This is a genomic window from Nocardia canadensis (assembly GCF_032656385.1).
GTDB classification, from domain to species: domain Bacteria; phylum Actinomycetota; class Actinomycetes; order Mycobacteriales; family Mycobacteriaceae; genus Nocardia; species Nocardia canadensis.
Genome location: NZ_JAVCWB010000008.1, coordinates 623,299 through 678,634 on the forward strand (window position 1 = coordinate 623,299; position 55,336 = coordinate 678,634).

Consider the following 55,336-nt stretch of genomic DNA (forward strand, 5'->3'; position numbering starts at 1 on the left):
GGATCGCGATCTGTATCCGGCCGCCGCGAAGCTGGCGCTGCTGTGCGCGGCCTTCGCGATCCAGCTGACCGCGCAACGCAGGCCCGGCCTGGCCTTCGGGCTGATGGTCGTGCTGCTGGCCGGTGACTTCGTTCTCGGACCGTCGTTGCCACTGTGGATCGCGCTGTCGGACGTGATCTACCTGGCCGTCAGCACCGGATCGGATCGGCTCGGCGCGGTGGTCGCCGGGTTCGCGCTCGCGGTGACCGCGGGCGGAGCTCTGCTGGCGCTGACCGTGCTGGGGCTCAGGGCGGCCATCTACACCGTGCTGATCGGTGTCGCGATCACCTGGTCACCGGTGGGCTACGCCCGGTCGGTGCGGGCCTCGCGCCGCATGGTCGGGGTCGAACGCGCCGCGGCCAGAGCCGAACTCGCGGCACGCGACGCCGAGCGGTCGGCCGCGCTCGGTGACGAACGCAGACGGGTCGCCCGGGACCTGCACGACACCGTCGCCGGTCACCTCTCGGCGGTCGCGATCCTGGCCGAGGTGGCGCAGAAGAAGCCCGGTGATACCGCCGTCCTGCAATCGATCCGCGCGGGCAGCCTGGCCGCGCTCGACGAGATGCGCGCGACGATCGACCTGCTGACCTCCCCCGGCGACACCGCCGTCACGGCGCGGCTCTCCTCCCTAGACGGGCTGATCGATGCCGCCGAGGCGGCGGGCGGGACAGTGACCCTGCGACGCCAACCCGACCTGCCGCTGTCCACCGCCGTGGAAGCGGTGCTCACCCGCATCCTGAGCGAGACGATCGCGAACGCGACCAAGCACGCGCCGGGCGCGCCACTGGCCATCGACGTGCGCCGCGACGCGGGCCGGGTGGTCGTGACAGCCGCGAATCCGATCCCGCCGGGTCGGCCCGAGGGGGAAGGAAACGGATTGCGCAACATGATCTTCCGCGCCGAATCGATCGACGGCACTCTCACCGCGGGCGCCGAGGACGGCATCTGGCGCGTGCGCGCGCGGCTGCCGCTGGGGGAGCGATGACGGTCACGGTGGTGGTGGCCGACGATCACGCCACGATCCGGGCCGGGATCACCATGCTGCTCGAGTCGTCCGGGCAGATCCGGGTCGTCGGCGAGGCCGGCGACGGTGTCGCCGCGCTCCGCCAGACCCGCGCGCTGCGTCCGGACGTGGTGCTGATGGACGTGCGCATGCCGCGCGTCGACGGGCTGGAGGCCACCGCGGCGGTCGTCGCCGAGACGGACGCGAAGGTCCTGGTGCTCACCACCTTCGCCATCGACGACTACGTCCTGGGCGCGCTCGCGGCGGGCGCGAGTGGCTTCCTGCTCAAATCCGTCGGTGGCGACGAGCTGGTGCGTGCCGTCCTCGCCGTCGCCGACGGTGACGCGGTGCTCGACCCGAAGGTGACCCGCGCGGTGATCGCCGCGCTGCCCCCGGCGACGACACAGGCGCCGCCGCCGGACCTGTCCGCCCTCACCGACCGCGAACGACAGGTGCTCGCCGGTCTGGGGGCCGGGCTGTCGAACCAGCAGATCGGCGGCCGCCTGCACATCGGCGAAGCCACCGTGAAGACCCACGTCTCGCGGGTGCTGACCAAACTCGGTGTGCAATCGCGCGTCCAAGCCGCGGTGATCGCCACCCAGGCGGGGCTGGAACCGTCCTGACCGCGCTACGGCGATGCCCCCGCGGACCGGTGTCGGTCGCGGGGGCATCGGGGTCGGCGGGGCGGTGATCAGCGTGCGGGGTGTGGGTCCGTCCGATCGTGACGGATCCGTCGAGATTCAAACCAATAGGTCAGGGAGACGGTGGCGTAGGAAGCCACGACCACTGCTGCGGTCACCAGAAGAAACGCGACGATCAAGGAAATCAGGAAAGCCATGTGCCCTCCTCGCGGTACGGTAGATATGCGATGAAGGTGGTGGTCAGCGCCTCGTCGCGCCGATTCCGGACAAGCCCCGCGCTGTCGATAGTAGGGGCACGGCGCGACGGTGACACGGCCCGACGAGTGTGACGCCGGTCATGATCGTCGCGGAGTGTCGGCTACCCCATCGAAGCGGCCTGAGGTTGAATGTTCAATGGATCTGGGGTTCTACCGCGTCACGAGTTCTCGACATCGGCTTCACCACGAACATCCGACGAAGGAGCACGATCGTGAGCATGATCCTGGCTGTGTTGGACGGCGCTGTTCTCGCGCAGGTCGGCAATCCCACGCCGGAAGCCCCGCCGATGGCGGAGAAGATCTTGCAGTTGGGCCGGTACTTCACCTGGATGATCCTGCTGTCCGGCGTCACCGCCATCACCTACGGTGGCGGCCGGTTCGCCTGGGAGAAGTGGAGCGGCGGCGGTCTGCAGTCGCCGAAGATGATCGCCAGCGCCATGGCGGGCGGCGCGGTGGCGACCAGTGCGGGCACGATCATGAACGCCGTGATCGGGGCCTGACCACCGGCCCCGTGGCGCGCGGCCCCGGCTAGGGTCGGGGCGTGCGTATCTTCCTCGCCGGCGCCACGGGCGTCATCGGAACGCGATTGCTGCCGTTGCTGATCGGCGCGGGCCATGAGGTAGCCGGCCTGACGCGCTCCCCTGGCAAGGCGGCGGCGATCCGCACCGTCGGAGCCCAACCGATCGTGCACGACGTCTACGACGCGCCCGGCCTGGCCGCGGCGGTCACCGCCTTCGCGCCCGATCTGGTCATGCACCAGCTCACCGACCTCCCCGACGATGTCGCCGAGCTGGCGAGCTCCGGCGAGGCGAACGCGCGCATCCGCACCGAAGGCACCGCGAATCTGCTGGCCGCGGCCGCCTCCGCCGGCGCGGAGCGCTTTCTCGCCCAGAGCATCGCCTGGCAGCCGCCCGCGGGCCGCGGCGCGGTGATCGCCGCGCACGAGGCCGCAGTGCTCGGCGCGGGTGGTGTCGTGCTGCGTTACGGCCAGTTCTACGGTCCCGGAACGTATTACGAGTCGACCCCGCCGCAGCATCCGCGCGTCCACGTCGACGCGGCCGCCGCGCGCACGGTCGCACTGCTCGACGCGCCCACCGGGACGGTGGTCGTCGCCGAGCCGCAATAGACGAACGCGCAGACCTGCGGCGGTTCGATAGAAGCTATCTATCATGATGGCCATGGAGCTGCGTCATATCCGGTACCTGCTCGCCGTCGCCGACCACGGGAACTTCACCCGGGCCGCCGAATCGCTGCACATCTCCCAGCCGACGCTGTCCCAGCAGATCAAGCAGCTCGAGCGGCTGCTCGATGTGCAGCTGCTCGACCGTTCCGGCCGGACGGTAACCCTCACCGACGCCGGCCTGGTGTACGCCGAACACGCGCGTAACGCGTTGCGCGACCTCGAAGCCGGGGAGCGCGCCGTTCACGACGTGCAGGACCTGACCAGGGGGCACCTGCGGGTGGCGATGACGCCCACGCTCACCGCCTATCTCATCGGTCCGCTGATGGATCGGTTCCACCGCGCGCATCCGATGGTCACCGTGTCGGTTACCGAGACCACTCAGGATCGGCTGGAAGAGGACCTGCTGGCCGACGCCATCGATCTCGGCATCGCGTTCAGTGGCACCCACACGGCGGGGATCGACGCCACAGCCCTGTTCACCGAGCACCTGAGCCTGGTGGTCGGCGCGGACCACGCCCTCGCCACGCACGCGGGGCCGCTGCCGATCGCCGATCTGGCGGTCCAGCCCTTGGCGCTGCTCAGCCGCGATTTCGCGACCCGCGTCCATATCGACGGCTACCTCGCCGACCATGACGTGGCCCCGCGTGTCGCGATCGAGGCGAATTCGATCAGCGCGCTGGTCGAGTTCACCCGGCGGGGCACGCTCGGCACCGTCCTGCCCGATGCCATCGCTCGCGCCCACCCCGACCTGCGCCCGGTCGCGCTCGTGCCCGCGCTCCCGAGCCGGACGGTGGAGTTGCTGCGCCGCCGCACGGTCTATCACTCGGCGGCCGCCCGCGCCTTCGCCGCGATCGCCGAGGACGTCACCGCCATGCCATAGAAGCCATCACATCGAACTGTGAGAACCGCGTATCGGGAGCTACAGCTCACCTGAGACGCAGCCACTCCGGTGCGCGATCCAGGCGCGGCAAGGTGTCGGAAATCTGCGTGACCAGCTGCCAGGGGCGGTTCGTGTCGGTGGCGGCCTTGCCACTGGTGAGGATCGCGCCCGCGAGGCCGCGTTCGGGGTCGGCCCAGCCGTACTGGGTCGTCAGACCGCTACGGCCGAAGTGGAATCGGGTGTCGCGGCCGAATTTCGATCGGCGACCGCCCAACTCGAAGCCTGCGCGGCTGACCCGGCCCGCCGCACCGGGAATCCGGTCGGCCGGCCGGATCGCGTCGGCGAGCGTAGTGGGGTCGATGATCCGGATGCCGTCGAGTTCGCCGCCCCGCGTGAGGATTTCGTAGAAGCGGGACAGTTCGAACGCGGTGGTCACCAGGTTGCCGGAGGGCAGTTCGGCGGTGAGGAACGCGTCGTTGTCGGCCTTGGACGCCTTGTCCATCCGCCCGCCCAGCGCCTTGCGCGCGAGAAACAGCGACAGCCGCGACGGTGGCGGACCGGTCTTCACGCTCGGCACGACCTTGTCGAGATCGGCCGGGTCGACGCCGAAGTTGTTCCAGCGGAAGCCGAACGGGATCAGGACCTGCTCGGCGAGGTGCTCGCGCATGCGCTTGCCGGTCGCCCGCTGGACCAGCAGTCGCTGGATCAGGCCGCTGGTCAGCGCGTGGTAGACCCGGAAGCGGCCGGGCGGCCAGCTCGGCACGAGATCGGCGAGCGCCGCGACGGCAAGATCCTCGTCGGGCACGACCTCGCTGCCCCGGTAGGGCGGCGTGATGAACGGGACCCCCGCCGAATGCGACAGCACAGCACCGATAGTGATCCTGTCCTTGCGATGCGCGGCGAACTCCGGAATGTAGTCGCACACCCGGTCGTCGAGCGCGAACGCGCCCTGCTCGACCAGCATGGACATCACCGTCGCGGCGACGCCCTTCGCGGTGGAGAAGCCACAGAACGGGGTGTCCGGTGTCGCCAGGATCTTCTCGGCGTCGGGAGCGTCCCTCGGCGCGTTGCCCCACCCGTGACCGATCGTCCGGTTCAGCACGATCCTGCCGTTGCGTCGCAGGCACACCTGGATCGCCGGCGAAGTTCCCAGCGCGTACCAGTCGCGCACCGCATCCCACAGCCGCGCGACCGCCACGGCGGACGTGCCGGCCTCGATGGGGTCGTCCTCGTGGCCGATCGTGGTCACCGTGTCCAGGTCCTCGGCGACCGGCACCAACGTGGCAGGGAGTGCGCTCATGCGACCCAGCCTATCGACGCCGCGGATCACCGACACTGTGACGCGGGCACCGCGGGCCTGTGAACTGGGCAGATGCCGGTGAGATCGGCTCGATGGAAACCGCGGGTGGACCGAACGCCGGGCCGGTCACCAACGGCCCCGACGCCGCAGCGGCGTCGCGTGTCGCCGAGGCGCGCACGTCGCCCGGTGTCGTCGGGGTGGGGCGGCCCTGCCTGGCCCGGACCGACCCGGCGCCGGTCGATCCCGAGGGCCGACCCGCCCGGCGCCCGGTGCCGACCGGAAACCGTGCCGTAGCGGCGCTCCGGCCCGGTCCCGATCCGGTGCCGGTCACGCGCGCGCTTCGGTGAGCACGGCGGCCCGGGGCGGTTCGCCCGGAGCGCGGCCCGCCGCGACCACGGCTCGCCGGGCGTAGGCGCGGACGTCGGCGTCGGGGTCGGCGATGGCGGTCTCGAGCGCGTCCACGGCCGCGCTGTCGGCCGGCCAGGTCGCCAGCGCCAGCACCGCCGCCTTGCGGACGTCGAGGTGCCGGTCGGCGAGTGCCTCGGTCAGCGGCGGTACGGCCGCTTCGGGTGCGGCGCCAGCGAGGCCGCGCGCCGCGCCGACGCGCACCTGCCAGGCCGAATGCCGCAGCGCGGCAGCCAGTTCGGTGTCATCGGCGGGCTCGGTGCCCAGTGCCGCGTACGCCGTCAGCGCGGCCGCCCGCACCAGCGGATCGGGATCGCCGAGGAGCACCCGGATCACCTCGACGCCCCCCGCGCCGATCGACGCCAGACCGTGAGCGACGGCGATGCGCACCTCGCGATTGACATCACCGGCGATGGAGGCCACCGCCCCGGCGTCGTCGAGCGACACCAGCGCCCGCACCGCCTCGATCCGCACGCGATGATCGGGATCACCGAGCGCCGCACGGTATTCCGCCGCCGTGCCCGCGCGCAACGCCCGCAGCAGATCGACCACCGTCGCCCGCACCAGCGGATCGGGGGAGCCGAGATGCCCGGCCAGCGCGCCCGCGCCCGGCAGCACCTCCACCAGTTCGCGCAAACTCTCGGTGGCGGCCCGGCGCACCGACGCGGCCTCGTCGCCGAGTGCCCGCACCAGTTCGTCGGCGAATCCGTCCGGGGTGTTCTCGGTGAGCACCGACAGCGCCGCTACCCGCACCACCGGATCCGGATCGCCGAGATAGCTCGACACGTCGTCGACCGCAGGGGAATCCAGCGCGAGCAGGGTGACCAGCCGGGGCGAGGACGGCGAGGCGGCGACCGGCTGACTGCGCGTCGGCGCGTCGTGCTGCGGCGCCCGGGTGCCGACCAGCTCGGGCTGGGCGATCACCTCGACGATCGGCACGGCCGAGGGCACCTCGTCGAGTCCGGGCACGGGAACCAGATACGGCGCGACCGACCGCTTCACGAACTCCATCTCGCCCGCCGCGGTCTTGCGCAGGTTCAGGTGGAAGTTCCACGATTCGTCGTCGCGCTCGGGCAGATCGGCCCGGTCGTGATAGAGACCCCAGCGGGATTCGGTGCGGGTCAGCGAACTGCGCGCCGCCATCTCCGCGCAATCCCGGATGAACGAGACCTCGGCGGCCCGCATCAGCTCGTGCGGTGTGCGCGCGCCGATGCCCTCGACCTCGCCGCGCATCCGCGCGAAGGTCTCCACCGCGATCGACAGCTTGGCCGCGGTCTTCGGGGGTGCCACATAGTCGTTCACGAAACGCCGCAGCTTGTATTCGACCTGCGGCTGCGGCGGGCCCTCCGGCTGCCGCAGGGGCCGGTAGACGAGTTCGTGCGCGTCGGCCAGCTGGTCCTCGGGCAGGTCGGTGGGCGCCGCGACCTCGGTCAGCGTCGACGCCGCGTGCGCGCCGGCGAGATCGCCGTAGACGAACGCGCCGATCATGTAGTTGTGCGGCACGCACGCCAGATCACCCGCCGCGTACAGGCCGGGCACCGTGGTGCGCGCGTTCTCGTCCACCCAGACACCCGAGGCGGAATGCCCACCGCACAAGCCGATCTCGGAGATGTGCATCTCTACGTCGTGGGTGCGGTAGTCGTGGCCGCGATTGGCGTGGAAGGTGCCGCGGGTGGGTCGCTCGGTGGTGTGCAGGATGGATTCGAGGGTGGACAGCGTCTCGTCGGGCAGGTGCGAGACCTTCAGATAGATGGGCCCGCGCGCGGATTCGATCTCCTGCTTCACCTCGGCCATCATCTGCCCCGACCAGTAGTCGGAGTCGACGAACCGCTCGCCCTCGGCATTGACCTGGTAGCCGCCGAACGGATTCGCGACGTAGGCGCAGGCGGGACCGTTGTAGTCCTTGATCAGCGGGTTGATCTGGAAGCATTCGATGCCCGACAGCTCGGCGCCGGCGTGATAGGCCATCGCGTAGCCGTCCCCGGCGTTGGTGGGGTTCTCGTAGGTGCCGTACAGATAGCCCGAGGCGGGCAATCCGAGGCGGCCGCACGGACCGGTCGCCAGGATGACCGCCTTCGCGCCGACGGCGACGAATTCGCCGGTGCGCGTGTTCAGCGCGGCCGCGCCCACCGCCCGCCCGTTGTCGGTGAGCACCCGCACCGGCATCAGCCGGTTCTCGATCCGGATCTTCTCGCGCATCGTGCGCTGGCGCAGTACGCGATACAGGGCCTTCTTCACGTCCTTGCCCTCGGGCATCGGCAGCACGTAGGACCCGGACCGATGCACCCGGCGCACGGCGTACTCGCCGTACTCGTCCTTCTCGAACTTCACGCCATAGCGTTCGAGCCGCTGCACCATGGCGAAACCCCGGGTCGCGGTCTGATAGACGGTGCGCTGGTCGACGATGCCGTCGTTGGCCCGGGTGATCTCGGCGACGTAGTCCTCCGGTTCGGCCTTGCCCGGGATGACGGCGTTGTTGACCCCGTCCATGCCCATGGCGAGCGCGCCGGAGTGCCGCACGTGCGCCTTCTCCAGCAGCAGCACGTTCGCCCCGGACTCCGCGGCGGTGAGCGCGGCCATGGTGCCCGCGGTGCCGCCGCCGACGACCAGGACGTCACAGTCGAGCCGGACGCGATCGGACAGGTCGGGAATGTTCACAGTGACTCCAGGATTCGGTCCCGTAGCGCCTGCCGGTCCACCGGCTCACGCGGGTCGGGCACCTCGACGAGCGCGCGCAGCGCACCGTCGCCGAGGACGGCGATCCGGTCGCCGAGCAGCAGGGCTTCGTCGAGGTCGTGGGTGACGAAAACGATGGTGGTGGGATGCGCGCGCCAGGTGTCGACGAGCAGGCGCTGCATCTCCGCGCGAGTCTGGCTGTCGAGCGCGCCGAACGGCTCGTCCATCAGCACCGCGCGCGGCGAGCCGGCCAGGCTGCGGGCCAGCTGCACCCGCTGGCGCATGCCGCCGGACAGGTCGCGCGGCAGGTAGTCGGCGTAGCCGGTGAGCCCGACCTCGTCGAGCCAGCGCTGCGAGCGGATCGCGCGCTCACCGCGCCCCACGCCCCGAAGCCGCAGGGCCAGTTCGACATTGGCGCGTGCGGTGCGCCACGGCAGCAGCGCGTCGTCCTGGAACACCAGCGCGCGATCGGCCGAGGGACCGGTGACGGTGTCCGCGTCGGCCCGGATGACGCCGCCGCTGGGACGGCGCAGCCCCGCGATCGCGCGCAGCAGTGTCGACTTGCCGCAGCCGGATTTGCCGACCAGGACCAGGATCTCGCCGGGCGCGATGTCGAGATCGATGCCGCGCACGACGGTCTTGGCGCCGTAGCTGATCCGCACCGATTCCAGGCTCAGCCGCATGCCGACCGAGACGGCGGGCGCGGCGGTGGTCGTGGTCATGACGCGACCTCTCTCGGCAGCCAGCGGGTGACCCGGCGGCCTGCCAGTTCGACGATTCCGGAGGTGAGGAAGCCGAGCACGCCGATGGTGATCATGCCGACGAACACGGCGGGGTAGTCGACGATGGTGTAGGACTGCCAGGTCCGGTAGCCGATGCCGAGCCGTCCGGAGATCATCTCGGCGGAGATGAGGCAGATCCAGGCCACGCCCATGCCCACCGAGAGGCCGCTGAACACCCCGGGCAGGATGCCGGGTACGACGACCCTGGTCAGCACCTCGCGCCGAGATGCGCCGAGGGTGCGGATCGCGTCCTCCCAGATGGTCGGCAGCGCCCGGGTGGCGTGGCGGGTGCTCACCAGCACCGGGAACAGCGACGCGGTGAAGGTGATGAACACGATGCCGGACTCGTCGCTGGGGAACAGCAGGATCGCCACCGGCACCAGCGCGATGGCCGGGATCGGGCGCACGAGTTCGGCCAGCGGACCGAAGACGTCGGCCAGCAGCCGCGAGCGGCCCAGGCCGATGCCGGCCAGCACGCCGACCACCGCGGCCAGCCCGAATCCGGTGACGATGCGGATCAGCGACTGCGCGACATCGAGGTAGTACTGCCCGGTACCGAGGTGCTCGCCGAACTCGGCCACGATCTCGGTCACCGTCGGCAGCGTGTCGAAGCGCAGGCCCGCGCGGACATCGCCCGCGGTGAGCAGCTGCCACAAGCCGATCGCCGCCAGCACCGAGGCGACCCGGATCGTCCGCGAGATCCACACCGATCGGCCGGTGGTGGCGTCGATGTCGTCCTGATGCCGGGGCGCGGCACCGGCCGCCAGGACGGTGTCGTCACCGGCGGCCGCGACGAGCGGCCCGGAAACCGTACTCATCCGCGGACTTCCGTCACGGCCTGGTCGTAGGCGATCGGCGCGGCGGCGGGATGGGCGGCGCGATAGCGGTCGGCGGCGGCCTGCGTGGTGAACGGCAGGTACCGGTCGCCGTCGCGCAGCCAGATCGCCTTGTCGGCGAACCAGCGGGTGCCCAGTTCGGCGTCGGGGAGGTAGACCGCCCGGATTCTCTTGCCCTGGGCCTTGGCGGCCTGCACCGCTCGCAGCAGGCAGGCCGGGTTGGCGGCGGGCTGCGGCTTGTCCGCGCCGTCGACCCAGATCTCCCCGGCCAGCGCCGGATCGGTCACGGGCACCGCGCAGATCGGGTCGGTCCCGGTGATCTTGCTCGGGTTCACCCGCGACGCCAGGGCGGTGTCGTAGTCGCCGCGCCCGGTCTCGGCGAAGGCCTTGCGCAGCGGTCCGTCCTGGACGAACGCGTCGATATCGAGGTCGGCGAAATCGCCGATCGACTTCAGATACGTCACATCGTCTTTGAACGCGGCGACGAGGTCGGCCTTGAGAGTGGTGTCGAAACTGGTGCCGCCGGGGCCGTTGTAGAGGTAGACGACCTCCTGCGGCAGGCCCGAGCCCTTTGCGACGAGATCGGCTGCCTCGAAAGGCTTCTCGTTGAGGAACGCGGTCGCGTCCAGCTGCGCGGCCAGGAAGGCCTGCAGTACCTCGGGGTGGTCGGCGGCGTAGGCGCGGCGGGCGACCACGCCGTGGAAGGTGGGCACGTTCAGCTCGGCGCCGTCGTAGAGCAGTTTGGCCTTGTTCTGCTGCACCAGCAGACCCGGCCATGCCACGAACTGCGAGAGTGCGCCGACCTGATGCGATTCCAGCGCGGTCGCGCCGACCTGCGGCTGCTGGTTGAGCACCTCCACGCCCTCGGTCGGGTCGATACCCGCCCGGCTCAGCGCCTGCACCAAGGTGCCGTGGCCCGCCGAACCGACACTGGCCGAGATCTTCTGGCCCGCCAGATCGGTGAGCGAGCGCGCCGGTGAATCATTCGGCACCACCACCATGTTCAGCGCGCCCTTGGGGTGGTAGCCGGTGATCGACACCAGCTCGGTGCGGGCGCGCTCGTTGGCCTGGGTGCGGGAACCGTTGATGAGCAACGGGTAGTCGCCCATCGAGCCGATATCGATCTTCTCGGCCACCATCTGCGCGGTGATCGGCGCGCCGGTGTCGTAGTCCTGCCACTCCACCTGGTACTTCGCGCCACCGGCGTCGGTGATCTTCTGCAACCGCTGCTCGAGGTAGCCCTGCGCCTCGAGCAGGGTGCCCGCGGTGACGGTGTTGATGGTCTTGGACTGGTACCCGACGACGACCTTGACGGTGCCCGCCGGTGCGGCGTCGGTGCTTTCGAGCGAGCAGCCCGTCGCGGTGAGCGCGAGCGCGAGCGCGGCGGGGACGAGACGAGTGATCTTCATGCGTGGATTTCCCGGGTTCAGCGGAGCAGATAGGGCATGTTGACGGTGACGGCGCCGGTCGGGCAGCGGGCCGCGCACGGCCCGCAGTACCAGCATTCGTCGACGTGCATGTAGGCCTTGCCCGAATCCTCGTGAATGGCAAGGGAATCGAGTGGACACATGTCGACGCACAAGGTGCAGCCGGTGATGCACAGCGATTCGTCGATCGTCACGGGGACGTCGGCACGCTGGGGGACGAGTGCCATCTAGAGGACCTTCCATTCGGGTGCGCTGCGGGTGAGGCTGCCGCGCATGGTGATGCGGTCACCGCGCATGCGGATGTATTCGAGGTCGACGGGTCTGCCGTCGTCGAGATGGGTGAGGCGCTCTAGCATCAGCAGGGGAGCGCCGGCGGGGGTGTCGAGGGTGGTCGCGGTGTGCGGGTCGGCGGCGACCGCTTCCAGGGCGAGGTCGGCCGCGCCGAGCGACTGACCGGTGACCTGCTCGAGCAGCACGAACACGTCGGTGGTCGCGAGATCGTTGGCCAGCACCGCGTCGCCGACGTCGGGCGCGAGATAGGTGAGATCCAGGCTCAGCGGCAGGTCGGCGAGGAATCGCAGCCGCTCGATGTAGACGACGCGATCGCCGGGTGCCACCTCGAGCCTGCGCGCGACGGCCGGGGGAGCGGTGATGTGGGTGGCCGCGCGTACCTCGTTGCGGACGGTGCCGTGCTCCGTGAGCGTCTCCTGCAGGCCGAGCAGGGCGTCGAGGCCGTGGTCGTACTTGCGGGCGGCGACGCGGGTGCCGACCTTGGGCGCGCGATCGATGAGGCCCTCGGCACGCAGCAGGGCCAGCGCCTCGCGGATGGTGTTGCGGGAGGTGTCGTGCTCGGCGGCGAGCTCCTGCTCGCCGGGCAACGCGCCCTGCACCGCGCCGGCCAGGATCTGGTGGCGCAGGATGTCGGCCACCCGGCGCGCCCGATCGGCGCGCTGGCCTCGAATCGGAGTGGGTTCTGCGGCTGCCGTTTTCTCGCTGACCTGCATGAACAGCGACGATAGCGGCCGCTATGGGGCCCGGGGCCCGTCGTGCGTCGGGCCCGAATTCAGGGGATGTTTCTACGCCGGGTGACCGTCGCCGGGACCTGCGGCGATCGGACCACGCGGCGGCATTGCGCCACCCCGGCCGGTGCGGGCGACATTCGGATCACGTCGATCGCAATGTCGCCCGGCGGCCGGGCTCGGTCAGGGCTGACCGGGCTTGAGGAGGATGAACAGCCCGTTCGCCTCGGCGCACAGGCGCTCGCCGTCGTGCATCGTCGCGCGCAAGTACACCTTGCGGCCGTCGGTACGCTCCACCCACGCGCGCACCGTCAGCTTCTTGTTGAGCGGGGTGATCGAGCGGTAGTCGATGGTGAGCGAGGCGGTCCGGGTGACGGCCTTGGTGTGCACCGCGGCAGTCATGCCGAGGATGTCGTCGAAGGCGACGCCGATCTGCCCGCCGTGCGCGGCGTTGTTGCCGCCCAGGTGGAAGGTCCGGAAGGTCAGCTCGGCGGTGACACCGTCGACGTCGGCGCTGGCCACCGTGTACGGCGGCAGCGTGATGTTGCCGCGCGAGGGCAGGTCGGTGCGGGTCCAGGTCGGTGCCGACCACTCGTCTACGACCGCGGCGTCCAGGCGCGCGTTGAGCTGCTCGAGCGTCGCGATGGTCTCCTTGGCCAGCTCGTCGGACGGGTTCAGCAGGCGCGCGCGGTCCATCAGCTCGCGCACCTGTTCGATCAGTTCGCCGTAGTGCGGGCCGCCGATGGTGTGGTCCTGCTTCGCTTGCCTGCGCTGCTGGATCAGCTCGGCGACCGGCCGGAACCCGCCCTCGTGGTGCTCTGCGTCCGGCAGCGAGTTGCCGACCTGTGTATCGTCCATATGCAACACGTTATCGCTGCGGAGCTGGATGTTCGCGTTCGGTGTCCCACTTGTGTCCGTGCTCGTGACACGGCTCACCGCCGCGGGTGCGCCTCTATTAGGCTGGTCGGCGATCACCGAGCAGGTCTGTACGTACCGAGAGTCGGCGCGCCCGCGTGGTGCCCGGCGGATGAACGGCGAAAGGCTGAGCGCATGGGTATCGCGGCGGTAGTGTTCGACATGGACGGCGTGCTGATCGATTCCGAACCCATCTGGGAACAGGTCCGGCGCGACTACGTCGAACTCAAAGGTGGCCGGTGGCAACCGGATTCGCAACGCAAGATGATGGGCATGAGTACCCAGGAATGGGCCGCCTATATGAGCGACGATCTCGGGGTCGCCATGCCGCTCGACGACATCTCGACCAAGATCATCGATCTGATGGCCGACCAGTACGCCCACCACGTGCCGTTGCTGCCGGGCGCGGTCGAGGCGGTGCAGCGGTGCGCGAGCCAGTGGAAACTGGGTCTGGCCAGTTCGTCGCCGCGCTCGCTGATCGACCTGGTGCTGGCGAAGTCCGGTCTGCTCGAGTACTTCTCCGCGATCCTGTCGACCGAGGAGGTCGGCCGGGGTAAGCCCGCGCCCGATGTCTACCTCACCATCGCCCAGCGGCTCGGGGTCGACCCGAACAGCTGTACCGCCGTGGAGGATTCGACCAACGGCCTGCGCTCGGCCCACGCGGCGGGCATGCGGGTCGTCGCCGACCCCCGTCCGGAGTTCCCGCCGGTTCCCGACGCGCTGGCGCTGGCCGCCGTGGTCATCGACGACCTCGATCAGCTGACCACCGAGGTGATCACCGGGACCGCCTGAGGCGGTCAGAAGCTGCCGGTTACGCCGTCGATCCGCTCCCGCAGCAGGTCGGCGTGGCCGTTGTGCCGGGCGTACTCCTCGATCATGTGCAGATACACCCAGCGCAGGGTGTAGCCGTCGGACCGCCACGGGACGTGGAAGACATGGTCGAGCGGCAGAGCGGCGACCGCCGCGTCACAGGCGGCGATCTCGGCGTGGAAGACCGCGAACGCCTCCGCGGCGGGCAGCGAGGTGAGGTCGTCGAAATCGGCGTCCGGTTCGGTCTCGGACCCGTAGACCGGTTCGAGGGACTCCCCGGCGGCCGACACCCGGAACCAGCCGCGCTCGACCTCGGTGAGGTGCCGGATCAGTCCCAGCAGCGACAGCGTGGACGGCGGCACCGAGCGGATCGCGAGCTGGTCGCCGTCGAGGCCGCCGCACTTGTTGAGCAGGCTCTGGCGATGGAAGTCCAACCAGGACTGCAACATCGGGCGTTCGTCCACCCCGACCAGCGTGCGCGTCGGGACGACTTCGGGCGCTGTCCACGTCATCTCGGTGACGGTACCGGCCGCTGTGGCGACGCGCAGGCCGATGACCGGTCGCCGGGTGCCGATTCCGCGCTACCCCTGGTCCGGCCCTGCCTCCATCCGGCACACTGGCCGGATGGAGGCCCAGCGTGACGAATCGCCGGAGGTCGTGGTCCACCTCGGCGACGGCTTGGATGCGCCACGGGCCGTCGACCCGGCCGATCCCGGCACCGCCGCGACCGACCCGGCCCCCGATCATCCGTTCCTGCTGCTGACGCGCACCGCGACCGAGCGGCTCCAGGCCAGGTACCTCGACGACGGCACCTACGAGGTCGAGCACATCGACGGCACCGACCGTCGCCAGTTGTTCACCACCGACGCCCTGCTGGTGCGCGATGTCGTCTGGTCCTGGGTCCAGCGGGACCGCTGGTGGCGCGACACCGTCGCCTGGACCACCGTCGATCCGGCGATCGCCGAATTGGACGCGCTGCGCGCCGAACTGTCCGAGATGCTCGACGGGATCTCGGTGCTGGACGCGGTCACCGACGATCTCGACCGCGCGCTGGCCAGGGCCGATGAACTCCTCGCCGCCGAACCCGACCTCGACTCGGACTAGTCGGCGTCGCCCTCGCACCAGTCGTCGAAGGCGTCGAAGACGGGCTCGACGACGGCCGGGACGTAATCCTCGACGGCGTCCTCGATCGGGTCCCAGACCCGGTCGCAGCCAGATGGGGCGGGCGGCCACGATTCGATGTACTCGACCAGGGGCGATTTCGGCGGTTCGGTGTCCTCGGCGGCGGCGATGCCCGCGGCCGCCAAGGTCAGTGCCGCGGTGGCTCCCGCGGTGGCGACGATCCGGTACCCGATCCTCATGACATCCTCCTGTCGGTTCCGACATGCGATGTCCCGCGATCGTAACCGCCGGGGGTGGGTCGTGTCAGCGGGCGCGGGCGCTCCAGCGGCCCTCGTCGTAGCGCACTTCAATGGGGTGGTCGAAGGCGGTGGAGACGTGGTCGGTGGTGATGACCCGGTCGGCGGGGCCGGTGGCGACGGTGCGCCCGTCGGCGATGAGCAGGGCGTGGGTGGTACTGCTCGGCAGTTCCTCGAGATGGTGGGTGACCAGCACCGAGGCGACCTCGGGGTGGGTGCGGTCGAGGGAGTCGATGGTGGTGAGGAGCTGTTCGCGGGCGGCCAGGTCCAGGCCGGTGGACGGTTCGTCGAGCAGCAGCACGCGGGGACCGCTGATCAGGGCGCGGGCGATGAGGGTGCGGCCGCGTTCGCCCTGCGACAGGGTCGGCCAGACCTCGCCGGCCTTGCCGGTCAGGCCGAGGGTGTCGATGATCGCGTCGGCGCGGGCCAAGTCGTCGGCGGTCGGCGACCAGCGCATCGGAGTGTCGATGGTGCCGGTGATGCCGGTCAGCACCACCTCGCGGACGGTGAGCGCGTACCGCAGGGGATGGCGCGGATCGACGTGCCCGATCGAGCGGCGCAGCCGGGCGAGTTCCACCCGGCCGAACTGCTCGCCGAGCACCCGCACCGTGCCGGTGGTGGGGAAGGTGACCGCGCCGCAGAAGCCGAGCAGGGTGCTCTTGCCCGCCCCGTTGGGCCCGAGCAAGGCCCAGTGCTCGCCGGCCCGCACGGTCAGGGAGATGCCGTTGATGATCTTCTTGCCCGCCCGCCGGAAGGTCACCCCGTCGAGTTCGATCACGGGCGCGCCGGTCATGCGAAAGCCTCCTTCAGGGCGGACAGGTGGGTGCGGCTGAATGCGGCCGCCGCCGTGGGGTTCCGGTCGGCGACGGCCTGGGCGAGTTGTTCGTGCGCGGCGTGGTCGGCCTGCTCGGAGGCGACGGGACGCAACTCGAGCATGTCGATCATGGCCAGGCGCAGGCGGGGCAAAAAGCTGTCGAACAGCTGGGTCAGCACGTCGTTGTGGGCGGCGACGATGACCGCGCGATGGAAGGCCATATCGGCGTCGACGTGCTCGGCCACGGTCTGGCCGTCGGCCCGGCGACCGGCCAGGGCCCGGCGGATGGCGCGCACGTCGGCGGGGGTGCGTCGCTGTGCCGCCAGCGCGGCCGCCTCGGCCTCGATCGCGATGCGCGCCTCGATCACCGCCGCGATGGTGGCGCCGCGCAGCACGACGTCCCAGTCCTCGCTCACGTCGAGCGCGGTGACGAACACCCCCGCGCCCTGTCTGCTGTCGAGCACGCCTTTGCCCGCCAGCTCCCGGATCGCCTCGCGCAGGGTGGACCGGCCGACGCCCAGCTGGGCGGCCAGCAGCGTCTCACCCGGTAATCGGTGCCCCAGCGGCCACTCGCCGGCGCGGATGCGCGTGAGCAGGAGTTCGGCCGCCTGAGCGGCCAGGGGCTGACGCCTGACCTGTGCAACCACCGAAAAACCTCTCTACTTGTCTGAGGAGTTGTGGTAGAAGTGTACCCATCATGACCTACACCGCGCTTCTCCTCCGCCGCCATGGCGGGGCCTGACCGACCGGCCGCCCCGCCGTGGGGCTCTGTCGTGGCCGGTCGCCGTCGTCTCGTGGCCCCCGCGGCCAGGAAGCAGAACCGTCATGACCCCCTTTCCCACCCTGATCACCCCCACCGGCGCCGTCGGCACCGACGCGCCCGCGTGGAACCGGCAGCGCCACTCGGCCATGCCGTCGCATCGCTACCGCGATGTCCACCGGCGCGTGGACGTGCCCGCCGGAGAACGGGACTGGCCGGATGCCAGGATCACCACCGCCCCGCTGTGGGTGCCCGTCGACCTGCGCGACGGCAATCAGGCGCTGGCCGAACCGATGGATCCCGACCGCAAGCGCCGGTTCTTCGAACTGCTGGTCGCGATGGGGTACAAGGAGATCGAGGTCGGCTATCCCTCCGCCTCGCAGACCGACTTCGACTTCGTCCGGTTGCTGGCGCGCACCCCGATCGCGCCGCCGGACGTGACCGTCGTCGTGTTCACCCCGGCCCGCCGCGACCTGATCGCGCGGACCGTCGAGTCGGTGCGCGGGATCGCCAACGAGGTGGTCATCCACCTGTACACCGCCACCGCGCCGGTCTGGCGGGAGGTCGTGCTGGGCAAGGATCGCGAGCAGTTGCGGGAGCTGATCCTGGCCGGTGCGCGCGAGGTGCTCGACACGGCGGGTGAGCTGCCGAACGTGCGATTCCAGTTCTCGCCCGAGGTGTTCAACCTGACCGAACCGGACTTCGCGCTCGAGATCTGCGACGCGGTGACCGCGCTGTGGCAGGCCTGCCCGCAGCGGCCGGTGACCTTGAATCTGCCCGCGACGGTGGAGGTGGCGACGCCCAACGTCTACGCCGACCAGATCGAGTACATGCACCGCCACCTGGCCCGTCGCGACGGGGTGATCCTGTCGGTGCACCCGCACAACGACCGGGGAACCGGCATCGCCTGTGCCGAGCTGGCGGTGCTGGCCGGCGCCCAGCGGGTGGAGGGCTGCGTCTTCGGCAACGGCGAGCGCACCGGCAATGTCGACATCGCGACCTTGGCGCTCAACCTGCACGCCCAGGGCGTCGACCCGATGATCGACTTCTCCGACATCGACGAGATCCGCCGCACGGTGGAGTACTGCACCCGGTTGCCCGTGCCCGAACGGCATCCCTACGTCGGCGATCTCGTCCACACCGCGTTCTCGGGTACCCATCAGGACGCGATCCGCAAGGGGATGGCCCATCATCGCGAGGTGGCGGCGCGCGCCGGTGTCGCCGAGCGTGAACTGCCCTGGCAGGTCCCGTACCTGCCGATCGACCCCGCCGATATCGGGCGCTCCTACGACGCCGTGATCCGGGTGAACTCCCAGTCCGGCAAGGGCGGCATCGCCTACCTGCTGCACACCGAGTACGGGCTGGACCTGCCGCGCCGCCTGCAGATCGACCTGGCCCGCCGGGTGCAGGTGCGCACCGACGACACCGGCACCGAGGTCACCGCGAAGGAACTGTTCACCCTGTTCGAGCGGGCCTATACGGTGGCGGATCCGCGCATCGTGCTGACGCGGTGGCGCATCGTCGAGGAGACCACCGAGATCGTGCTCGACATCGACGGACGCGAACTGCGCTCGGTGCACCACGGCATCGGCCCGGTCGACGCGGTCACCACGGCACTCGCCGCCGCGGGTCACCCGGTCGAGATCCTGGGCCTGACACAGCATTCCGTGGCCGAGGGCGCCGACAGCGCCGCGGTCGGCTACCTCGAATACCGGGTTGCCGGCCGCACCGGCTGGGCCTTCGGGCGCAGTACCTCGGTGATCGCGGCGTCCTTGGACGCGGTGCTGAACGCGGTGAACGCGACCGCCTGACCGACGATCTCGTGGGGCGCCCGCGCCGCCCCACGAGATCTCGGCGTCAGCACCAGCCGGTGAGGTACATCAGGCCGAGGCTGGCGATGCCCAGGATCAGGCCCAGCGCGCCACCGAGGACCAGGGGCCGCACGCCCGCGCTGCGCAGCCGCTCGACGCTCAACGAGGTGCCGATGGCGGCCAGCACCGCGGCGATCAGCCAGCCGCTGGTGGTGGCCAGCGGCTGGGTCAGCGCGGTGGGCAGGATGCCCAGCCCGGCGACGATCGAGGCCGCCAGGAACAGCACCACGAACAGCGGGAACGCCTGGCGCAGCGAACCCGCGGGGGCGCCGGTCTCCGCGGTCAGACGGCGGCGGCCGACGTGCAGGCCGATACACAGCGGGACGATCGCGAGACTGCGCACCAGCTTCACGATGACCGCGAAGTGCGCGGCGCCCGCGCCGAAGATGACCCCGGCGGCCAGCACCGAGGAGGTGTCGTTGATCGCGGTGCCCACCCACAGGCCGAACGCCTCCTGCGACAGGCCGAGCGCGCGCCCGAGCGGCGGATACACCAGCACCGCGGCGACATTGAAGACGAAGATGGTGCCGAGGGCGTAGGCGACGCGCTGCTTGTCCGGCCGCAGGACCGCGGTGGCGGCGGCGATCGCGGACGCACCGCAGATCGTGGTGCCCACCGCCACCAGCGTCGCCGATTCCCGGTCCACCGCCAGCATCCGGCCGACGAAGAACGCCGCCACCCCGCCGACGAGCAGTGTGCCGAGCAGCACGACGGCCGTCTCCTTGCCCACACTCATCACCGACCCCAGCGGCAGCCCGAGCCCGAGCAGCACGATCGCCGCGCCGAGCAGCCGCTGCCGGGCGAGGTCGAGGCCCGGGCCGAACGTCTCGCCCGCCGCGTCCCGACGGCGCAACACCATCCCGGCGACGGCGCCCGCGGCCAGCGCCAGCACGGGCGCGCCGATCATCGGCAGTGCCTTACCGAAGGGCATGGCCACGGTGGCCAGGAGTGCGGCGAGGGCCAGGCCGGGAGCGATGGTACGTACTCGGTTCACTCCTCCACCTTCGCCGCGCCGAAGACTCCGAGGTAGAGGCCCGTTTTCGGGGTTCTCATAAGGCAGGCTTATGGCTGGTGGTGCGGCGGGTGTGCTTTCCTGGAGTGGTGCGGACATCGACCCGGCTCGCGCTGACCGCCGCGATCGCAGCGATGCTGTGGGGCGAGTGGGCGAACTGGCGCGCCTCGCGCAGGCGCGTCGGCTCGGCGGGCCCGGGGTCCGAGGCGGTCGTGGTGCTCGGCTACCGCGACGCGGGCCCGCGAGCCAATGCCATGAACCGGTGGCGGGTGCGCGCGGGCCTGCGCTCGCTCGATCCGGCGGCGACCGAATACCGGCTGGTCCTGTGCGGCGGTGCCTGCGCGGGTCCGGTGTCCGAGGCGGCGCTGATGGCCGCCTACGCCACGGACGCGCGCGGCTATCGCGGTGAGCTCGTGCTCGAGGAATCGAGCCGATCCACTTGGGAGAACATCGCTTTCGCGATTCCGTACCTGAAGGACGTCGACCGGATCAAGATCGTCTCCCTGCCCACCCACGCCGCAACCGGTCGTGACTATCTGGCGGAACAGAGCCCGGAACTTGCCGTGCGACTGGTGCCGGGGCGAGAGTACCGATTCGGGGAGTGGATGCCGCTGAAACCGGTGATCGCGCTCTACGGGGTGGTCAAGGACCTGCGTGGCCGATACGCGGCCGAACACGACGACGACAGTGCCTGATGCGGCGCCGCGGCGCGCGTCGCCCATAATCGGCGCATGACCCTGCCACCCGGAACCCCCGACCTGGAGGTCCTCGACCTCCTCGTGTCGGTGGCCGAGCTGGGCAGTCTGGGCGCAGCCGCGCGCCGCCACGGCATCAGCCAGCCCGCGGCGAGCATGCGGATCCGCGCCCTCGAACGACGGATGCGGGTCAAGCTCCTCGACCGCGGCCCGACCGGCTCGGCGCTGACCGACGCCGGGCATTCGGTGGTCGAGCACGCGCGCATCGTGCTCGCCGCCGTGCGTGATCTGGTCGACGACGTCGATCGCCTGCGCGCCGCGGCCGCGCCACGATTGCGCATAGCCGCGTCGAAAACGATTGCCGACCACCGTATTCCGCACTGGTTGGCGGCGCTGCGCACCGATCATCCCGAAGTGCTGATCTCGCTGGAGGTGGAGAACTCGACCCAGGTCGCGGCGCTGGTGCGCGACGGTGTCGCCGATCTGGGATTCGTCGAGGGCCCGCATCCGCCCGCCGGGCTCGGCAGTCGCGTGCTCGGCGCCGACGACCTGGTCGTGGTGGTCGCGCCGGAGCACCCCTGGGCGCGCCGGACCACCCCGGTCGCGCTCGCCGAACTCGCCGGCACCGCCCTGCTCTGGCGCGAGCCGGGCTCGGGCACCCGCGACACCGTCTGGGACCTGCTCAGCACCGCCGCGACCCCCGCGGGCCCGGCCGCGGAACTGGGCTCGGCCGCCGCCATCGTGGCGGCGGCCCGCGCCGGCATGGCCCCGGCGGTCCTGAGCCGGCTGATCGCCGCGCCGGATCTGGCGACCGGCGCGCTGGTGGCGGTGCCGTCGGCCGACGCCGCCCGGCTGACCCGCAAGTTCCGGGCGATCTGGCGCCGCACCACCCCACCCTCGGGCCCGGGCGAACTGCTCGTAGATCGGGCCGCGCAACTCGAGATCGCCCGCTCGCCGGTGGTGGGACTACCGGACACGGGGATATCGTCGCAGGTAGAGGGCTCGGAGCCGCAGCGGTAACTGGCGTAACGGCCCGGTAATTGCCCGAAACGTCCGCCGTAACGCGGCCTTCGGAGCATGTGCCGCATGACAGCCACTCCCTTTTCCTCGGCGCGGCCCCGGCCCCAGCCCCCCGATCCGGGCACGGGCCGACGCAGCGCACCGGCCCGCCGCATCCGCGACGTCCTGCGCGCCCGTATCCGCAGCGGCGTCTACGGCACCCGGCCGCTGCCTGCCGAGGCCCAGCTCGCGGCCGACTTCGCCACCAGCCGCAATATCGTCCGCGACGCCCTCACCCTGCTGCGCGACGAAGGGCTGATCGATCGGGTGCCGGGCGCGGGCACCTTCGTCGTCGCCGAGAAGGCCGTGCAGGGTCTGGACCGACTGCGCGGGCTCGCCGAGACCTTCCAGACCCACAGCGACCGGGTGGTGAACCGGGTCCTGCTCGCCGAGGTCGTGCCCGCCACGCCGCTGGTCGCCGAACGGCTCGAGCTGGAGCCGGGCGATCCGGTCGTCGCGCTGGAGCGGGTGCGCTATCTCGACGGCGCCCCGCTGTCGCTGGACGCCAGCTACCTGACGGCCGACGTCGGCATCCCCCTGCTCGACCAGGACCTCACCGGCTGCGACGTCTTCGGCCTGCTCGAAGCCGAACTCGGACTGCCGTTGGGCTCGGCCGCGGTCGCGATCGAGGCGGTCGCCGCCGACCCCACGGTCGCCGGCCTGCTGGAAGTCCGCGCCGGTTCGCCGCTGCTGTTCCTGGAACGGCTCACCTACACCGATTCCGGCCGGCCCGTCGATCTCGAATACATCCGCTATCGCGGTGACCGGTTCTCGCTGTCCGGGCGGTTGGACCGCGTCCCGGTGACCCCGCGGCGCACCGTCGCCCGCGACTCCAACGAAAGGGGTTGATCCCCATGCAGATCCCACCGCTCACCGAACGGCGCGAGCTCGTCTGCGACGTCCTGATCGTCGGCGGCGGCACGGCGGGCACGATGGCCGCGCTCACCGCGGCCCGCCACGGCGCGAACGTGCTGCTGCTGGAGAAGGCGCACGTGCGGCACTCCGGCGCGCTCGCGATGGGCATGGACGGCGTCAACAACGCCGTGGTGCCCGGCAAGGCCAGCCCGGAGGACTACGTCGCCGACATCACCGTCGCCAACGACGGCATCGTCAACCAGCGCACCGTCTACGAGACGGCCACCCGTGGCTTCGAGATGGTGCAGCGCCTCGAGGGGTACGGCGTCAAGTTCGAGAAGGACGAGCACGGCGAGTACGCGGTGCGCAAGGTGCACCGCTCGGGCTCCTACGTGCTGCCGATGCCCGAGGGCCGCGACGTGAAGAAGGTGCTCTACCGCACCCTGCGGGCTCGCGACGTGCGCGCCAAGGTGACGATCTCCAACCGGGTGATGCCGGTGCGGGTGCTCACCGTGGACGGGCGCGCGGTCGGCGCCGTCGGCTTCGATACGCGCACCGGCGAATTCGTCACCATCTCGGCGGGCGCGGTGATTCTGGCCGCGGGTGCGTGCGGCCGGCTCGGCCTGCCCGCCTCGGGCTATCTGTACGGCACCTACGAGAACCCCACCAACGCCGGGGACGGCTACGCGATGGCCTATCACGCCGGCGCCGAGCTGTCGGGCATCGAATGCTTCCAGATCAACCCCCTGATCAAGGACTACAACGGTCCCGCCTGCGCCTACGTCGCGAATCCGTTCGGCGGCTACCAGGTCAATGCCGAGGGCAACCGCTTCGTCGACTGCGACTACTGGTCGGGGCAGATGATGGCCGAGGTCAAACGGGAACTCGACAGCGCCCGCGGGCCGATCTACCTGAAACTGAGCCACCTGCCCGACGCCACGATCCGCGAGATCGAAGGCATCCTGCACACCACCGAACGACCTACTCGCGGCACCTTCCACGCGGGCCGCGGCACCGACTACCGCACCGGCGACATCGAGATGCACATCTCCGAGATCGGCTTGTGCAGTGGACATTCGGCCTCGGGCGTGTGGGTCGACGAACACGCCGCGACCACCGTCCCCGGCCTGTACGCGGCCGGTGACATGGCGCTGGTGCCGCACAACTACATGATCGGCGCCTTCGTCTACGGCGACATCGCCGGCGAGCACGCCAGCGCCTTCGCCCGCGGCGCGACCCATCCCGAGCTGCCCGCCGACCAGGTCGAGGCCGCCCACGAGCTGATCTATCGCCCGCTGCGCAATCCCGACGGTCCGCCGCAGCCGCAGGTGGAATACAAGCTGCGCCGTTTCGTCAACGACTACCTGCAACCGCCGAAAGCGCAGTCCTACCTGGCGCTGGGGGTGGCCGCCTTCGAGCGGATGCGGGACGAGATCGCCGCCATGGGCGGGCAGACACCCCACGAACTGATGCGTTGCGCCGAAGTGAGCTTCATCCGCGACTGTGCCGAGATGGCGGCGCGGGCCTCCCTGCGCCGGACCGAAAGCCGCTGGGGGCTCTACCATCAGCGCGCCGACTGGCCCGCGCGCGACGACGCGGAATGGTTCTGCCACCTCAACCTCTTTCGCGGCGCGACCGGGTCGATGGAGTTCCGCACCCGCCCGGTCGCGCCGTACATCGTGCCGGTCCCCGGATTCGTGCGGCCCGACGGCGTCGCCGATGTCGCGGCCCCCGAACTCGTCGGCGCGTGGGGTGCCCGATGAGCGCGCGCCTGCTGACCCTGCTCGACCTGGCCGAGGAGTGCCCGGAACTCGACGAGCTCACCCCGTATCTCCGCGACGTCGATCCCGAGGTCCGGCGGACGGCCCTGTCGGTGCTGAGCGAGACCACCGAGGACTGGGCCGCGGCGGCGCCGATCATCGCGGGCGCTCTGGCTGATGCCGATGTCGACGTACGCCACACCGCGATCGGGCTGCTCACCGAACTGCTCGAAGTGCTGATACCCGGGCCGGAGTTCGACGCGGCGCTGCGCGAGTGCCTCACCGCGCCCGAACCGGCCGTGCGCTCGGCCGCGATCGAGGCACTGTGGCGGCACCGCAGAGTGAGCGCCGGGGAACTGCTCGCCCGGCTGGCCGACCCGAACGCGGCCGTCCGGCGCACCGTCGTCGGCGGACTGACCTCGGTCGACGCCATCGACGAACTCGCCACCGCGGCCGCCGACGAGGACCAGAACGTCCGGATCGGCGTCGCGAAAGGGCTTGCCGCCGTCGGTGACCCGCGCGGGGCGGTCACCCTGCTGACCCTGGCGCACGATCCGGAACCGCTGGTGCGCGCCGCCGCGCTGGCGAGCCTGGCCGGCACCGGCTGCGACGACCAGGCCGCCGCCGTCGCCACCGCGGCGATGACCGATCCGGCCTGGCAGGTACGGCAGGCGGCAGCGGTCGCGCTCGGCGCGGCCGACCCCGAACTCGCGGCCGCGCCCCTGCTCGCGGCCGTGTCCGATCCCAACCTCGACGTCCGTAAGGCGGCGGTGCGCGCACTGGCCGAACGGATCGCCGAGCGCCGCGACATCACCACGGCGCTGCAACGGGCACTCGACGACCCGGACGCCGACGTCCGCGCCTTCGCCCGCATCGGCATCGCCAACTCTGGAAAGGAACTCTGATGGCCCAGGTCAATGCCCGTCTCGATGTCCCCGTCTCGGTCGACGAGGCCACCTGTATCGAGGGCTGCACGCTGTGCGTCGACATGTGTCCGCTCGATTCCCTTGCCATCCATCCGGATTCGGGCAAGGCCTACATGCACGTCGACGAATGCTGGTACTGCGGGCCCTGTGCCGCGCGATGCCCGGTCGGCGCCGTCACCGTCAACATCCCGTTCCTGTTGCGTTGAGAAGAACGGACCGACCATGAGCTCGACCTGCTTACGCCTGACCGCGCTGCTGCTCGGCGCCGCCGCGGTCGCCACCCTGGCCACCGGCTGCGGCGCCGGCGACGACGGCAAGACCGTCACGGTGAACATCGGCTACCAGTCCAAGACCATCAACACCGTTACCGCCGGTACCCTGCTGCGCGACCGCGGCACCTTCGAAGCCGAACTCGCCGCATTGGGCAAGACCAACGGCCTGACCTACCGGGTGGAGTGGAAGGATTTCGCCGCGGGCCCACCGCTGACCGCCCAGATGCTGGCGGGCCAGGTCGACATCGGTTCGATGGGCGACGCCCCGATCCTGGTGAACGGCTCCAAGACCCGCGATCACGCCGATGTGAAGTCCGAGCTGATCGCGGTCACCGGCTACAACCTGCGCGGCTCGCTCAACCAGATCGTCGTCCCGCTCGACGCGCCCGCGGCGACCCTGGCCGATCTGCGCGGGCAGATCGTGTCGACCAGTGTCGGCTCGGCCGCCCACGGCATGCTGGCCACCGGATTGTCGGCGGCGGGGATGACCCTCGACGACGTGAAACTGCTCGGCCAGGACCCCGCCGTCGGCGCCTCGGCGCTGCAGGGTGACCAGGTGGCCGCGCTGGCCCAATTCGTGCCGTGGCCACAGAAACTCGTCTACGACGGCAAGGCCCGACTGCTCTACGACGGTGGCAGCGCGGGCATCCCGACCTTCCATGCCGTCGTCGCCAACGAACGGTTCGGGACGCGGCACCCCGAGATCGTCACGGCGTTCCTCACCGCCCAGCGCAAGGTCACCGACTATCTCAACCAGCATCCGCTCGAGGCCGCGCAACGGGTCGCCGAGGTCACGGGTCTGCCCGCGGAAGTCGTCTACCTCTACAACGGCCCGAACGGCCTGGTCGGGTTCGATCCGACGATCAAGCCACAGCAGGTCGACGCGCTGGGCACCCTGCTGCCGTTCCTGAAGAGCCTGGGCGCGCTCTCCGACCTGAACCTCGATGAATTCGTCGACGATCGGTACGTGCGGGCCGTCTACGGCGCCGACTACGAGACCGCCCGAGCCTCGGTGGCCCCGCCGTCGACGCTCACCGGCACCGACAGCGTGTGCGGGGGAGCGGTCGACGGGCTCGCGACCGCCTCGGAAGCCTGGTTCGCCGACACCGCCACGACCGCGGTCGCCAGGACCCCTACCTGCCTGTTGCGCCGAATCGCGGCCGCGGGCGGCACCGTGCGCGCCGCCTACGTCCCCGACCACGGCACCGGAACCCGGCTGTTCGCCGCGACCGCGACCTGGGTCAGCGATCCCGGCGCGGGCCCCGACGATCGCCTGCTGCCGTTCGCGATCCGCGCCGACGCGCAGCGCCACGCCGCCGCTCATCCGGGCGCCGCGGTCATCGACTACCAGGCAGCGCTGACAGCCCGCTAGATCCGTCACGTGAGACCAGGAGGCTCACCATGACCGTTTCCGCCCAACCCCTCGCCGCCCCGGTCGCGGCACCCGAGACCACCGCGCCCCGCGCGCAGTCACCCACCCGCTTCACGATTCCCCGCAGAGCGCGCAGGACGGCACTGACCGCCGTTCCGTTGCTGGCGCTGCTGCTGGCCTGGCATCTGCTCACCACCTACCAGGTGGTGCTGTGGTTGCGCTTCGACAAAATTCCTACGCCCGCCGCGGTTTTCGACGCGTTCCGCACCCAGCTCGGCGCGGCGAGCTACTACCGCGACGTCGTCTCCAGCACTCGGCGGATCCTGGTCGGCTTCGGCCTGGCGACGGTGTCCGGCGTCCTGATCGGGATGGCGGTCGGCCGCTCGGCCGTCGTCAGCGCCCTGGTGCGGCCGCTGCTCGAGGTCTTCCGGCCGATCCCCGCGATCGCGCTGGTGCCGTTGGCGATCCTGCTGTTCCCGACGGGAGAGCAGGGGATCGTGTTCATCACCTTCTTCGCCGCGTTCTTCCCGGTGGCGGTGAGCACCATCCACGCCATGCACGCGTTGCCCCGCGTGTGGGAGGAGGCCGCGCACACCCTCGGCGCGCGCCGGCGCGACATCCTGTTCCAGATCGCGCTGCCGGGGGCACTGCCCGGCATCTTTTCCGGCCTGTCCGTCGCGATGGGGGTGGCCTGGATCTGCGTGATCAGCGCCGAGATGATCTCCGGCCAGTTCGGGATCGGGTATTTCACCTGGCAGTCCTACGGATTGCTGGACTATCCGGGCGTGATCGTCGGCATGCTCACCATCGGGCTGCTCGGCTGGTTCACCGCCTGGCTGGTGGAACTGGCGGGGCGCCGGGTGAACCGGTGGCTGCCGAGGGCACAGCGATGAGCGCCGGCGCCGCGGTGCGGCTGGCCGGACTGCGCGTCGCCTACGGCGAAAGCCTGGCGGCCGAAGTGGATCTCGACATCGCGGCCGGGCAGATCGTCGTGCTGCTCGGACCCTCGGGCTGCGGCAAGTCCACGGTGCTGCGCGCGATGGCCGGACTGCTGCCCCCGATCGGCGGCACGGTCTCGGTCGACGGCGCGGCGGCGGCCCAGCACTGCTCGATGGTGTTCCAGGAAGACGCGCTGCTGCCGTGGCGCACCGCCCGCCGCAATATCGAATTCGCGCTGAAGTTGCGGGGTGTGGCCCGCCGGGACCGCCGGGGCGAGGCGCAGGACCTGCTGAACCTGGTGGGGCTCACCGACTTCGGTGATCATCTGCCCGGTGCCCTGTCGGGCGGGATGCGCCAGCGGGTGCAACTGGCGCGGACACTGGCGGCGCGACCGCGGGTGCTGCTGATGGACGAACCGTTCGGCGCGCTGGACGCGCAGACCCGCGCCGACATGCAGCGCCTGCTCATCTCGGTGTGGCAGCAGCGCCGGACCACGGTGCTGTTCGTCACCCACGACGTCGACGAGGCGCTGCTGCTGGCCGACCGCATCGTGCTGCTCACCCCGCGTCCGGCGCGCATCCAGCGGGTGATCGAGATCGACTCGCCCCGTGCGCCGGGCGCCCGTTTCGAGCCCGAATTCGCCCGTCTGCGTTATGAGATCCTCGCCGCGCTCGGCGAGCCGAACGAGAAGGAACGACAGCCATGACCTTCGTCATCGGAGCCGCCTGCGTGGACGTGCTGGACCGCGCCTGCGTGGAGGAATGCCCGGTCGACTGCATCTACACCGGTGACCGGATGGCCTACATCCATCCCACCGAATGCGTGGATTGCGGTGCGTGCGAGCCGGTCTGCCCGGTCGAGGCGATCTCGCTCGCCGAGGACATCGCGCCGGGGCAGGAGGACTTCGTCGCTGCCAATGCCGCGTTCTTCGACCTGCCGCTGCCCGGCCGCGATGCCGCGCTCGGGTCCCCGGGCAGTGCCGCCGCGATCGGTGATCTCGGCGTGGACACCCCCTTCGTCGCGGAGTACCGGAAATGACAGCCGCCGATCCCGCCCTGCGCGTGGCGATCGTCGGGGCGGGACCGGCCGGTATCTACGCCGCCGACGCATTGATGAAGTCCGATGCCGATGTCAGCATCGACCTCTACGAGCGCATGCCCGCGCCCTTCGGCCTGATCCGCTACGGCGTCGCCCCCGACCACCCGCGTATCAAGGGCATCATCACCGCCCTGCACAAGGTCCTCGACAAAGACCAGGTCCGCCTGCTCGGCAACATCGACTACGGCACCGACATCACCCTCGACGACCTGCGTCAGTTCTACGACGCGGTCATCTTCTCCACCGGCGCCAACGCCGACCGCGCCCTGCCCATCCCCGGCATCGACCTCGACGGTTCCTACGGTGCCGCCGACTTCGTGTCCTGGTACGACGGGCACCCCGACGTGCCGCGCTCGTGGCCGCTGGACGCGGAGAAGGTCGCCGTGCTCGGTGTCGGCAACGTCGCCCTCGACGTGGCGCGCGTGCTGGCCAAGACCGGTGACGAGCTGCTGCCGACCGAGATCCCGCCGAACGTCTACAAGGGGCTCAAGGCCAACAAGGCCGTCGAGGTCCACGTCTTCGGGCGCCGTGGCCCCGCCCAGGCCAAGTTCACCCCGCTCGAGCTGCGTGAACTCGACCACTCGCCGACGATCGAGGTCATCGTCGATCCCGAGGACATCGACTACGACGAGGGCTCCGAAGCCGCCCGCCGCAACTCCAAGCAGGTCGACATGGTCGCCAACACCCTCGAGCAGTGGGCGATCCGCGACCAGGGCAACCGCCCGCACAAGCTGTTCCTGCACTTCTTCGAGTCCCCGGCCGAGGTCATCGGCGAAAACGGCAAGGTCGTCGGTCTCAAGACCGAGCGCACCCAACTCGACGGCACCGGCAACGTCAAGGGCACCGGCGAGTTCAAGCAGTGGGACGTGCAGGCCGTCTACCGCGCCGTGGGCTATCGCTCCGCCGAGGTGCCCGACATCCCGTTCGACGAGGACACCGGCACCGTTCCCCACGAGGCGGGCCGCGTTCTCACCGCCACCGGACCGCTGCCCGGTGTGTACGTGACGGGCTGGATCAAGCGTGGCCCGATCGGCCTCATCGGCCACACCAAGGGCGATGCCAACGAGACCGTGGCCTGCCTGCTCGAAGACCGTCCGACCTCGCCCCGCCCCGCTCGTCCCGATCCCGGCGCGGTCCTGGAATTCCTCGCGGGCGCGGGCATTCCGTTCACCACCTGGGCAGGCTGGTATCGCCTCGACGCGCACGAGCGCGCGCTGGGCGCGCCCGAAGGCCGGGAACGGGTCAAAGTCGTCGAACGCGCGGACATGCTGCGCGCCAGCCTCTGCCGGTGAAGGACACACCCATGCCCCCGCCGAGCACCCCGACCGAAACACAGATCATCGCCGCCCTGGGCGAGGTCTGCGATCCCGAGATCGGCCGTCCGCTCACCGAACTGAACATGGTCGCGGCCGTCGTGGTGGACGCTCACGGCCACGTCGGCATCCGCGTCCTGCTGACGGTCGCCGCCTGCCCGCTGCGGGCGAGGATCAGCGAGGACATCTGGGCCGCCGTCACCGCGCTCCCCGGCGTCGCCGGTGTCGACATCGACTTCGGTGTGATGAGCGAAGACCAGCGCCGGGCGCTGCGCGTCCAGCTGCGCGGGCCGGACGCCGCAGCGGCGAGCGGGCCGGCCGACCCGGCGTCGCCGACGACGGTGTACTGCGTCGTGTCCGGGAAGGGCGGTGTCGGAAAGTCCAGCGTCACGGTGAATCTGGCGGTCGCGCTGGCCCGCCGCGGTCTGCGGGTCGGCATCATGGACGCCGACGTGCACGGGCATTCGGTCCCCGCGATGCTCGGCATCACCGTCGGCCCGACCCTGGTCGAGCGAATGATGATGCCGCCCAGCGCCTTCGGTGTCCGGGTCATCTCGATCGGCATGTTCGCCGACGGCAACACCCCCGTCGTCTGGCGCGGCCCGATGCTGCATCGCGCATTGGCGCAGTTCGTGCACGACGTCTACTGGGGTGAGCTCGACATCCTGCTGATCGATATGCCGCCCGGCACCGGTGACATCGCGATCTCCCTGGCCCAACTGCTGCCCGCCGCCCAGCTGCTGGTCGTCACGACGCCGCAGCGCACGGCGGCCCGCATCGCCGAACGGGCGGGCGCCGTCGCGGCTCGGACCGGGCAGCGGGTGGCGGGCATCATCGAGAACATGTCCTGGTACGACAGCCCGGACGGGACCCGGCACACCCTGTTCGGCGCGGGCGGGGCCACTGCCGTCAGCCGGGCGCTGAGTACGCTCCTCGACACCTACTGTCCGGTGCTCGGCCGGATCCCGTTCGATCCGGGCGTCTGCGCGGCGGGCGACGAGGGCGCTCCGTTCGCCCACACCGCCCCGGAATCCGCGGCCGCCCGCGCCGTCGCCGACATCGCCGCGATCCTGGCCCCCACCAGCGCACCCCTGACCGGCAGACGCCTTGCCCTGACCGCGATGAACCGCTCGGTACAGCGAAATGGTGCGTAAGCGACACGGACGGCTCTAGTCTGTATCCGCTACACACTGTGGAGGTTGGATCAATGACGGTCGAGATCGTGACCGAGCCGGCGCCGGAGGACCTGTGGACCGGATCGGGCCGGGCCGCCGGTGCGCCGCCGACGTCGATGATCGAGCGGATGACGCTGATCCTCGACGCGTTCGACTCGACCACTCCCACCCTCACACTGCTCGGCCTGGCCGAACGCACCGGGCTACCGCGCTCCACGGTGCACCGGATCCTCGACCAGATGATCCGGCTGCGCTGGCTCGCGCACACCCCCGGCGGCTACCGGCTCGGGCTGCGCGTGCTGGAGCTGGGCGGACTGGCCGCTGAGCACAACGAGCTGCGCGAAGTCGTCGGTCCGCTGCTCTACGACCTGAGCCAGCGCACCGGCCTGATCGGTCATCTCGCCGTCCTCGACGGACGCGAGGTGCTGTTCCTGGACCGCGCGGGCGGGCGCAGCCAGGTCGCCATCCCCACCCGGGTCGGCGGACGACTGCCCGCGCACTGCACCGCGGTCGGCAAGGCGCTGCTGGCCACCCTCGAACCCGGCATCGCCGAGGCCTCGCTGCGCGGGGTCACCGTGCCGCGCACTGCCCGCACCATCATCGATCGCGCCGAACTGCATCGTGAACTGGCCCGGATCCGCAATCGGCAGGGCGTGGCCGTGGACACCGAGGAATCGCTGCCCGGTGTGGGCTGTGTCGCGGTGCCGATCCGCGGCCGCGGGGTCGCGCTGGCCGCGATCTCGCTGTCGGGCACGGTGCACGGCGACCGCAGTGCCCTCGACACCGCCCGGCTCGCGCGGGCGCTGGCCGAGGTGGCCAAGGAAGCGGCACGCGCCCTCGGCCCCCGGCACGGCCGCCCCGTCTAGCGCCTACTCGGTCGCCCGCCGCGCCATCGCCCGACCCGCCGCGCGACCCGAGAAGATGCACCCGCCCAGGAACGTGCCCTCCAGCGCGTTGTAGCCGTGCACGCCGCCGCCGCCGAAGCCGGCGACCTCACCCGCGGCGAACAGACCGGGGAACACCTCGCCGTCCGGTCGCAGCACCCGCGAATCGAGATCGGTCTGCAGGCCACCGAGCGTCTTGCGGGTCAGGATGTTCAGCCGGACCGCGATGAGCGGGCCGTGCGCGGGATCGAGAACGCGGTGCGGCTTGACCACGCGCCCCGCCTTGTCACCGAAGTACTTGCGGGCGTTGCTGATCGCGGAGATCTGCGCGTCCTTGGTGTAGGGATTGGCGACCTCACGGTCCCTGGCGACGATCTGGCGCTCGAGCGCGGCCGCGTCCAGCTTCGGTCCCCGGGCGATGTCGTTCATGCCGTCGACGAGCTCGGTCAGCGAATCGGCGACGACGAAATCCACACCGTGCTGTTTGAACGCCTCCACCGGACCCGGAGCGCCCTTGGCGACGCGGCTGCGCAGCGTGAGCTTGAGGTCCTTGCCGGTGATGTCGGGATTCTGCTCCGAGCCCGAGAGCGCGAACTCCTTCTCGATGATCGTCTGGTTGAGCACGAACCAGGAGTAGTCGTGCCCGGTCGACAGGATCCGGCGCATCGTCTCGTTGGTGTCGAAACCGGGGAAACACGGTGCGGGCATGCGGATTCCGTTCGCATCGAACCACAGCGACGAGGGTCCGGGAATGATCCGGATCGCGTGATCGGGCCAGACCGGATCCCAGTTGTTGATCCCCTCGGTGTAGTGCCACATGCGATCTCGGTTGACCAGCGCCGCGCCGGCTTGTTCGGAGATGCCGAGCATCCGGCCGTCGACATAGGCGGGCACGCCCGAGATCATCGTCTCCGGGCACGGACCGAGCCGTTCGGTGGGCCAGTTGCGGCGGATCAGGTCGTGCGCGTGCCCGATGCCGCCGGAACTCACCAGCACCGAGGGCGCGTGGAAGGCGAACTCGCCCACCGTGTCCCGGTTCGAGGCGACCCCGCGCTCGGTGTCGCTGGGGGCCAGGACGCTGCCGCGGACCCCGGTGACGGCGCCGTCGGTGACGATCAGCTCGTCGACTCGGTGCCGGAACGCGAACCGCACCTGGCCGCGGACCTCGCCGACGAGCACGGGCTCGAGGAAGACCCGCACGACCTCGGGTCCGGTGCCCCAGGTCAGATGGAAGCGGGGCACCGAGTTGCCGTGCCCGTCGGCCAGTCCGCCGCCGCGCTCGGCCCAGCCGACCAGCGGCGTGACACGAAGACCCAAGGCGTGCAAGTAGTCCCGCTTCTCGTCGGTAGCGAACCGCACGTAGGCCTGTGCCCACTGGCGCGCCATCCGATCCTCGTCCTCGCGATCGAAACCGGCCGAACCGAGCCAGTCCTGCAGTGCCAGTTCATAGGAGTCCTTGATCCCGAGCCTGCGCTGCTCGGGGCTGTCGACGAAGAACAACCCGCCCAGCGACCAGAACGCCTGGCCGCCGAGATTGGCGCGGTTCTCCTGGTCGACCACCAGGACATTGCGGCCGGCCAGTACCAGCTCGTGCGTGGCGACCAGCCCGGCGAGGCCTGCGCCGACGACGATCGCGTCGGGGGTGAAGTCGTCGGTGGGCTCTGACACTGTGCTCGACATCCACGGAACGTAGCATTGGTGCGTCGGTGGCCGGCGGCAAGTGTTGGAAAATGCTCTGACCAGCGGCGTTTCGTTCGAGAGAGGTCTGGGAATCCATGAAAGTCCGAACCCGTACCGGTGCTGCCCTGCTCGTGTTCACGGTACTCGCCGGTCTCGGCGCCACCTCCTGCTCGCGGTCGGAGCGGTGGTGCGAGCGTGACCAGGGCGATGTCCTCGTCGAGAACTCCTACTGCGAGCGCGGCGTTCCCGGCTACGAGTGGGAGCCCGACCACGACAAGCCCAAGAAGAAGAAGAAGCCGAAGAAGCACTGATCCGCCTGCGGCCTTGTGCCGCACGATGATCCGAGACCCGACCGTGGCGCAAGAGATGCCGACTTCGCGTCGAGTCGATGCAGGTCAGCGGGTATCCCACCAGTGAGCACGCCGAATACCGTTGCGGTGGACGGTGATCGCTCGTCTCTCTAGTTCTCACAACGGCGTGAGTGGGTGGGTGCCATGACCAACCGGAAGGTAATTCGTATCGTCGCAGGACATACAGCGCGAGCGCTGTCGGTGTTGCTACTGGCCGCGGGGATCGGGACAGCGATGTCACCGGGACTGACGGCGATGGCGCAGAGTTGCGCCACGCTCGATGTCGTGGTCGCCCGTGGGACACAGGAACCCGGCTATCTCGGCTCGGTCGTCGGCGACCCGCTCTACGCGGTGCTGAGCGCGCAACTATCGGTCGACACCACCGCCCATCGGGTCGAGTACCCGGCGGATCTGCTGGTGCCCTCCTCGGTCAGCGACGGTACGAGGGCGATGACGACGCATGTGCTCGCTCAGGCCGCGGCCTGCCCCGACCAGCGTTTCGTGCTCGTCGGCTACTCGCAGGGCGCGGCGGTGACGCACGGAGTCCTCGGCTCGCCGGCGATGATGATCCTGCCCGGCATGTGGGTGCTGCCGCCGGAGGTGTCCTCGCGGGTGGTGGCGGTGCTGCTGTTCGGTGATCCGTTGCGGCTCGTCGGCGGCACGGTCGCGCCGTGGTACGCCGACCGCACCGCGAACTATTGCACCGCGGGCGATCCCGTCTGCGCGGGTGGTGTCTTCCCGACCGCGCACGGGGCCTACAGCTGGGCCTTCGCCAACGCCGTCGGGCAAGTCGACGCGCGGCTGTGAGCCCGCTGCCCGTCGTCGTCAGACGGCGGGCAGTACCCCGTTCAGGACAGCGCCGATCTGTGCCACCGCGCGGTCGACGCTGCCGGTCGGCTGGAACAGATGGCTCAGCGTCAGCCGGACCATGATCTCGACGAACGAGGTCAGTTCGTCGTCGGACAGCGCGTCGAGCCGGTAGTGCTCCCGCACGGTGCCGGTCAGCGTGGCGACCGCGCGGCCCAACACCGGCTCCGGATCGCTCATCAACGCGGGCAGCAGCGCGGTGTCGCCGTCCGCTCGGGCCGCGAGCACAGCCTTGATCAAAGTGTTGTCCCCGGCGTTGCGCAGCGCGTAGTCCGCGGCGGCGGTCATGCCCGCGATGGCGTCGGTGGGGTGTTCGGCCAGGGTGTCGGCGATGCCTGCCAGGTAGATGCCCAGCTCGCGCTCGATCAGGGCGTCGGCAAGGGCCTGTTTGGTCCCCATTTCCTTGTACAGGACCGGCCTGCTGACGCCGACCTCCTTGGCCACGCGCGACATGTTGACCGCGCCCCACCCTTCGGTGACGACCATGGTGCGGGCGGCATCGAGCATGCGGTCACGCAACAGCAGACGCATCTCGGCGTGGAAGTTCGGCGATTCGGCCACTCGATCATCGTACATGTGCTATCGAATCTGCTCGTTCATTGACAATTCTTCCTAAAGTGTATTCACTGAGAACACATCGCGCTATGTTGTAAACGAACACAGCAATGACCGAGCCGGTGTCTCGGCGATCAGGAGAATGACAATGACGACATCTCGCATCGACGACCACGAAGGGTCGACGGCAGTCCTGCACTGGCGCGACCCCAAGCGCTACCTCTGGCTGTTCGGCCTGATCGCGCCCAGCGCGACGCTGCTGGCCGTCGCCTTCGTGTGGGCGTTCAACCAGCTGGGTTGGACCGCGGTCGCGCCGGTCTGGTGGTGGCTCGGGCCGATCCTGCTCTACGTGCTGCTGCCGATCCTGGATCGCTTCTTCGGCCCCGACGGCAAGAACCCGCCGGAAGAGGCCATGGAGCTGCTCGAGAACGATCGGTACTACCGGTACTGCACCTACGCCTACATCCCCCTGCAGCTGGTGAGCCTGGTGTTCGCCTGCTACCTGTGGACGGCCGACGATCTGTCCTGGCTCGGCATCGACGGCGGCCTCGGCCTGGTGTCGAAGATCGGCCTGGCCTTCACGATCGGCGCGATGGGCGGCATCGGGATCAACACCGCGCACGAGCTCGGGCACAAGAAGGACGAGCTGGAGCGCTGGCTGTCGAAGATCACCCTCGCCCAGACCGGCTACGGTCACTTCTACATCGAGCACAATCGCGGTCACCACGTGCGCGTGTCCACGCCGGAGGACCCCGCCAGCGCCCGCTTCGGCGAATCGTTCTGGACGTTCCTGCCCCGCAGTGTGTGGGGCAGCCTGGTCTCGGCCTGGGAACTCGAGCGCACCCGCCTCGAGCGACTCGGCAAGGGACCGTTCAGCATGCACAACGACGTGCTCAACGCCTGGCTGATGACGGTGGTGCTGTGGGCGGCGCTGGTCGCGGTGTTCGGCCCGGTGATCCTGCCGTTCCTGCTGATCCAGGCCGTGTACGGCTTCTCGCTGCTGGAGACGGTGAACTACCTCGAGCACTACGGTCTGCTGCGGCAGAAGACCGCCTCGGGGCGCTACGAGCGGTGCACCCCCGAGCACAGCTGGAACTCCGACCACATCGTCACCAACATCTTCCTGTACCACCTGCAGCGGCACAGCGATCACCACGCCAATCCGACCCGGCGCTACCAGACGCTGCGGCACATGGACGGCGCGCCCGAACTGCCCAGCGGCTACGCCAGCCTGATCGGCCTGGCCTACCTCACACCGCTGTGGCGCAAGGTGATGGACCCGCGCGTGCTCGCGCACTACGACGGCGACATCACCCGCGTGAACATCCAGCCCGCCAAGCGGGACAAGGTCCTGGCGAAGTACGGAGCGCGCTGATGGCCGCCTACACCTGTCCGGTCTGCGACTACCGCTACGACGAGACCACAGGCGCGCCCCGCGAGGGCTTCCCGGCCGGGACCGCCTGGGCGGCGATCCCCGACGACTGGTGCTGCCCGGACTGCGGGGTCCGCGAGAAGCTCGACTTCGCGCCGAGTGAGGAGGTGTCACGATGAGCGACTACAAGCTGTTCCGTTGCGTGCAATGTGGTTTCGAGTACGACGAGGCGCTCGGCTGGCCCGAGGACGGGATCGTGGCGGGCACCCGCTGGGACGACATCCCCGACGACTGGTCCTGCCCGGATTGCGGTGCGGCCAAGGCCGACTTCGAGATGCTCGAGGTGAGCCGCGGATGAGCGGCCGGATCGTCATCGTGGGTGCCGGCGTCGCCGGCGCGACCGCGGCCCAGACGCTGCGGCGCGAGGGCTACGCGGGGGAGATCGTCCTGGTCGGCGACGAACCGGACCTGCCCTACCGCAGACCCGCTGTGTCGAAGGAACTGCTGGCAGGCACCGGATCGTTCGATCGCGCGCTGCTCAAACCGGTGAAGTTCTGGGTCGACAACCGGATCGATCTGCGCCCCGCGTTCGGGGTGGAAGAGATCGATATCGACCGTGCGACAGTGCGATCGGGCACCGGCGAGGTGCTCGGCTACGACAGCCTGCTGCTGGCCACCGGGGCTCGGGCGCGGACGATCGACACCACCTCGACCCGGGTGCACACCCTGCGCACCCGCGCCGACATCGCCGCGCTCCAGGCGGCGGTCACCGCGGGCGGCTCGCTGCTGATCATCGGTGGTGGGCTGATCGGTTGCGAGGTCGCCGCCACCGTGCGGGGTCTGGGTGCCCGCGTGACGGTGCTCGATGCCGGAGCCGCGCTGATGGATCGGGTGGTGCCTGCGGCGGTGTCGGACGTGCTGCGGCGCCTGCACGAGGAACACGGCGTCGTGGTGGAGAACGGCGTGCTGACCACCCAGGTGGTCGACGCGGGCACCGGCGTCACGGCCACCGCTGCCGACGGGCGCACCTGGTCGGCCGCCGCCGCGCTGGTCGCCGTCGGGTCGGTGCCGGAAACGGCGCTGGCCGAGGCCGCGGGGATCGCCGTCAACGACGGTATCGTCGTCGACCAGCACTACCGCACCTCGGCGGCGGGGGTGTTCGCCGCGGGCGACGCCACCACCGGATTCCACCCGCTGCGTGGGGAATTCGAACGCGGTCAGCACTGGAACTCCGCCATGACCGCCGGTGCGGCGGCGGCCCTGTCGATGCTCGGGCACCCGGCCGCGCCCGCCGAGGTGCCGTGGGGCTGGACCGACCAGCACGGCGTCTCGATGCAGTTCGCCGGCTGGATTCACCCGCACGACGAACTGGTCGTCGACGGGGATCTGGCGGGCAAGGACTTCCTCGCCGTCGCTCTGCGCGATCGACGCCCGGTCGGAGCCGTCGCGATGCGCAGGCCCCGGGAGCTGCGCGCGATCCGTCCGCTCATCGCGGCCGGACAGCCCTGGCAGGCCACGGCGCCGGTGCCCACGCACTGATCGCGAGACCGGTCGCGACCGCGACGAACCGGGCCGCGCACGAGGTGATCGTGCGCGGCCCGGTGTCGTCGATCCAGGGCGACTACCAGTGCACGCCCGGCAGCACACGGCTCATCCGGGCCGCCGAACCCGGCATCACCATCAGCGGGGTGAGCACCGGAGCCAGGACAGTGAGCGCGTTGCGGCTGGGCTCGACCGGCGCCGCCGGCTCGGGGGCGGGCTCGGCGAGCACCGGCTTGCCCTGTGCCGCAGTGGATTCGCCGAAGAGCCGGAAGCCGGTGTGCATGATGGTCCGCTTGAGCGAGGGCAGGAACATCTCGACCGCCTGCGAGAAGGTGCCGACCGGGGTATCGATCCGGTCGGGCCGCTCCAGCATCGCGCGCACCACGATCCGGGCGGCGCGCTCGGGGTCGGGCAGCGGCAGGGCGCGGTAGAGATCGGTGGGGGCGATCATCGGGGTGCGCACCAGTGGCATCCGGATGGAGGTGAACGTGACACCGGCGCCACGGTTCTCGACGGCGGCGATATCGCTGAAATTGTCCAGCGCCGACTTGCTGGCGGCATAGGCGGCGAAGCGGGGAACCTTGGTCTGCACCGCGATCGAAGAGATGTTGACGATGTGGCCGAAGTGGCGCTCCCGCATCGACGGCAACAGCGCCAGGATCAGCCGCACGGCGCCGAAGTAGTTCACCGCCATCGTCCGCTCGAAGTCGTGCATGCGGTCCACCGAGTTTGCGACCGAGCGACGGATCGAGCGACCCGCGTTGTTGATCAGGTAATCGACATGGCCGTGCTCGCTCAGCAGCTGCTGCACGAGGCCGTCGACGGCCGTCGCGTCGGTGATGTCGCACGGGTAGGCGAAGGCGGTGCCGCCGTCGGCCCGCACGGATTCCGCTGCGGCGGTGAGGTCTTCGACGCCACGGGCCACCATGAGCACGGTGGCGCCGCGCTGGGCGACCGCGTGCGCGGTGGCCAGGCCGATGCCCGAGGACGCGCCGGTGATCAGCACGATCCGGCCCGCGAGCCGGTCGGCGTCGGCCGGGACCCGCCCGCGATGCGGGTCGAGGTTGGCACGCCAGAAGTCCCACAGCCGCTGGGCGTAGGTGTCGAAGGCGGGCACCGTCAGGCCGGGCAGCTGCGCGCGGGTCGATTCGGCGACGAACTCGGCGGTGAAACCGACGTGCGGCGCGACCTCGGCGGGAATGCCCGCCTGTTCGAACAGGAAGTCGCGCACCGCGTGGGCGCCGGGCACGTGCCCGAGGCCCGACAGCGCGCGGGCACTGCCGGGGACCGTGCCGATGCCCACCGGGCCACCCGCGGCGGTGGCCAGCGCGCGGTAGATCTCGCCGAAGGGCTGCGGCTCCGGGTTGACCAGGTGGAACGTGCGCCCGTCGAGTCCGTCCTTGCGCACCAGCCGGACCATCGCCTCGGCGACGTAGTCGACCGGAACGACATTGGTGGCGCCCAGATCGGGCAGGGGCAGCGGCAATTCGGCCGGCAGCGCCGAGAGGGCGTCGATCGCGGCGAAGAAGTAGTACGGGCCGTCGATCTTGTCCATCTCGCCGGTGCGCGAATCACCGACCACGATCGCCGGGCGGTACACCCGCCAGCGCACGTCGGTGGTTTCCCGGACGAGCTTCTCGGCGGCGAACTTGGTGCGGTGATACGGCGAGGTCAGGTTCTGGCCGAGATCGAAGTCCTCCTCGAAGAACTTGCCGCGGTGATCGCCCGCGACGGCCACCGAGGACACGTGGTGCAGCACGGCGTCGAGCCTGCGCGCCAGCTCGATCACCGAGCGGGTGCCGGCGACATTGGCCGCGTGCGCGGTCTCCTCGTCGGCGGTCATGTCGTAGACCGCGCCCAGATGCAGCACGTGATCGGCGCGCGGCGGCTCGTCGCCCAGGCCGAGGCCGTCGGCGGTCAGGTCGCCGACCAGCGCGAACACCCGATCACCGTCGGGATGCTGCGCGGTCAGCGCGGTGAACTTGGCCAGCGACTCGGCACGCACCAGCACGTGCACGATCGCCGTCGGGTCGGCGGCGAGCAGCCCCCGCACCACTCGCCGACCCAGAAATCCGGTACCGCCTGTCACGATGTAGGAAACCATCGCCCCTCCTGAAGATTCTCGAAACACGGTGTCGTGCAACAGTGATCCGGCATGCGGCGGTGGATGCGGCGATCAACGGTCGAAATCCAGCAGCAAGTGGCTGGAGAGAAACCGGGCACATCGTCGTCCCGGCAGGCCCTCACCGTACTCGTCGGTAACCTTGCCGGGCAAGCTCGTGGCGCCCGGTCACCGTGTGGGAATTGTCACCGATCGTCGCAGGTCAAAGGGTGTGTGTGACAGTTGATTTCAGTAACTGCGAGTTTCGGACAACTTGTCGCTATCGGCCGGCGAGGACGTCGTCGACGACCCCGGCCATCCGCGCGCGGAACACCTCGGGAGCGAAGGTGAGCGCGTGGTCGCGGATCTTCGCCGGATCGTAGGTCGCCGAATCGAACTCGCCCATCAGCTCGGCCAGTGCCGCGACGACCTCGTCGTCGGTGCCCGCGGGCACGTAGGCGCCGACGACACCGGGCCGCACCGTGTCGAGTGCGCCGCCCGCCCCGACGGCGAGCACGGGGGCGCCGCACGCCATCGCCTCGACGGGCACGATGCCGAAGTCCTCGATGCCCGGCATCAGCAACGCCCGGCAGCGCCGGTACATGTCCTGCAACTGCGCGGCGGAGGTGGCGCCGAGGAAGGTGGTCTCCGGGCCCGCGATCGCCGCGAGCTGGGCGCGGAAGCGGCCCTCGCCGAGAACGACCAGACGCACCCCGGCCCGCTGCGCCGCCCGGATCGCCAGGTCGGCGCGCTTGTAGGGCACCAGCCTGCCCGCGCACAGGTAGAAGTCCTCGCGGGCGAGGGCCGGGTCGGGAGTGAACCGCGCGACCTGGACCGGCGGATTGACCACCGAGGCGGGCAGTCCCCACCAGTCGGTGACCCGCTGCGCGACCGCGTGCGAGTTGGCCACCACGTGGGCGAGCCGCGGCGCGGCGCGCAGTTCCCCGCGGCGCGCCAGCGTGCCCAGCGCGGCGAGGGCGAGCTGCCCGGCGCGCCCACCCGCCTCCTGGGCGCGGAACTCGCGATCCCAGGCCCACCGGGCCGGGCTGTGCACGTAGGCGACGACGGGTGCGTCGGTGGCCAGGGCGGCCTGGGTGGCGAAGGCGTGATGGCTGATCACCACCACGTCGTGGTCGCGCAGCGGCAACCGGCGCAGCACGCGCGGCACCAGCGGCAGCAGGGGAGCGTGTCTGCCGCCGGTCAGGGCATGGGCGCGGCTGAGCCAGCTGTCGTGGACGGCGCCGACCGGTTCGCGGATCCCGCCCGGCGCGACGATCGGCGCGAAAACCTCGGCATCGGGCCAGGTTTCGACGAATTCGCCGACCACCGCCTCGGAACCGCCGAACTCGGTGAAACGTTCGTGTACGAGGGCGACACGGGTCATCGGGAGGTGCTCGTTTCGATCTGTCGGGGGGCGGCGGTGCGGCGCAGGGCGGGGGCGACCGGCCTGCCGCGCAGCAGACCCTCGACGGTGCCCCGGTCGATCGCGCGGCGATAGACCACGGCGGCCTCGGCGCAGGCGGCGACGGTGGCAGTCACGGCGGCGGCGTCGTGGGCCGCGGAGACGACGAAGGACTGACCGAGCACCCCACGCTGGAGCAGCTCCTGCAGGAACAGCGTCCGGAAGGCCTGGGACGCAGCACCTTCCGCGTCGAGGGTACGGAAGATCAGGCAGGACGGACGGCCCCGGACCTGGAGGTGGTCGGCGAGCCCGAGCTCGGCGGCGACGGCGTTCACGCCGTCGGCCAGGTCGCGCCCCGCCTGCTCCATCCGGGTGACCGGGTCCTCGGTGCGGTAGGCGTGCACGACCGCGCGGAACGCGGCCAGCGCCGAGGTCTCCGGGCCGTGCGTGGTCGAGAGCAGGAACACCCGGTCCCGCTCGGTACGCAGCCCGCCGAGCTCCATGTACTCGCGCTTGCCCGCGAGCGCGGAGATCGGGAAGCCGTTGCCCATCGCCTTGCCCCAGCACGACAGGTCGGGCGTGACGCCGTAGACGGCCTGCGCGCCACCCGCCGCCCAGCGGAAGCCGGTGATCATCTCGTCGAACACCAGCAGTGTGCCGTGCCGATCACAGAGCGCGCGAACGCCTTCCAGATAGCCGGGCAGCGGCTCGGCCAAGGCGGTGGCGGCCTCGAGGAACACCGCGGCCACCTCACCGGCGGCCAGGGTGCCCGCCAGCGCGTCGAGGTCGTTGTAGGGGAACTTCACGGTGTCGACGGCGGGGATGCCGCCCGCCATCTCGGTGGTGCCGATGAACCAGTCGTCGACGGAGAAGAACGGCTGATCGCAGACGGCGATCCGGGTCCGCCCGGTGACCGCCCTGGCGAGACGCACCGCGGCGGTGGTGGCGTCGGAGCCGTTCTTGGCGAACTTGACCATGTCGGCGCCGGGCACCAGCGACAGGAAGTCCTCGGCGGCGAGCAGTTCCGATTCGGTGGGCCGGGAGAAGCTCGAGCCGTCGGCGGCGGCGCGCGCGGCGGCCGCGCACACCGGCTCGTAGCCGTGGCCCAGCGTGACCGCGCGCAGCCCCATCCCGTACTCGACGAACTCGTTGCCGTCGACATCCCAGACCCGAGCGCCCTTGCCGCGCACCAGCACCGGGGCCATGCCCTCGGGGTATTGGTCGCTGCCGCGCGCGTAGGTGTGCGCGCCGCCCGGAACGAGCTCGTGCAGCCGGGCCTGGACGGCCGTGCTGTGATCGAAGCTGCGCATCAGCGTTCCTCTCGGCTCGTGTCGGTCGGTCCGTGGCGACCCGGTCCCGAGCGGTTGCCCGCCCTACGCGCTGGGCGTCGAGTTCTTGCTCGCGGTCTTCACCGGGGCTGCCCGTGGGGGCCACTGGCGGGGGAGGACCGTGGTCTCGGGGTCGTAGGCGACGGATACCGATGCCGGCGCGATCGCGTCGGCGCGGGCGGACGGGTCGACCTCGGAGGTACCGACCGACGCGGATGTCTCGGCGGGCTTCGGTTCCTCGGCGGTGCGCTTGCGACCGGTGCGCCGCTCCAGCGCGCCACGCGCCAGCACCAGGCCCTCGGCGGCCACGATCAACGCGGCCAAGGCGGCGAACAGCCCTTCCTGCACCGGGTGCGGGGCCACCAGTTCCGTGCGCGGATTGCTGATCACGGTGAGCCGGGCCATGCCGAGCACCTGGCGGAACTCGATTTCGCGGGCGACGTCCCTGGCGTCGAAACTCAGCTCCGGCCGCAGCGGATCGTCGACGAGCCGCTTGGAGAAGGTGTCCTCGACGGCCCGGCGGTGATCTTCCAGGTCGGCCGCCGAGCGAGCGATCGCCTCGGTGCGCATCTGGGATCCGACACGGTCGAGCGACTGTTCTACCGCGAGGACGAGTTTGGCGGCCTGCTCGGGAGTGCTCGCCTGCGCTGTGATGATCAACAGCGAGGGTGCGGGGCCGGTCATGGCCGAGACCCGGGGCCGCAGATCGTCTTCGGAGGGGGCCAGCCCGTTCTTCACCACGTCCGACAGCACCCGGCTCTCGGTGATCAGCACGATGTAGGGCTGGGTGAGTTCGTTGAACACCGCGCCGATCGATTGCTGGGAGATCTGCGCGGTCAGGCTCGCCTCGTAGGTGCGGTCGCTGCGGTCGCGCACCAGCCAGACGCCCGCGCCGACCAGCACGGCCACCACCAGGGCGATCGGGAGGACCCGGACCAGCTGGCGGGCGTGCCCGGCGAGGTCGACGCCGGACATCGACGCGCTCGCCGAGCGGGACTCACCCGTCGCCGCCGTCTCACTCACACTTCCCCCACATTCCACCGGTAGTGGTGGCGATGGTAGCTGGGGTTCCGCTGCGCCGCGAGACGTGACCGCGACGGGTTTACCCGGCGGGTGCGGCCGGTAAACGTGTCCCGGAATCTGAAACGTCGATGCGGTCCCACTCGATACGCACGTGGCGCGACGTGCCCGCAGCGCCGCGGAAACAGTTCAGCGGGTCGATGTGGCGGAAATCGCCAGATGAGCGCGGGCGCGGGGAGATCGGTACGCTGAGCCGGTTCGTGCCCGCCCGCGGCGGGCACGCGGGATCGGTGAGTGACGGAAATCATGGAGGATCGAACAGTGGTGGGGGTTCGGGTGTCGGTGTGTGTCCCGGCATTCAACGCGGCACGCACGATCGTCGAGACCATCGGGTCGATCCTCGCGCAGGACTTCGCGGATTTCGAGATCGTCGTGGTCGACAACGCGAGCGTCGACGGCACCGGCGAGCTGGTGCGGTCCTTCGACGACGACCGGATTCGGCTCTACACCAACGACGTCGTCCTGCCGATCGCCGAGAACTGGGACCGGACGATCGGACTGGCCTCGGGTGAGCTGGTCAAGCTCGTCTGCGCCGACGACCTGATCACCCCGAATTGCCTGTCGGCGCAGGTCGATGCGCTGCGCGATCCGGAGATCGCCGTCACCGGCGCCAGGTTCGACGTCATCGACGACGCGGGAACGCTGCTCGCCCGATCGCGTGGGCTGACGGGACTGCTCGGGCGCCGCTCGTCGCGGACCGCCCTGCGCGCCTTCGTCCGCAAGCTCCCCGACGAACTGTGCCCGACGGCCGCGTTCATGTTCCGCCGCAGCGATCTGGCCACGACCAGCGGGTTCCGCACCGACTTCCTCTACGCGATGGACATCGACCTCATCGCGCAACTGATCGAGCGCGGCGGCTTCTTCGGTGACAGCCGGGTGCTGGCGATCAACCGCGCCTCGGCGTTCAATTACTCCTCCACCACCTCGACCCTCAGCAAGCTGTCCGACGTGCTCCGGTTCAACCACCACTACCGGCGCAGGCACCGCGATCAGATCCGCCTCGTCGATGTCCTCGTCGGCGACGGCAAGGTCGTGCGTCAGGCACTGGTCCGGCTGGGCGCGCGGGTCAAACGCGCGGCCGGGAAGGGCTGAATCGTGGGCCCGCTGCTGTACCTGCTCGCGGTTCCGGTCGCGTGGGTGTTCCTGCGCTGGATCCGCCATCGGCCGCAGCGCGGGCTGTTGCTGGTCGCCGCGCTGGTGCCGTTCAACGGTCTGCTCCTGATCGCGCCCGGGTGGATGCAGGTCAACGGGTGGAAGGAGGCGCTGCTGCTGCTCACCCTCGCGGTGGCTGTCGTCGTCCCGCAGCGCGAATCCGAACCGCGCCCGGTGATTCCGTGGTGGTCGTTCGGCGCGGTCCTGGTCGTGTTCGGGGTCGTGTCGGCGTTCGTGACGGCAGGATCGCTCGGCCTGTTCGCGATCAAGATCACGTTCTTCTACTTCGTCGTGGTCCCGCTGATCCTGTACCTGCGACCGTTCAACGCGCGCGACCGCGATCTGCTGGTGACCATCATGATGATGGAGTCGATCGTGATCGCGGTGTTCGGATTGGCCCAGCAGGCGATCGGCGCGGCAGGACTGGCCCAGATGGGCTACGAGTACAACGAGACGATCCGGTTCTCGGGGGGCATCCTGCGCTCGTTCAGCACGTTCAATCAGCCGTTTCCGTTCGGGTTCTACCTGGTGACGGTCCTGCTCGTCGGTGGTTCGGTGGCGCTGGCCGCGCCGCGGCGCCCGCGCAACCGGATCTTCCTGCTGGCGACGCCGGTACTGGTCGCGGGGATCGCGGCGAGTGTGGTGCGGGCGGCGCTGGTGGGCCTGCTGGTCGGGGCACTGGTGCTGGCGGTGGTGCGGTATCGGCGGCAGCTGAAGGCGGTGATCATCGGCGGCGTCGTGCTGATCGGCCTGGGCAGTGTCGCGGTGTCCGCGCAGGCCCGCAGTTCGCTGTTCTCGTCGTCGAGCCTGGCCGACCGGGGGACCGGCTGGAACACCGTGATCCGGTCGGTCGGCAGTCATCCGTTCGGGGACGGTCTCGGTTCCACCGGCGCGGCGAAGGCGCGTCTGCTGGTCGAGGAACTCGGCCCGATGGCCGAGAAGCTGCCGTACGCCACCGGCGAGGTCCAGATCTACGGACGTCCGTATCAGCCCGACAACTACTACGTGAAGCTCCTGATCGAACTCGGGCCGATCGGTGTGTGGCTGTTCGCGGCGATCATGGTGGTGATCTACCTGATGTCGATTCGCGCGGCCCGCACACTGCGTGGCAACGACGCCGCCCTGGCGCTCGGCGTCGCGGCGGCGGTGCTGGCCAGCGCGGTGGCGGCGGTCGCGTCGAGCTACTTCGAGATCTTCCCCAGTGATTTCTACTTCTGGTTGCTGGCCGCGGTCGTCGGCTGTGCGATCACCCAGCAGTCCACGACCGTCGAGCGCAGCGCTGTCCCCGAGCAGGTCACATGAACGTCGAGGCACAGGAAAAGCGAGGTGGCGCACTGTGTTTCGGTGCGCTGGCCTGCCGTCCGAACGGGGCGGGGGTGTCGACCTATCAGCGTGAGCTGCTGGCGCGGATGCCGGCCCTGCTGGCGGGAACCGCCCTGTCGGCCGTGGTCCAAGCCGATGCCGTGGCGATCCTGCCGCCGGGCATCAGCGCGGTGACGCGTCCGGTCGCGGCGGGGGCGCGGCGGGCCTGGCACGGCATCGCCCCGCTGCGCGGCGTCGATGTCTTCCACGGGCTCGACGTCGACGTTCCGGTCACCGGGCCGCGCGCGACCGTCGGTACCGTGCACGACCTGTCGGTGTTCGATGTCCCGTGGGCGTTCAGTCGCTACCGGGCACGGGGCGAACAGCTGCTGGTCCGGATGTCGCTGGCCCGCGCCGATCTGCTCATCGCGGTCTCGGAGTTCACCGCCGAGCGGATCGCCGACCGGTTCGGCCGGGACGCGGTCGTCGTACCGCTCGCCCCCGCCGGGTGGGCGCGGGAACCCGGGGAACACGACGTCGCGCGAGTGCGCGCGCGGTATGACCTGCCGCCGCGCTTCGTGCTGCAAGTCGGCACCGTCGAACCGCGCAAGCAGGTCGCGATGCTGGCCGAGGCGGCCGGCCTCCTCGACGTCCCCCTGGTGCTGGCCGGCGCCGGATCCGACGGCCCGCAGGCGCCGAGCTCGGCGATCGGGCTCGGCTACGTCGACACCGCGGACCTGCCCGCGCTGTACGCGGCCGCGACGGTGGTCGCCTACTGCTCGCAGTACGAGGGATTCGGGCTGCCGCCGGTCGAGGCCATGGCCTGCGGTGGCGCGGTGGTCGCGAGCGCGGTCGGCGCGCTGCCCCAGGTCTGCGGGGACGGCGCCGTGCTCGTGGCGCGATCGGTCGCCGAGGACTGGGCGAAAGCCCTGCGCCCGCTGGTGCACGACGCGGCCGCCAACCAGGACCTGCGCCGTCGCGGCCTCGCCGCGGTGTCCGGGCTGAGCTGGCAGGCCACGGCAGCGGCGACCGTCGCCGCCTACCGCGCGGCCGGGCTGATGTCGTGACCGACGACGCCACCGCGGCCGTCGCCCGGGAGGAACCGGCCGACGGCGGACGCGCGCGATCCGGCCGGGCCGCGGCGAACAACACCGCGGCGATGCTGGCCAGCCGCGTCTTCGCCGCGGCGCTGGGACTGCTCGGCACCACGCTGATCGCCCGCATGCTCCCCGCGGTCGAATGGGGCTACTTCTCTTTCGTTTTCGGTCTGCTCGGCATGCTCGCGATCGTCACCGACCTCGGTGTCGGCCGCGCGGTCATCGGGAAGCTGGTCCACGGTGAGCCCAGCGAGGCCGCCGAGATCGCGACCTCGTTCATCGTGTTGCGGACCGTACTCGGGCTCGTCGGCTACGGACTGGCAGTCGGCTACGTGCTCGTGCTGCGGTGTCCGCCCGAGGTGGTCACCGCCACCGCGGTCGCGGGACTGGTGGTGGTCGTGGCCACGCCGAGTCACGCGCTGACCGTGCTGTTCCAGTCGACCATGCGGCTGACCCTCGTCGCCGCGGCCGAAGCGCTCGCCCGCACGGTGCAACTGGCGGTGACCGTGTTGGCGGTCGTGTGGTCGCCGACCCTGCTCGTGGTCGTGGTGCCCGCCATCGTCTACGAGATCGTCGCGATCGCGGTGAAGATCGTCGCGGTCGGGCGCGGGCTGGGCGGGCCGATCCCCGCGCGGCACATCGAACTGCGCTGGTGGGGCGGCATGCTGCGGGAAGCGCTGCCGCTGAGCATCGGGCTCGCGCTGATCATCATGTTGCAGAAGGTCGGGCTGTTGCTGCTCGGGCATTTCGACAGCTACGAGTCCGTCGGGCTCTTCGCCGTCGGCATGAAGTTCGCCGATCTGCTCGACACCGCCGCGATCGCGGTGGTCGCCCCGCTGACCACCCTCTTGATCGCCCTGTGGCCCGACGATCCGGCGCGGTTCCGCCGCTATTTCCGCCAGGCGACCACCGCGCTGACCGCGCTCGGCCTGGCCGCGCTGGTGGCCTTCTGGCCGGTCGCCGCCGACGGTGTGCGGCTGCTGTTCGGCGCCGATCTCGAAGCGGCGGCGGACGCCGCCCGGATCCAGATCCTCGGCGGGCTGCTGGGGGCGCTGGCACACCTCGCGCTGGTGGCGCTGATGGCCGTCGGGCGCAACGTGGTCATCCCCTGGATCGCGGCGGTCGCGCTGCTGGTCGATCTCGCGGTGGCGTGGCCGCTGATCTCGCGGTGGTCCTACGAGGGCGCGGCCGTCGCCGGACTGCTGGCGCAGCTGGTGCTGCTCATCGCGGTCTGGGTGGCGCTGGCCGCGGCGGTCCGGATGCGGCGGCTGGTGCCGCTGGCCACGGTGGCCGCCATCGCCGGAGTGGCCGTCGCGGTGATCGCCGCGGCGACCGCGATCGACCGGCACTGGGCGCCGCCGTGGATCGTCACCGCGATCACCGCCTGCCTGATATACCTATTTCTCGCCGGATGCATCGTGCGGCGGACCGACGGACTGACGATACGAACCTTGCGGGGGCCGAAACCTGATGACACTGTGGCGAATCGCCCGGGTGATGCTCATCGCCGCAGTCGTCACGGTGACAGTGTCGGGATGCGCGACGATCGTGCCGACGAGCCCCACTGACACCGCCCCCGGCGGCCTCGGGGTGTCGGGCGGCCACGCCTGGCTGGAATCCGGTGCGGCGGAACTGGACCGGCAGATGGGCATCGTCGCCGCCAGCGGAGCCACCTGGGTCCGGATCGACCTCGACTGGTCGGTGATCGAACCGCAGCGGGGCCGCCAGGACTGGTCGGCGACCGATCGCGCCATCGATGCGGCGCGCGCCCACGATCTGTCCGTGCTGGCGATCCTGACCTACGCGCCCGCCTGGGCCGGGCTGCACGAGGGCGCCCCGAGCAGCAAGTCGGTGCCGCAGCCGGTGCTGTTCGGCCGGTTCGTCGGCGACGCGGTCGATCGCTACCGCGACCAGATCTCGCACTGGGAGATCTGGAACGAACCCAATGTCACCGCCTTCTTCGCGCCGCGGCCGGACATCGGCGTCTACGCGCATCTGCTGCGCCAGGCCGCGCTGTCGGTCCGGTCGCGCCAGCCGCACGGCCAGGTGATCGTCGGCGGCCTGGCACCGGCGACGAACAACGGTCAAGACATCGCGCCGACCTCGTTCGTGGAACTGCTCTACGAACTCGGGGCGGCGGCCGACTTCGACGGGATCGCGGTGCATCCCTACTCCTATCCGGAGCTGCCCGCCTCGCCTGCCTGGTACAACGCCTTCGGCAATCTGATGGCCATCCGGCGCATCATGGACGCGAACAGCGACACCTCGGCCCTGTTGTGGCCGACCGAATTCGGGGCGCCGACCGGCACCGGCGCACGATCGGTCAGTGAAGCGGTGCAGGCCGAGATCCTCGATCAGGGACTCGGCTTGATCGCCACGATGCACGATGTCGGGCCGGTGTTCGTCTACTCCCTCCTCGATGCCGGCGACAACCGCGACGATCTCGAGGACAACTTCGGCCTGCTGCGCCGCGACTACACCGAGAAGCCCGCGCTGGCGGTGCTGCGCGCCCACGCGGAGGCGCGGCGTGCCGGTCGATAGCAGCGCTCGGGAGCTGGTGTTCGTCGCGCATTCCGGCCGGGCTTCCGGCGCCGAGAAGATCATGCTGACCCTCGCCGAGCGGGCCGTGGCCGAGGGCTGGCGGGTGCGGGTGGTCTGCCCGGACGGTCCGCTCCGGAAGCTGCTGCCCGCCACGGTCGGCCACGTCGCGATCCCGGAACTCGGATTGGCCGGGCAGCGGGGCGGGCAGCGCCTGCGCGCGGCCGCCGTCATGCTGTGGCGGTGGGCCCTGGCCGCCCGCGTGCTCCGGCGGGTAGCGCGCACCGCCGGGGTCCGGCTGGTGGTGAACTCGACGATGGCGCTGCCCGCGGTGGCCCTGGCGCTGCCGCCTCGGCGGGCGGCGGTGTGGCTGGTGCACGATGTGGTGGCGGGCCGACGGCAGCGCACGGTGGCGCGGGTGGGCCGACGCGCGGTCGGTCGCGCCGTCGCGGTGTCCGAGCGTGCCGCGGCGCCGGTGCGCGCGTTGGGATTCGAGGTCGAGGTCGCCCGGCAAGGAGTGCGCTGGCCGGTCGAAGCCGCCCCGGTCGTCGAGCGCAGCCCGCTGGTGGTCGGGATCCTGGGCGTGGTGACCGAGTGGAAGGGCCAGCACGTGCTGCTGGCGGCCGCCGCCGAGCTCCCCGAGGTCGTGATCGAGATCGCCGGCTCGCCGCACCCCGGTGACGAACCGTATCTGGCCGCGTTGCGGGAACGAGCGCGGCGGCCCGATCTGGCCGGCCGGGTCCGATTCCTCGGCAATGTCGATCCGTTGCCGACGATCCGGGGATGGGACGTGCTGGTGTCGGCGAGCGTGCTGCCCGAGGCGGGCCCGCTGGTGGTGCTGGAGGCGATGAGCGTCGGCGTGCCGGTCGTCGCGACCGGCCACGGCGGCAACGTCACCGACGACACGGCGGTGTGTGTCGCGCCCGACGATCCGGTCGCCTTGCGCGAGGCGCTGCGGCGTCTCGGCCGGGAACCGGACCTGCGAGCCCGGCTGCGAGACAGCGGCCGTGCGGCCGTGGCGGCCCGCCACGATCTCGCCGAGACGTTGCCCCGCATGCTGGACGTGCTGCTCGGGACCCCGGATCAGATCGAAGAGGTCGGGCCGTAGGCGGGCAACGGCGGACATCGGTGTGGCCGAGCACCCCGTTCACGGTGCGGCGGAACCCGGAAAGCCGCGGCGCGCCTTCGATTCCGGCGATATCGTCACCGGCGGCCTCGACACCGAGGCTTGGCGTCGACCACTCGAACGGTCGTGCGTCCTCAGCGAAAGATCAACTGCGCCACAGTGTTCCGGGCACGCCGTCGAGCGCAGGAGCGCGCGGGCCTGCCGGATCGTCGACGAACCAGCGTCCGTCCAGCGCGGGCAGCAGGGCGCTGACCTCGGTGAACAGGTCGGGCAGTGTCAGTAGGACGGCATCGGGGACTGCGTGGACGAGGTCTGTGGGGGAGATGATCGGGATGTCGGTTCCCGGCATCCGGCAGCCCTGTTTGGCGGGCGAGGCGTCGGCGACCCCGGCGAGCAGGCCGCGGTGCGCGCCCGCCATCGCCAGCAGGGCGACGGCGCGCGAGGCGGCCCCGTAGGCGTACACCCGCTGCCCGGCCCGGTGCTCGAGCCAGGCGCGCAGGGTGCCGACGTGCTGATCGACCACCCGTTGCAACGTGTCGGCCGACGGCGCGGCGGCCTCGGCGGCGAGGATCGCCGCCACGCTGGGATCGGCGTCGTGCTCGCCATGGCGAGCGGCGAGCAGCACGGTGCCGCCGTAGAGCTCGAACCGCCACCCGCTGACCACGCTCATCCCGGCCGCGCGCAGCAGGCTGCGCAGGGTGTCGAGGGAGTAGTAGGCGAAGTGCCCGTGCCGCAACGCATTCCACTGTCCTTGGGCGAGGATCGCGGCCAGCGAGTGGTATTGCACCAGGAGCACTCCGCCGGGCGCGGTGGCGGCGGCCCTGGCCGCGAACGCCGCGCGCTGATCCGGTTCATGCATGATGCCGAAGCAGTCCAGGACCACGTCGGCGGGGCCGTCGGTCGGGGTGAAGCCGCGGTCGGTGAGCAGCGGGAGCCAGGTGCCCCCGTGCGGGCTGCCGAACTCGGCCACCGTCGAACCCCGCAGCAGCCCGGCGGTCTCGACGAGTCGTACCGCCGCCGTGGCCTGCTCCCGCAGGGCCAGCGGTTCGATGCCGCGGGGTTCCGCGGTGACGGTGTCGTCGTCGGCGAGCTGGGCCAGCCCGCACCCCGCGCAGCGGTCCATGCGCAGCGGATGACCGGGTTCGGCGGGGTCGAGGGGGCTGTCGTGGGGCGGGAAGTGGTCGGCGGCGGGCACCGAGCCCAGGTCGAGAACGGTGGTGAGGGCGGTACTTCCGCAGCCGCGGCACCGGCGGGTCATGACAGGATGTCCTCGTGCGTATCGAGCGGACCGACTTGGCCGACGTGGTGGTGCTGGTTCCCGAGCCGTTCCGGGACGAGCGCGGACTGTTCACCCGTACCTTCGACGCCGCGGAATTCGACGCCCACCTGGGCGTCGACGGCGCCGCGGCGAGCTTCGTGCAGGACTCGCAGTCGCGGTCGCGGCGCGGGGTGATCCGGGGCATGCACGGGCGCGGCGGTCGCGGCGAGGCGAAACTGGTGCGCTGCGCGCACGGTGCCGTGCACGACGTCCTCGTCGACATCCGGCCCGGCTCGCCCACCTTCGGCGCCACCCAGGCCTTCCGGCTCGACGACGAGGACTTCCACCATCTGTACGTGCCGCCGGGTTTCCTGCACGGGTTCCAGGCACTGACCGAGGTCGCCGACGTCTGCTACCGCATCGACCGTCCGCACGACCCGGCCGAGGACCTCGGTGTCGCCTACGACGACCCCGACCTGGCGATCGCCTGGCCGCTGCCCGTCGGCGTGGTCTCCGCCCGCGACGCGCGGGCGGGCAGCTGGTCGCGGCTGCTCGCTACGCTGACGCCGTCGCACTGACCCGGCGCAGCCGCGCGTCCAGTTCGCCGGTGTCGCAGAGCTTCTGCAACTGCGGCAGCCGGGTGAACCGCTGGAAGAAGTCGTCGGCGGTGAGTCCGCGCGCGGTGTACTCGGTGAAGAGTTCGGCGGCACCCGCGGGTACCGTCCACCGCGCCTCGAAACCGAGAACCGCACGCGCGGCGGAGAAGTCGACTCGATAGGAGCGGGGGTCCGCGCCGTTCTCGCCGGTGATCAGCAGCCGCGACCCCGGCACCGCGTCGACGACCGCGGCCGCGATCTCGGCCACGGTCAGGTTGTTGACCTCGGTGCCGATATTGAAGGCGCGGCAGGAGATGTCGGCGGCCGGCGCGGTCAGGCAGGTCGCGAACGCGGTCGCGATGTCCTGGGCGTGCACGAGTGGCCGCCACGGGGTTCCGTCGGAGAGCACCTTGACCTCGCCGGTGAGCACCGCGTAGCCGACCAGGTTGTTGAGCACGATGTCGGCCCGCAGGCGCGGCGAGAAGCCGAAAGCCGTGGCGTTGCGCAGGAACACGGGGACGAAATCGGCGTCGGCGAGGGCGGCGACGTCGTCTTCGACGCGCACCTTGCTCTGCGCGTACGGGGTGATCGGGCGCAGTGGGGCGTCCTCGGTGACCAGCTCGGCACCGGCGGCTCCGTAGACCGAACAGGTGGAGGCGTACAGGAACCGCCGCACCCCGGCCTCTTTCGCCAGTCGCGCCAGGCGCACCGAGGCGTGGTGATTGATGTCGTAGGTGATCTCCGGCGCCAGCGCGCCCAGCGGGTCGTTCGACAGCGCGGCCAGATGGATCACCGCGTCGAACCCGCGCAGCTGCTCGACGGTGACCGTGCGCAGGTCGACGGCTGCGCCCTCGGGGTCGCCGGCGAAGTCACCGAGCAGGCAGTCGGCGAAGTAGCCGATGTCCAGCCCGGCGACGCTGTGGCCCGCGGCCCGCAGCACCGGCACCATCACGGTGCCGAGATAGCCCTGGTGCCCGGTGACCAGTACCCGCATGCTCACGTCCGTTCCCATCTGATGATCGCCTTGTCCAGCACGAACGCCTCGGCATAGGGCGCGTGACACTGCACGCCACGCATCCTGGCCAGCCCGAGGAAAGCCTCTTCGTCGAACCAGTCACGGCCGGTCTGCGACGGATAGTGCTCGTGCAGCAGCCGCGACTTCTCCCGCGCGAGTTCCCGGGTGAGCGGGTGATACAGGGTGGGCGCCGGAGTGTCGGTCTCCCACTTGAGGATCTCGTAGCCCAGGGTCAGGTGGTCGCGGAACTCCGTGGGCACCAGCTCGGCCAGCAGCCGGTGGTCCTGATGGGCATCACCGCGCTGCGGCGCGAACACCACCTCGGGCTCACCGGCACGCCGGAACCGGGCCAGGGCGTCCTTGATCCGGTCCCAGTGCGCCGGGGCGCGGCCGTCGGGCACGTCGAGCACGTCGAGCTGGGGCTCGGTGCCGGAACAGAACGCGGTCAGCGCCGCGCGTTCCTCGTCCTCGCGCGCGGTGCCGCCACCGGAGAGCACCAGTGCCCTGACCTCGATCTCGGGGTCGGCGGCGGTGAGGGCGAGCAGGGTGGCACCCAGGCCGATCGCGATGTCGTCACAG

Annotated in this window: 56 protein-coding genes and 1 pseudogene (2 of these 57 running past the window's edge); 34 read left to right on the forward strand and 23 right to left on the reverse strand. The window is 70.7% G+C overall.

Annotated elements, in window-relative coordinates:
• Positions 1-1,024, forward strand: the 3' portion of a protein-coding gene (locus Q7X29_RS16610) for a sensor histidine kinase (RefSeq protein WP_316574639.1). Its footprint begins 140 nt before the window's first position; 1,024 of the gene's 1,164 nt are visible here — the last part of the coding sequence; its start codon lies off the left edge, out of view; its stop codon occupies positions 1,022-1,024.
• Entirely contained in the window at positions 1,021-1,665 is a 645-nt protein-coding gene (locus tag Q7X29_RS16615; RefSeq protein ID WP_316574640.1) for a response regulator transcription factor, read from the forward strand. Before Q7X29_RS16610 ends, Q7X29_RS16615 begins: the two co-directional genes overlap by 4 nt.
• A 68-nt stretch (positions 1,666-1,733) precedes the next feature.
• Here the strand turns inward: Q7X29_RS16615 and Q7X29_RS16620 are convergent, their stop codons facing one another.
• Complete coding sequence (locus tag Q7X29_RS16620; protein WP_316574641.1) at positions 1,734-1,880, reverse strand: hypothetical protein; 147 nt, start codon at positions 1,878-1,880, stop codon at positions 1,734-1,736.
• A gap of 278 nt (positions 1,881-2,158) precedes the next feature.
• On the opposite strand from Q7X29_RS16620, the gene Q7X29_RS16625 reads away from it, so the two are divergent.
• From Q7X29_RS16625 to cynR, 3 genes are read left to right on the forward strand one after another with little or no spacing between them, the layout of a single operon-like run.
• On the forward strand, positions 2,159-2,440 hold the full coding sequence (locus tag Q7X29_RS16625) for a hypothetical protein (protein ID WP_218717450.1): 282 nt from the start codon (positions 2,159-2,161) through the stop codon (positions 2,438-2,440).
• A 41-nt stretch (positions 2,441-2,481) separates the two neighbouring features.
• Complete coding sequence (locus Q7X29_RS16630) at positions 2,482-3,066, forward strand: NAD-dependent epimerase/dehydratase family protein (RefSeq protein WP_218717437.1); 585 nt, start codon at positions 2,482-2,484, stop codon at positions 3,064-3,066.
• Positions 3,067-3,118: 52 nt separating this feature from the next.
• The gene (gene cynR / locus Q7X29_RS16635) at positions 3,119-4,003 is read left to right on the forward strand and encodes a transcriptional regulator CynR (RefSeq protein WP_218717438.1); all 885 of its coding nucleotides are present in this window, start codon (positions 3,119-3,121) and stop codon (positions 4,001-4,003) included.
• A 46-nt stretch (positions 4,004-4,049) separates the two neighbouring features.
• Here cynR and Q7X29_RS16640 read toward each other — a convergent pair whose 3' ends face one another.
• The gene (locus tag Q7X29_RS16640) at positions 4,050-5,303 is read right to left on the reverse strand and encodes a serine hydrolase (protein ID WP_218717439.1); all 1,254 of its coding nucleotides are present in this window, start codon (positions 5,301-5,303) and stop codon (positions 4,050-4,052) included.
• Positions 5,304-5,362: 59 nt separating this feature from the next.
• Between Q7X29_RS16640 and Q7X29_RS16645 the strand changes: the two genes are divergently transcribed.
• Entirely contained in the window at positions 5,363-5,650 is a 288-nt protein-coding gene (locus tag Q7X29_RS16645) for a hypothetical protein (RefSeq protein WP_316574642.1), read from the forward strand.
• Here Q7X29_RS16645 and Q7X29_RS16650 read toward each other — a convergent pair.
• From Q7X29_RS16650 to Q7X29_RS16680, 7 genes are all read right to left on the reverse strand, one after another.
• Positions 5,631-8,366 (reverse strand): fumarate reductase/succinate dehydrogenase flavoprotein subunit, encoded by a 2,736-nt coding sequence (locus tag Q7X29_RS16650; protein WP_316574643.1) that lies wholly within the window; start codon positions 8,364-8,366, stop codon positions 5,631-5,633. The genes Q7X29_RS16645 and Q7X29_RS16650 overlap by 20 nt on opposite strands.
• The gene (locus Q7X29_RS16655) at positions 8,363-9,106 is read right to left on the reverse strand and encodes an ABC transporter ATP-binding protein (protein ID WP_316574644.1); all 744 of its coding nucleotides are present in this window, start codon (positions 9,104-9,106) and stop codon (positions 8,363-8,365) included. Before Q7X29_RS16655 ends, Q7X29_RS16650 begins: the two co-directional genes overlap by 4 nt.
• Positions 9,103-9,984: an ABC transporter permease gene (locus Q7X29_RS16660; protein WP_316574645.1), complete on the reverse strand. Its 882-nt coding sequence runs from the start codon at positions 9,982-9,984 to the stop codon at positions 9,103-9,105. Before Q7X29_RS16660 ends, Q7X29_RS16655 begins: the two co-directional genes overlap by 4 nt.
• Entirely contained in the window at positions 9,981-11,411 is a 1,431-nt protein-coding gene (locus Q7X29_RS16665) for an ABC transporter substrate-binding protein (RefSeq protein WP_316574646.1), read from the reverse strand. The genes Q7X29_RS16660 and Q7X29_RS16665 overlap by 4 nt, the downstream gene beginning before the upstream one ends.
• Before the next feature lie 17 nt (positions 11,412-11,428).
• Positions 11,429-11,656, reverse strand: a complete 228-nt coding sequence (locus Q7X29_RS16670) for a 4Fe-4S dicluster domain-containing protein (protein WP_019046727.1) — start codon at positions 11,654-11,656, stop codon at positions 11,429-11,431.
• The gene (locus Q7X29_RS16675; protein ID WP_316574647.1) at positions 11,657-12,433 is read right to left on the reverse strand and encodes a GntR family transcriptional regulator; all 777 of its coding nucleotides are present in this window, start codon (positions 12,431-12,433) and stop codon (positions 11,657-11,659) included.
• A gap of 198 nt (positions 12,434-12,631) precedes the next feature.
• Positions 12,632-13,306, reverse strand: coding sequence for a PaaI family thioesterase (locus Q7X29_RS16680; protein WP_218716304.1), 675 nt, complete (start codon positions 13,304-13,306; stop codon positions 12,632-12,634).
• Positions 13,307-13,498: 192 nt separating this feature from the next.
• Between Q7X29_RS16680 and Q7X29_RS16685 the strand changes: the two genes are divergently transcribed.
• On the forward strand, positions 13,499-14,155 hold the full coding sequence (locus Q7X29_RS16685) for an HAD family hydrolase (protein ID WP_218716305.1): 657 nt from the start codon (positions 13,499-13,501) through the stop codon (positions 14,153-14,155).
• 5 nt (positions 14,156-14,160) lie between these two features.
• Here Q7X29_RS16685 and Q7X29_RS16690 read toward each other — a convergent pair whose 3' ends face one another.
• A complete protein-coding gene (locus Q7X29_RS16690) occupies positions 14,161-14,685 on the reverse strand; it encodes a DinB family protein (RefSeq protein WP_218716306.1) in 525 nt (174 codons plus the stop codon).
• Positions 14,686-14,797: 112 nt separating this feature from the next.
• Between Q7X29_RS16690 and Q7X29_RS16695 the strand changes: the two genes are divergently transcribed.
• Positions 14,798-15,277 carry a hypothetical protein gene (locus Q7X29_RS16695; protein WP_316574648.1) on the forward strand — a complete coding sequence of 160 codons (480 nt, stop codon included), beginning with the start codon at positions 14,798-14,800 and terminating at the stop codon, positions 15,275-15,277.
• Here Q7X29_RS16695 and Q7X29_RS16700 read toward each other — a convergent pair.
• The 3 genes from Q7X29_RS16700 to Q7X29_RS16710 form a co-directional block, all read right to left on the reverse strand.
• On the reverse strand, positions 15,274-15,534 hold the full coding sequence (locus tag Q7X29_RS16700; protein ID WP_316574649.1) for a hypothetical protein: 261 nt from the start codon (positions 15,532-15,534) through the stop codon (positions 15,274-15,276). The two genes, Q7X29_RS16695 and Q7X29_RS16700, sit on opposite strands and share 4 nt — an antisense overlap.
• A 64-nt stretch (positions 15,535-15,598) precedes the next feature.
• Positions 15,599-16,384: an ABC transporter ATP-binding protein gene (locus Q7X29_RS16705; protein WP_218716309.1), complete on the reverse strand. Its 786-nt coding sequence runs from the start codon at positions 16,382-16,384 to the stop codon at positions 15,599-15,601.
• Entirely contained in the window at positions 16,381-17,052 is a 672-nt protein-coding gene (locus tag Q7X29_RS16710; protein ID WP_316574650.1) for a FadR/GntR family transcriptional regulator, read from the reverse strand. Before Q7X29_RS16710 ends, Q7X29_RS16705 begins: the two co-directional genes overlap by 4 nt.
• A 262-nt stretch (positions 17,053-17,314) precedes the next feature.
• Here Q7X29_RS16710 and Q7X29_RS16715 point away from each other — a divergent pair, with 262 nt between their 5' ends.
• On the forward strand, positions 17,315-18,976 hold the full coding sequence (locus tag Q7X29_RS16715; RefSeq protein ID WP_316575373.1) for a 2-isopropylmalate synthase: 1,662 nt from the start codon (positions 17,315-17,317) through the stop codon (positions 18,974-18,976).
• A gap of 46 nt (positions 18,977-19,022) precedes the next feature.
• Here Q7X29_RS16715 and Q7X29_RS16720 read toward each other — a convergent pair whose 3' ends face one another.
• A complete protein-coding gene (locus Q7X29_RS16720; protein ID WP_316574651.1) occupies positions 19,023-20,030 on the reverse strand; it encodes a YeiH family protein in 1,008 nt (335 codons plus the stop codon).
• Positions 20,031-20,137: 107 nt separating this feature from the next.
• Between Q7X29_RS16720 and Q7X29_RS16725 the strand changes: the two genes are divergently transcribed.
• The 12 genes and pseudogenes from Q7X29_RS16725 to Q7X29_RS16780 all read left to right on the forward strand — a co-directional run bounded on the left by Q7X29_RS16725 (position 20,138) and on the right by Q7X29_RS16780 (position 32,378).
• Positions 20,138-20,743: a YdcF family protein gene (locus Q7X29_RS16725; protein ID WP_316574652.1), complete on the forward strand. Its 606-nt coding sequence runs from the start codon at positions 20,138-20,140 to the stop codon at positions 20,741-20,743.
• Between the two features lie 36 nt (positions 20,744-20,779).
• The gene (locus Q7X29_RS16730) at positions 20,780-21,763 is read left to right on the forward strand and encodes a LysR family transcriptional regulator (RefSeq protein ID WP_316574653.1); all 984 of its coding nucleotides are present in this window, start codon (positions 20,780-20,782) and stop codon (positions 21,761-21,763) included.
• Positions 21,764-21,829: 66 nt separating this feature from the next.
• Entirely contained in the window at positions 21,830-22,651 is an 822-nt protein-coding gene (locus tag Q7X29_RS16735; protein WP_316574654.1) for a GntR family transcriptional regulator, read from the forward strand.
• Between the two features lie 5 nt (positions 22,652-22,656).
• Positions 22,657-25,322 (forward strand): annotated as a pseudogene (locus tag Q7X29_RS16740) (fumarate reductase/succinate dehydrogenase flavoprotein subunit).
• Complete coding sequence (locus Q7X29_RS16745; RefSeq protein ID WP_316574655.1) at positions 25,322-25,549, forward strand: 4Fe-4S dicluster domain-containing protein; 228 nt, start codon at positions 25,322-25,324, stop codon at positions 25,547-25,549. The pseudogene Q7X29_RS16740 and the gene Q7X29_RS16745 overlap by 1 nt, the downstream one beginning before the upstream one ends.
• A 16-nt stretch (positions 25,550-25,565) precedes the next feature.
• Complete coding sequence (locus Q7X29_RS16750; RefSeq protein WP_316574656.1) at positions 25,566-26,987, forward strand: ABC transporter substrate-binding protein; 1,422 nt, start codon at positions 25,566-25,568, stop codon at positions 26,985-26,987.
• Positions 26,988-27,016: 29 nt separating this feature from the next.
• The gene (locus Q7X29_RS16755; protein ID WP_218716316.1) at positions 27,017-27,880 is read left to right on the forward strand and encodes an ABC transporter permease; all 864 of its coding nucleotides are present in this window, start codon (positions 27,017-27,019) and stop codon (positions 27,878-27,880) included.
• Complete coding sequence (locus tag Q7X29_RS16760) at positions 27,877-28,632, forward strand: ABC transporter ATP-binding protein (RefSeq protein ID WP_316574657.1); 756 nt, start codon at positions 27,877-27,879, stop codon at positions 28,630-28,632. Before Q7X29_RS16755 ends, Q7X29_RS16760 begins: the two co-directional genes overlap by 4 nt.
• Positions 28,629-28,964 carry a ferredoxin gene (fdxA, locus tag Q7X29_RS16765; protein ID WP_316574658.1) on the forward strand — a complete coding sequence of 112 codons (336 nt, stop codon included), beginning with the start codon at positions 28,629-28,631 and terminating at the stop codon, positions 28,962-28,964. The genes Q7X29_RS16760 and fdxA overlap by 4 nt, the downstream gene beginning before the upstream one ends.
• On the forward strand, positions 28,961-30,316 hold the full coding sequence (locus tag Q7X29_RS16770) for an FAD-dependent oxidoreductase (protein ID WP_316574660.1): 1,356 nt from the start codon (positions 28,961-28,963) through the stop codon (positions 30,314-30,316). Before fdxA ends, Q7X29_RS16770 begins: the two co-directional genes overlap by 4 nt.
• 11 nt (positions 30,317-30,327) lie before the next feature.
• Positions 30,328-31,491: an Mrp/NBP35 family ATP-binding protein gene (locus Q7X29_RS16775; protein ID WP_316575374.1), complete on the forward strand. Its 1,164-nt coding sequence runs from the start codon at positions 30,328-30,330 to the stop codon at positions 31,489-31,491.
• A 53-nt stretch (positions 31,492-31,544) separates the two neighbouring features.
• Positions 31,545-32,378, forward strand: a complete 834-nt coding sequence (locus Q7X29_RS16780) for an IclR family transcriptional regulator (RefSeq protein ID WP_218716196.1) — start codon at positions 31,545-31,547, stop codon at positions 32,376-32,378.
• Positions 32,379-32,381: 3 nt separating this feature from the next.
• Here the strand turns inward: Q7X29_RS16780 and Q7X29_RS16785 are convergent, their stop codons facing one another.
• On the reverse strand, positions 32,382-34,076 hold the full coding sequence (locus Q7X29_RS16785; RefSeq protein WP_218716197.1) for an FAD-binding dehydrogenase: 1,695 nt from the start codon (positions 34,074-34,076) through the stop codon (positions 32,382-32,384).
• 95 nt (positions 34,077-34,171) lie between these two features.
• Here Q7X29_RS16785 and Q7X29_RS16790 point away from each other — a divergent pair, with 95 nt between their 5' ends.
• Positions 34,172-34,387, forward strand: coding sequence for a hypothetical protein (locus Q7X29_RS16790; RefSeq protein WP_218716198.1), 216 nt, complete (start codon positions 34,172-34,174; stop codon positions 34,385-34,387).
• Positions 34,388-34,660: 273 nt separating this feature from the next.
• On the forward strand, positions 34,661-35,233 hold the full coding sequence (locus Q7X29_RS16795) for a cutinase family protein (RefSeq protein WP_218716199.1): 573 nt from the start codon (positions 34,661-34,663) through the stop codon (positions 35,231-35,233).
• 18 nt (positions 35,234-35,251) lie between these two features.
• Here the strand turns inward: Q7X29_RS16795 and Q7X29_RS16800 are convergent, their stop codons facing one another.
• Positions 35,252-35,854 (reverse strand): TetR/AcrR family transcriptional regulator, encoded by a 603-nt coding sequence (locus Q7X29_RS16800; RefSeq protein ID WP_316574661.1) that lies wholly within the window; start codon positions 35,852-35,854, stop codon positions 35,252-35,254.
• A 142-nt stretch (positions 35,855-35,996) separates the two neighbouring features.
• On the opposite strand from Q7X29_RS16800, the gene Q7X29_RS16805 reads away from it, so the two are divergent.
• Genes Q7X29_RS16805 through Q7X29_RS16820 form a run of 4 tightly spaced genes read left to right on the forward strand, consistent with a single transcriptional unit; the run spans position 35,997 to position 38,759 of the window.
• Positions 35,997-37,223: an alkane 1-monooxygenase gene (locus Q7X29_RS16805; RefSeq protein WP_218716201.1), complete on the forward strand. Its 1,227-nt coding sequence runs from the start codon at positions 35,997-35,999 to the stop codon at positions 37,221-37,223.
• Positions 37,223-37,399: a rubredoxin gene (locus Q7X29_RS16810; RefSeq protein ID WP_218716202.1), complete on the forward strand. Its 177-nt coding sequence runs from the start codon at positions 37,223-37,225 to the stop codon at positions 37,397-37,399. Before Q7X29_RS16805 ends, Q7X29_RS16810 begins: the two co-directional genes overlap by 1 nt.
• Entirely contained in the window at positions 37,396-37,578 is a 183-nt protein-coding gene (locus tag Q7X29_RS16815; RefSeq protein ID WP_218716203.1) for a rubredoxin, read from the forward strand. Before Q7X29_RS16810 ends, Q7X29_RS16815 begins: the two co-directional genes overlap by 4 nt.
• Positions 37,575-38,759 (forward strand): NAD(P)/FAD-dependent oxidoreductase, encoded by a 1,185-nt coding sequence (locus Q7X29_RS16820; protein WP_218716204.1) that lies wholly within the window; start codon positions 37,575-37,577, stop codon positions 38,757-38,759. Before Q7X29_RS16815 ends, Q7X29_RS16820 begins: the two co-directional genes overlap by 4 nt.
• Before the next feature lie 82 nt (positions 38,760-38,841).
• Here the strand turns inward: Q7X29_RS16820 and Q7X29_RS16825 are convergent, their stop codons facing one another.
• The 4 genes from Q7X29_RS16825 to Q7X29_RS16840 all read right to left on the reverse strand — a co-directional run bounded on the left by Q7X29_RS16825 (position 38,842) and on the right by Q7X29_RS16840 (position 44,616).
• On the reverse strand, positions 38,842-40,866 hold the full coding sequence (locus Q7X29_RS16825) for an SDR family oxidoreductase (protein WP_218716205.1): 2,025 nt from the start codon (positions 40,864-40,866) through the stop codon (positions 38,842-38,844).
• A 277-nt stretch (positions 40,867-41,143) separates the two neighbouring features.
• Complete coding sequence (locus tag Q7X29_RS16830) at positions 41,144-42,247, reverse strand: glycosyltransferase (RefSeq protein ID WP_218716206.1); 1,104 nt, start codon at positions 42,245-42,247, stop codon at positions 41,144-41,146.
• Entirely contained in the window at positions 42,244-43,575 is a 1,332-nt protein-coding gene (locus Q7X29_RS16835) for a glutamate-1-semialdehyde 2,1-aminomutase (RefSeq protein ID WP_218716207.1), read from the reverse strand. Before Q7X29_RS16835 ends, Q7X29_RS16830 begins: the two co-directional genes overlap by 4 nt.
• A gap of 63 nt (positions 43,576-43,638) precedes the next feature.
• Positions 43,639-44,616 carry a YveK family protein gene (locus Q7X29_RS16840; protein ID WP_316574662.1) on the reverse strand — a complete coding sequence of 326 codons (978 nt, stop codon included), beginning with the start codon at positions 44,614-44,616 and terminating at the stop codon, positions 43,639-43,641.
• 318 nt (positions 44,617-44,934) lie between these two features.
• On the opposite strand from Q7X29_RS16840, the gene Q7X29_RS16845 reads away from it, so the two are divergent.
• The 6 genes from Q7X29_RS16845 to Q7X29_RS16870 are packed head-to-tail and all read left to right on the forward strand — an operon-like array spanning position 44,935 to position 51,870.
• Positions 44,935-45,765 (forward strand): glycosyltransferase family 2 protein, encoded by an 831-nt coding sequence (locus Q7X29_RS16845; RefSeq protein WP_316574663.1) that lies wholly within the window; start codon positions 44,935-44,937, stop codon positions 45,763-45,765.
• A 3-nt stretch (positions 45,766-45,768) separates the two neighbouring features.
• A complete protein-coding gene (locus tag Q7X29_RS16850) occupies positions 45,769-47,127 on the forward strand; it encodes an O-antigen ligase family protein (RefSeq protein WP_316574664.1) in 1,359 nt (452 codons plus the stop codon).
• Positions 47,124-48,194: a glycosyltransferase family 4 protein gene (locus Q7X29_RS16855; RefSeq protein ID WP_316574665.1), complete on the forward strand. Its 1,071-nt coding sequence runs from the start codon at positions 47,124-47,126 to the stop codon at positions 48,192-48,194. The genes Q7X29_RS16850 and Q7X29_RS16855 overlap by 4 nt, the downstream gene beginning before the upstream one ends.
• Positions 48,191-49,792, forward strand: a complete 1,602-nt coding sequence (locus Q7X29_RS16860; protein ID WP_316574666.1) for an oligosaccharide flippase family protein — start codon at positions 48,191-48,193, stop codon at positions 49,790-49,792. Before Q7X29_RS16855 ends, Q7X29_RS16860 begins: the two co-directional genes overlap by 4 nt.
• Positions 49,746-50,765: a glycoside hydrolase 5 family protein gene (locus Q7X29_RS16865; protein ID WP_316574667.1), complete on the forward strand. Its 1,020-nt coding sequence runs from the start codon at positions 49,746-49,748 to the stop codon at positions 50,763-50,765. The genes Q7X29_RS16860 and Q7X29_RS16865 overlap by 47 nt, the downstream gene beginning before the upstream one ends.
• A complete protein-coding gene (locus tag Q7X29_RS16870; RefSeq protein ID WP_316574668.1) occupies positions 50,752-51,870 on the forward strand; it encodes a glycosyltransferase family 4 protein in 1,119 nt (372 codons plus the stop codon). Before Q7X29_RS16865 ends, Q7X29_RS16870 begins: the two co-directional genes overlap by 14 nt.
• Before the next feature lie 163 nt (positions 51,871-52,033).
• Here the strand turns inward: Q7X29_RS16870 and Q7X29_RS16875 are convergent, their stop codons facing one another.
• Positions 52,034-53,146: a class I SAM-dependent methyltransferase gene (locus Q7X29_RS16875; protein WP_316574669.1), complete on the reverse strand. Its 1,113-nt coding sequence runs from the start codon at positions 53,144-53,146 to the stop codon at positions 52,034-52,036.
• A gap of 14 nt (positions 53,147-53,160) precedes the next feature.
• Here Q7X29_RS16875 and rfbC point away from each other — a divergent pair, with 14 nt between their 5' ends.
• Positions 53,161-53,724 (forward strand): dTDP-4-dehydrorhamnose 3,5-epimerase, encoded by a 564-nt coding sequence (rfbC, locus tag Q7X29_RS16880; protein WP_218716403.1) that lies wholly within the window; start codon positions 53,161-53,163, stop codon positions 53,722-53,724.
• Here the strand turns inward: rfbC and Q7X29_RS16885 are convergent.
• A complete protein-coding gene (locus tag Q7X29_RS16885; protein ID WP_316575375.1) occupies positions 53,702-54,736 on the reverse strand; it encodes an NAD-dependent epimerase/dehydratase family protein in 1,035 nt (344 codons plus the stop codon). The genes rfbC and Q7X29_RS16885 overlap by 23 nt on opposite strands.
• A 2-nt stretch (positions 54,737-54,738) precedes the next feature.
• Positions 54,739-55,336 carry the 3' portion of a PIG-L deacetylase family protein gene (locus tag Q7X29_RS16890; protein ID WP_316574670.1) on the reverse strand. 53 nt of this gene lie beyond the right edge of the window, so only the last 598 of its 651 coding nucleotides appear in the window; the start codon falls outside the window, past its right edge; it ends in the stop codon at positions 54,739-54,741.

Coding starts and splice junctions, on each gene's coding strand:
- Q7X29_RS16735 (WP_316574654.1), top strand. CDS start 21,830: ATGACAGCCACTCCCTTTTCCTCGGCGCGGCCCCGGCCCCAGCCCCCC.
- Q7X29_RS16775 (WP_316575374.1), top strand. CDS start 30,328: ATGCCCCCGCCGAGCACCCCGACCGAAACACAGATCATCGCCGCCCTG.
- Q7X29_RS16695 (WP_316574648.1), top strand. CDS start 14,798: ATGGAGGCCCAGCGTGACGAATCGCCGGAGGTCGTGGTCCACCTCGGC.
- Q7X29_RS16730 (WP_316574653.1), top strand. CDS start 20,780: ATGACCCTGCCACCCGGAACCCCCGACCTGGAGGTCCTCGACCTCCTC.
- Q7X29_RS16670 (WP_019046727.1), bottom strand. CDS start 11,656: ATGGCACTCGTCCCCCAGCGTGCCGACGTCCCCGTGACGATCGACGAA.
- Q7X29_RS16795 (WP_218716199.1), top strand. CDS start 34,661: ATGTCACCGGGACTGACGGCGATGGCGCAGAGTTGCGCCACGCTCGAT.
- Q7X29_RS16680 (WP_218716304.1), bottom strand. CDS start 13,306: ATGGACGATACACAGGTCGGCAACTCGCTGCCGGACGCAGAGCACCAC.
- Q7X29_RS16770 (WP_316574660.1), top strand. CDS start 28,961: ATGACAGCCGCCGATCCCGCCCTGCGCGTGGCGATCGTCGGGGCGGGA.
- Q7X29_RS16835 (WP_218716207.1), bottom strand. CDS start 43,575: ATGCGCAGCTTCGATCACAGCACGGCCGTCCAGGCCCGGCTGCACGAG.
- Q7X29_RS16760 (WP_316574657.1), top strand. CDS start 27,877: ATGAGCGCCGGCGCCGCGGTGCGGCTGGCCGGACTGCGCGTCGCCTAC.
- Q7X29_RS16615 (WP_316574640.1), top strand. CDS start 1,021: ATGACGGTCACGGTGGTGGTGGCCGACGATCACGCCACGATCCGGGCC.
- Q7X29_RS16780 (WP_218716196.1), top strand. CDS start 31,545: ATGACGGTCGAGATCGTGACCGAGCCGGCGCCGGAGGACCTGTGGACC.
- Q7X29_RS16690 (WP_218716306.1), bottom strand. CDS start 14,685: ATGACGTGGACAGCGCCCGAAGTCGTCCCGACGCGCACGCTGGTCGGG.
- Q7X29_RS16750 (WP_316574656.1), top strand. CDS start 25,566: ATGAGCTCGACCTGCTTACGCCTGACCGCGCTGCTGCTCGGCGCCGCC.
- Q7X29_RS16815 (WP_218716203.1), top strand. CDS start 37,396: ATGAGCGACTACAAGCTGTTCCGTTGCGTGCAATGTGGTTTCGAGTAC.
- Q7X29_RS16885 (WP_316575375.1), bottom strand. CDS start 54,736: ATGCGGGTACTGGTCACCGGGCACCAGGGCTATCTCGGCACCGTGATG.
- Q7X29_RS16820 (WP_218716204.1), top strand. CDS start 37,575: ATGAGCGGCCGGATCGTCATCGTGGGTGCCGGCGTCGCCGGCGCGACC.
- Q7X29_RS16790 (WP_218716198.1), top strand. CDS start 34,172: ATGAAAGTCCGAACCCGTACCGGTGCTGCCCTGCTCGTGTTCACGGTA.
- Q7X29_RS16810 (WP_218716202.1), top strand. CDS start 37,223: ATGGCCGCCTACACCTGTCCGGTCTGCGACTACCGCTACGACGAGACC.
- cynR (WP_218717438.1), top strand. CDS start 3,119: ATGGAGCTGCGTCATATCCGGTACCTGCTCGCCGTCGCCGACCACGGG.
- Q7X29_RS16620 (WP_316574641.1), bottom strand. CDS start 1,880: ATGGCTTTCCTGATTTCCTTGATCGTCGCGTTTCTTCTGGTGACCGCA.
- Q7X29_RS16685 (WP_218716305.1), top strand. CDS start 13,499: ATGGGTATCGCGGCGGTAGTGTTCGACATGGACGGCGTGCTGATCGAT.
- Q7X29_RS16675 (WP_316574647.1), bottom strand. CDS start 12,433: ATGCAGGTCAGCGAGAAAACGGCAGCCGCAGAACCCACTCCGATTCGA.
- Q7X29_RS16705 (WP_218716309.1), bottom strand. CDS start 16,384: ATGACCGGCGCGCCCGTGATCGAACTCGACGGGGTGACCTTCCGGCGG.
- Q7X29_RS16755 (WP_218716316.1), top strand. CDS start 27,017: ATGACCGTTTCCGCCCAACCCCTCGCCGCCCCGGTCGCGGCACCCGAG.
- Q7X29_RS16655 (WP_316574644.1), bottom strand. CDS start 9,106: ATGACCACGACCACCGCCGCGCCCGCCGTCTCGGTCGGCATGCGGCTG.
- Q7X29_RS16745 (WP_316574655.1), top strand. CDS start 25,322: ATGGCCCAGGTCAATGCCCGTCTCGATGTCCCCGTCTCGGTCGACGAG.
- Q7X29_RS16825 (WP_218716205.1), bottom strand. CDS start 40,866: ATGGTTTCCTACATCGTGACAGGCGGTACCGGATTTCTGGGTCGGCGA.
- Q7X29_RS16855 (WP_316574665.1), top strand. CDS start 47,124: ATGAACGTCGAGGCACAGGAAAAGCGAGGTGGCGCACTGTGTTTCGGT.
- Q7X29_RS16830 (WP_218716206.1), bottom strand. CDS start 42,247: ATGACCCGTGTCGCCCTCGTACACGAACGTTTCACCGAGTTCGGCGGT.
- Q7X29_RS16805 (WP_218716201.1), top strand. CDS start 35,997: ATGACGACATCTCGCATCGACGACCACGAAGGGTCGACGGCAGTCCTG.
- Q7X29_RS16785 (WP_218716197.1), bottom strand. CDS start 34,076: ATGTCGAGCACAGTGTCAGAGCCCACCGACGACTTCACCCCCGACGCG.
- Q7X29_RS16700 (WP_316574649.1), bottom strand. CDS start 15,534: ATGAGGATCGGGTACCGGATCGTCGCCACCGCGGGAGCCACCGCGGCA.
- Q7X29_RS16665 (WP_316574646.1), bottom strand. CDS start 11,411: ATGAAGATCACTCGTCTCGTCCCCGCCGCGCTCGCGCTCGCGCTCACC.
- Q7X29_RS16715 (WP_316575373.1), top strand. CDS start 17,315: ATGCCGTCGCATCGCTACCGCGATGTCCACCGGCGCGTGGACGTGCCC.
- Q7X29_RS16625 (WP_218717450.1), top strand. CDS start 2,159: ATGATCCTGGCTGTGTTGGACGGCGCTGTTCTCGCGCAGGTCGGCAAT.
- Q7X29_RS16640 (WP_218717439.1), bottom strand. CDS start 5,303: ATGAGCGCACTCCCTGCCACGTTGGTGCCGGTCGCCGAGGACCTGGAC.
- fdxA (WP_316574658.1), top strand. CDS start 28,629: ATGACCTTCGTCATCGGAGCCGCCTGCGTGGACGTGCTGGACCGCGCC.
- Q7X29_RS16660 (WP_316574645.1), bottom strand. CDS start 9,984: ATGAGTACGGTTTCCGGGCCGCTCGTCGCGGCCGCCGGTGACGACACC.
- Q7X29_RS16875 (WP_316574669.1), bottom strand. CDS start 53,146: ATGACCCGCCGGTGCCGCGGCTGCGGAAGTACCGCCCTCACCACCGTT.